Source organism: Serratia sp. BNK-12 (assembly GCF_047456085.1).
GTDB lineage: Bacteria > Pseudomonadota > Gammaproteobacteria > Enterobacterales > Enterobacteriaceae > Serratia > Serratia liquefaciens.
In genome coordinates this window covers 4,182,020-4,239,690 of sequence record NZ_CP179896.1, presented here as the reverse complement: position 1 = coordinate 4,239,690, position 57,671 = coordinate 4,182,020, and the positions used below count along the sequence as shown (strand labels likewise).

At 55.4% G+C, this 57,671-nt stretch carries 51 protein-coding genes and 1 pseudogene (2 of these 52 running past the window's edge); 33 read left to right on the top strand and 19 right to left on the bottom strand.

Going from position 1 to position 57,671, the window contains the following annotated elements; translation table 11 throughout:
* Positions 1 to 149, bottom strand: the 5' end (the start) of a protein-coding gene (gene dpaA, locus ACMGG1_RS19790) for a peptidoglycan meso-diaminopimelic acid protein amidase (protein WP_020825365.1). Its footprint begins 622 nt before the window's first position; 149 of the gene's 771 nt are visible here — the first part of the coding sequence; its start codon is at positions 147 to 149; its stop codon lies beyond the left edge, outside the window.
* A 255-nt stretch (positions 150 to 404) separates the two neighbouring features.
* On the opposite strand from dpaA, the gene ACMGG1_RS19785 reads away from it, so the two are divergent.
* The 9 genes from ACMGG1_RS19785 to nqrM are packed head-to-tail and all read left to right on the top strand — an operon-like array spanning position 405 to position 7,836.
* On the top strand, positions 405 to 692 hold the full coding sequence (locus ACMGG1_RS19785) for a hypothetical protein (protein WP_128864373.1): 288 nt from the start codon (positions 405 to 407) through the stop codon (positions 690 to 692).
* 34 nt (positions 693 to 726) lie between these two features.
* Complete coding sequence (locus ACMGG1_RS19780) at positions 727 to 2,076, top strand: Na(+)-translocating NADH-quinone reductase subunit A (RefSeq protein ID WP_128864374.1); 1,350 nt, start codon at positions 727 to 729, stop codon at positions 2,074 to 2,076.
* 3 nt (positions 2,077 to 2,079) lie between these two features.
* Positions 2,080 to 3,321 (top strand): NADH:ubiquinone reductase (Na(+)-transporting) subunit B, encoded by a 1,242-nt coding sequence (locus ACMGG1_RS19775; RefSeq protein WP_020825367.1) that lies wholly within the window; start codon positions 2,080 to 2,082, stop codon positions 3,319 to 3,321.
* Positions 3,311 to 4,105, top strand: a complete 795-nt coding sequence (locus ACMGG1_RS19770) for a Na(+)-translocating NADH-quinone reductase subunit C (protein WP_020825368.1) — start codon at positions 3,311 to 3,313, stop codon at positions 4,103 to 4,105. Before ACMGG1_RS19775 ends, ACMGG1_RS19770 begins: the two co-directional genes overlap by 11 nt.
* On the top strand, positions 4,098 to 4,727 hold the full coding sequence (locus ACMGG1_RS19765; protein WP_020825369.1) for an NADH:ubiquinone reductase (Na(+)-transporting) subunit D: 630 nt from the start codon (positions 4,098 to 4,100) through the stop codon (positions 4,725 to 4,727). Before ACMGG1_RS19770 ends, ACMGG1_RS19765 begins: the two co-directional genes overlap by 8 nt.
* A 6-nt stretch (positions 4,728 to 4,733) precedes the next feature.
* Positions 4,734 to 5,330, top strand: coding sequence for an NADH:ubiquinone reductase (Na(+)-transporting) subunit E (gene nqrE, locus ACMGG1_RS19760; protein ID WP_012005400.1), 597 nt, complete (start codon positions 4,734 to 4,736; stop codon positions 5,328 to 5,330).
* A gap of 15 nt (positions 5,331 to 5,345) precedes the next feature.
* A complete protein-coding gene (gene nqrF / locus ACMGG1_RS19755; protein ID WP_044548498.1) occupies positions 5,346 to 6,569 on the top strand; it encodes an NADH:ubiquinone reductase (Na(+)-transporting) subunit F in 1,224 nt (407 codons plus the stop codon).
* A complete protein-coding gene (locus ACMGG1_RS19750; protein WP_414160961.1) occupies positions 6,570 to 7,601 on the top strand; it encodes an FAD:protein FMN transferase in 1,032 nt (343 codons plus the stop codon). It begins immediately after the preceding gene.
* A gap of 7 nt (positions 7,602 to 7,608) precedes the next feature.
* Positions 7,609 to 7,836, top strand: a complete 228-nt coding sequence (gene nqrM, locus ACMGG1_RS19745; RefSeq protein ID WP_020825372.1) for a (Na+)-NQR maturation NqrM — start codon at positions 7,609 to 7,611, stop codon at positions 7,834 to 7,836.
* Positions 7,837 to 7,909: 73 nt separating this feature from the next.
* Here the strand turns inward: nqrM and ACMGG1_RS19740 are convergent, their stop codons facing one another.
* On the bottom strand, positions 7,910 to 9,037 hold the full coding sequence (locus tag ACMGG1_RS19740; RefSeq protein ID WP_414160879.1) for an integrase core domain-containing protein: 1,128 nt from the start codon (positions 9,035 to 9,037) through the stop codon (positions 7,910 to 7,912).
* A 130-nt stretch (positions 9,038 to 9,167) separates the two neighbouring features.
* Positions 9,168 to 10,052 carry a glycerophosphodiester phosphodiesterase family protein gene (locus ACMGG1_RS19735; protein ID WP_414160960.1) on the bottom strand — a complete coding sequence of 295 codons (885 nt, stop codon included), beginning with the start codon at positions 10,050 to 10,052 and terminating at the stop codon, positions 9,168 to 9,170.
* A gap of 205 nt (positions 10,053 to 10,257) precedes the next feature.
* Between ACMGG1_RS19735 and dinB the strand changes: the two genes are divergently transcribed.
* Positions 10,258 to 11,319, top strand: a complete 1,062-nt coding sequence (gene dinB / locus ACMGG1_RS19730) for a DNA polymerase IV (RefSeq protein ID WP_414160959.1) — start codon at positions 10,258 to 10,260, stop codon at positions 11,317 to 11,319.
* Between the two features lie 78 nt (positions 11,320 to 11,397).
* Here dinB and pepD read toward each other — a convergent pair whose 3' ends face one another.
* Complete coding sequence (gene pepD, locus ACMGG1_RS19725; protein WP_414160958.1) at positions 11,398 to 12,858, bottom strand: beta-Ala-His dipeptidase; 1,461 nt, start codon at positions 12,856 to 12,858, stop codon at positions 11,398 to 11,400.
* Between the two features lie 324 nt (positions 12,859 to 13,182).
* On the opposite strand from pepD, the gene gpt reads away from it, so the two are divergent.
* The 5 genes from gpt (at position 13,183) to proA (ending at position 17,977) form a co-directional block, all read left to right on the top strand.
* Complete coding sequence (gpt, locus tag ACMGG1_RS19720; RefSeq protein ID WP_044548512.1) at positions 13,183 to 13,641, top strand: xanthine phosphoribosyltransferase; 459 nt, start codon at positions 13,183 to 13,185, stop codon at positions 13,639 to 13,641.
* A gap of 144 nt (positions 13,642 to 13,785) precedes the next feature.
* Positions 13,786 to 15,033, top strand: coding sequence for an esterase FrsA (frsA, locus tag ACMGG1_RS19715; RefSeq protein WP_044548514.1), 1,248 nt, complete (start codon positions 13,786 to 13,788; stop codon positions 15,031 to 15,033).
* 60 nt (positions 15,034 to 15,093) lie between these two features.
* Positions 15,094 to 15,495 (top strand): sigma factor-binding protein Crl, encoded by a 402-nt coding sequence (gene crl, locus ACMGG1_RS19710; RefSeq protein WP_041414255.1) that lies wholly within the window; start codon positions 15,094 to 15,096, stop codon positions 15,493 to 15,495.
* A 115-nt stretch (positions 15,496 to 15,610) separates the two neighbouring features.
* Positions 15,611 to 16,714 (top strand): glutamate 5-kinase, encoded by a 1,104-nt coding sequence (proB, locus tag ACMGG1_RS19705; RefSeq protein ID WP_020825379.1) that lies wholly within the window; start codon positions 15,611 to 15,613, stop codon positions 16,712 to 16,714.
* 9 nt (positions 16,715 to 16,723) lie between these two features.
* The gene (proA, locus tag ACMGG1_RS19700) at positions 16,724 to 17,977 is read left to right on the top strand and encodes a glutamate-5-semialdehyde dehydrogenase (protein WP_165366307.1); all 1,254 of its coding nucleotides are present in this window, start codon (positions 16,724 to 16,726) and stop codon (positions 17,975 to 17,977) included.
* Between the two features lie 185 nt (positions 17,978 to 18,162).
* Here the strand turns inward: proA and ACMGG1_RS19695 are convergent, their stop codons facing one another.
* Positions 18,163 to 19,008, bottom strand: a complete 846-nt coding sequence (locus ACMGG1_RS19695) for an MBL fold metallo-hydrolase (protein WP_414160957.1) — start codon at positions 19,006 to 19,008, stop codon at positions 18,163 to 18,165.
* A 343-nt stretch (positions 19,009 to 19,351) separates the two neighbouring features.
* Positions 19,352 to 19,897 (bottom strand): sugar ABC transporter, encoded by a 546-nt coding sequence (locus tag ACMGG1_RS19690; protein WP_128864380.1) that lies wholly within the window; start codon positions 19,895 to 19,897, stop codon positions 19,352 to 19,354.
* A 165-nt stretch (positions 19,898 to 20,062) separates the two neighbouring features.
* On the opposite strand from ACMGG1_RS19690, the gene ACMGG1_RS19685 reads away from it, so the two are divergent.
* Positions 20,063 to 20,965 carry a LysR substrate-binding domain-containing protein gene (locus ACMGG1_RS19685; RefSeq protein WP_414160956.1) on the top strand — a complete coding sequence of 301 codons (903 nt, stop codon included), beginning with the start codon at positions 20,063 to 20,065 and terminating at the stop codon, positions 20,963 to 20,965.
* 482 nt (positions 20,966 to 21,447) lie between these two features.
* Here the strand turns inward: ACMGG1_RS19685 and ACMGG1_RS19680 are convergent, their stop codons facing one another.
* Positions 21,448 to 21,693, bottom strand: a complete 246-nt coding sequence (locus ACMGG1_RS19680; RefSeq protein ID WP_142815827.1) for a helix-turn-helix domain-containing protein — start codon at positions 21,691 to 21,693, stop codon at positions 21,448 to 21,450.
* Between the two features lie 105 nt (positions 21,694 to 21,798).
* On the opposite strand from ACMGG1_RS19680, the gene ACMGG1_RS19675 reads away from it, so the two are divergent.
* Positions 21,799 to 22,023, top strand: coding sequence for a helix-turn-helix domain-containing protein (locus ACMGG1_RS19675; RefSeq protein ID WP_261279338.1), 225 nt, complete (start codon positions 21,799 to 21,801; stop codon positions 22,021 to 22,023).
* Positions 22,024 to 22,149: 126 nt separating this feature from the next.
* Here the strand turns inward: ACMGG1_RS19675 and ACMGG1_RS19670 are convergent, their stop codons facing one another.
* The 3 genes and pseudogenes from ACMGG1_RS19670 to ACMGG1_RS19660 form a co-directional block, all read right to left on the bottom strand.
* Entirely contained in the window at positions 22,150 to 22,689 is a 540-nt protein-coding gene (locus ACMGG1_RS19670) for a hypothetical protein (protein ID WP_115059946.1), read from the bottom strand.
* A 383-nt stretch (positions 22,690 to 23,072) separates the two neighbouring features.
* Positions 23,073 to 23,596: pseudogene (cybB, locus tag ACMGG1_RS19665) on the bottom strand (cytochrome b561).
* 147 nt (positions 23,597 to 23,743) lie between these two features.
* Positions 23,744 to 25,342, bottom strand: coding sequence for an ABC transporter substrate-binding protein (locus ACMGG1_RS19660; RefSeq protein WP_414160955.1), 1,599 nt, complete (start codon positions 25,340 to 25,342; stop codon positions 23,744 to 23,746).
* Between the two features lie 303 nt (positions 25,343 to 25,645).
* Between ACMGG1_RS19660 and bhsA the strand changes: the two genes are divergently transcribed.
* Positions 25,646 to 25,900 (top strand): multiple stress resistance protein BhsA, encoded by a 255-nt coding sequence (gene bhsA, locus ACMGG1_RS19655; RefSeq protein WP_020825385.1) that lies wholly within the window; start codon positions 25,646 to 25,648, stop codon positions 25,898 to 25,900.
* Positions 25,901 to 26,359: 459 nt separating this feature from the next.
* A complete protein-coding gene (locus ACMGG1_RS19650; protein ID WP_020825386.1) occupies positions 26,360 to 27,706 on the top strand; it encodes a condensation domain-containing protein in 1,347 nt (448 codons plus the stop codon).
* Between the two features lie 101 nt (positions 27,707 to 27,807).
* Here ACMGG1_RS19650 and ACMGG1_RS19645 read toward each other — a convergent pair whose 3' ends face one another.
* Both ACMGG1_RS19645 and ACMGG1_RS19640 read right to left on the bottom strand, forming a co-directional pair.
* Positions 27,808 to 30,903, bottom strand: a complete 3,096-nt coding sequence (locus ACMGG1_RS19645; protein WP_414160954.1) for an amino acid adenylation domain-containing protein — start codon at positions 30,901 to 30,903, stop codon at positions 27,808 to 27,810.
* Positions 30,904 to 30,978: 75 nt separating this feature from the next.
* Positions 30,979 to 32,580, bottom strand: coding sequence for a condensation domain-containing protein (locus ACMGG1_RS19640; RefSeq protein WP_414160953.1), 1,602 nt, complete (start codon positions 32,578 to 32,580; stop codon positions 30,979 to 30,981).
* Positions 32,581 to 33,086: 506 nt separating this feature from the next.
* On the opposite strand from ACMGG1_RS19640, the gene ACMGG1_RS19635 reads away from it, so the two are divergent.
* The 5 genes from ACMGG1_RS19635 (at position 33,087) to feaR (ending at position 41,643) form a co-directional block, all read left to right on the top strand.
* The gene (locus ACMGG1_RS19635) at positions 33,087 to 35,210 is read left to right on the top strand and encodes a TonB-dependent receptor (RefSeq protein ID WP_020825388.1); all 2,124 of its coding nucleotides are present in this window, start codon (positions 33,087 to 33,089) and stop codon (positions 35,208 to 35,210) included.
* A gap of 154 nt (positions 35,211 to 35,364) precedes the next feature.
* Positions 35,365 to 38,301: a condensation domain-containing protein gene (locus ACMGG1_RS19630; protein ID WP_414160952.1), complete on the top strand. Its 2,937-nt coding sequence runs from the start codon at positions 35,365 to 35,367 to the stop codon at positions 38,299 to 38,301.
* A 46-nt stretch (positions 38,302 to 38,347) separates the two neighbouring features.
* On the top strand, positions 38,348 to 39,580 hold the full coding sequence (locus tag ACMGG1_RS19625) for a YncE family protein (protein WP_046374410.1): 1,233 nt from the start codon (positions 38,348 to 38,350) through the stop codon (positions 39,578 to 39,580).
* Positions 39,581 to 39,886: 306 nt separating this feature from the next.
* The gene (locus tag ACMGG1_RS19620; protein ID WP_046374409.1) at positions 39,887 to 40,528 is read left to right on the top strand and encodes a DsbA family protein; all 642 of its coding nucleotides are present in this window, start codon (positions 39,887 to 39,889) and stop codon (positions 40,526 to 40,528) included.
* A 200-nt stretch (positions 40,529 to 40,728) separates the two neighbouring features.
* Entirely contained in the window at positions 40,729 to 41,643 is a 915-nt protein-coding gene (feaR, locus tag ACMGG1_RS19615) for a transcriptional regulator FeaR (RefSeq protein ID WP_020825392.1), read from the top strand.
* Between the two features lie 200 nt (positions 41,644 to 41,843).
* On the opposite strand, the gene ACMGG1_RS19610 is transcribed toward feaR, so the two are convergent.
* From ACMGG1_RS19610 to tehB, 3 genes are all read right to left on the bottom strand, one after another.
* On the bottom strand, positions 41,844 to 43,343 hold the full coding sequence (locus ACMGG1_RS19610) for an aldehyde dehydrogenase family protein (protein WP_201895696.1): 1,500 nt from the start codon (positions 43,341 to 43,343) through the stop codon (positions 41,844 to 41,846).
* A gap of 153 nt (positions 43,344 to 43,496) precedes the next feature.
* Positions 43,497 to 44,135, bottom strand: a complete 639-nt coding sequence (gene leuE, locus ACMGG1_RS19605; protein WP_142815820.1) for a leucine efflux protein LeuE — start codon at positions 44,133 to 44,135, stop codon at positions 43,497 to 43,499.
* A gap of 178 nt (positions 44,136 to 44,313) precedes the next feature.
* Complete coding sequence (tehB, locus tag ACMGG1_RS19600; protein ID WP_176983605.1) at positions 44,314 to 45,174, bottom strand: SAM-dependent methyltransferase TehB; 861 nt, start codon at positions 45,172 to 45,174, stop codon at positions 44,314 to 44,316.
* A 283-nt stretch (positions 45,175 to 45,457) separates the two neighbouring features.
* Here tehB and ACMGG1_RS19595 point away from each other — a divergent pair, with 283 nt between their 5' ends.
* Positions 45,458 to 46,576: a DUF1615 domain-containing protein gene (locus ACMGG1_RS19595; RefSeq protein ID WP_142815818.1), complete on the top strand. Its 1,119-nt coding sequence runs from the start codon at positions 45,458 to 45,460 to the stop codon at positions 46,574 to 46,576.
* Between the two features lie 99 nt (positions 46,577 to 46,675).
* Here ACMGG1_RS19595 and ACMGG1_RS19590 read toward each other — a convergent pair whose 3' ends face one another.
* On the bottom strand, positions 46,676 to 48,352 hold the full coding sequence (locus ACMGG1_RS19590) for an alpha-keto acid decarboxylase family protein (protein WP_414160951.1): 1,677 nt from the start codon (positions 48,350 to 48,352) through the stop codon (positions 46,676 to 46,678).
* An 812-nt stretch (positions 48,353 to 49,164) separates the two neighbouring features.
* Between ACMGG1_RS19590 and pagP the strand changes: the two genes are divergently transcribed.
* From pagP to ACMGG1_RS19575, 3 genes are all read left to right on the top strand, one after another.
* A complete protein-coding gene (gene pagP, locus ACMGG1_RS19585) occupies positions 49,165 to 49,758 on the top strand; it encodes a lipid IV(A) palmitoyltransferase PagP (RefSeq protein WP_170868519.1) in 594 nt (197 codons plus the stop codon).
* 248 nt (positions 49,759 to 50,006) lie between these two features.
* Positions 50,007 to 50,492 (top strand): DUF2501 domain-containing protein, encoded by a 486-nt coding sequence (locus tag ACMGG1_RS19580; RefSeq protein WP_020825399.1) that lies wholly within the window; start codon positions 50,007 to 50,009, stop codon positions 50,490 to 50,492.
* A gap of 112 nt (positions 50,493 to 50,604) precedes the next feature.
* Entirely contained in the window at positions 50,605 to 50,868 is a 264-nt protein-coding gene (locus ACMGG1_RS19575; protein ID WP_020825400.1) for a DUF333 domain-containing protein, read from the top strand.
* A gap of 9 nt (positions 50,869 to 50,877) precedes the next feature.
* Here the strand turns inward: ACMGG1_RS19575 and ACMGG1_RS19570 are convergent, their stop codons facing one another.
* Positions 50,878 to 51,495, bottom strand: coding sequence for a hypothetical protein (locus ACMGG1_RS19570; RefSeq protein WP_020825401.1), 618 nt, complete (start codon positions 51,493 to 51,495; stop codon positions 50,878 to 50,880).
* Between the two features lie 106 nt (positions 51,496 to 51,601).
* Complete coding sequence (locus ACMGG1_RS19565) at positions 51,602 to 52,291, bottom strand: ZIP family metal transporter (RefSeq protein ID WP_020825402.1); 690 nt, start codon at positions 52,289 to 52,291, stop codon at positions 51,602 to 51,604.
* A gap of 133 nt (positions 52,292 to 52,424) precedes the next feature.
* Between ACMGG1_RS19565 and ACMGG1_RS19560 the strand changes: the two genes are divergently transcribed.
* Both ACMGG1_RS19560 and ACMGG1_RS19555 read left to right on the top strand, forming a co-directional pair.
* Positions 52,425 to 53,207, top strand: coding sequence for a DeoR/GlpR family DNA-binding transcription regulator (locus ACMGG1_RS19560; protein WP_122077432.1), 783 nt, complete (start codon positions 52,425 to 52,427; stop codon positions 53,205 to 53,207).
* A 1-nt stretch (position 53,208) separates the two neighbouring features.
* A complete protein-coding gene (locus tag ACMGG1_RS19555; protein WP_414160950.1) occupies positions 53,209 to 53,592 on the top strand; it encodes a VOC family protein in 384 nt (127 codons plus the stop codon).
* Here the strand turns inward: ACMGG1_RS19555 and ACMGG1_RS19550 are convergent, their stop codons facing one another.
* Positions 53,593 to 54,501, bottom strand: coding sequence for a LysR family transcriptional regulator (locus tag ACMGG1_RS19550; RefSeq protein ID WP_142815815.1), 909 nt, complete (start codon positions 54,499 to 54,501; stop codon positions 53,593 to 53,595).
* A gap of 129 nt (positions 54,502 to 54,630) precedes the next feature.
* Between ACMGG1_RS19550 and ACMGG1_RS19545 the strand changes: the two genes are divergently transcribed.
* The 3 genes from ACMGG1_RS19545 to ACMGG1_RS19535 form a co-directional block, all read left to right on the top strand.
* A complete protein-coding gene (locus ACMGG1_RS19545; protein ID WP_046374398.1) occupies positions 54,631 to 55,512 on the top strand; it encodes a pirin family protein in 882 nt (293 codons plus the stop codon).
* Between the two features lie 137 nt (positions 55,513 to 55,649).
* The gene (gene ycaC, locus ACMGG1_RS19540) at positions 55,650 to 56,276 is read left to right on the top strand and encodes an isochorismate family cysteine hydrolase YcaC (RefSeq protein WP_115059919.1); all 627 of its coding nucleotides are present in this window, start codon (positions 55,650 to 55,652) and stop codon (positions 56,274 to 56,276) included.
* A 432-nt stretch (positions 56,277 to 56,708) separates the two neighbouring features.
* Positions 56,709 to 57,671: the 5' portion of a type I restriction endonuclease gene (locus tag ACMGG1_RS19535; protein ID WP_174573798.1), read on the top strand. Its footprint extends 207 nt past the window's final position; 963 of the gene's 1,170 nt are visible here — the first part of the coding sequence; the start codon lies at positions 56,709 to 56,711; its stop codon lies beyond the right edge, outside the window.

Below are 57,671 nucleotides of genomic sequence, written 5' to 3'. Positions count from 1 at the left end.
CGTTCTTCTTTGAATATCTGAATATAAACCGGTGAACCCACTAATTGCTGCTTAACCACCGGCGCCTCGGGAACCTGCTCGCTGGCGCTGCAGGCCGTGATCATCGGCATAGAAAAAAGCATCGCAAACAACAACGCGATTTTGCTCATTATTATTCCTGCTTATATTTATCTGCTGGCTCAATGTAGACATGGCCAACATGCCACTGATTATTGTTTTACGGTCTTAAAACACCGTCAGATTACCAGCGTGTTCTTTTTTAGCAATATGCGATGTGTATAAAAAAACTACAAACTTCGATAAAAGTGAATCGACAGGCAGATTTTAACGATTGGTGGAGTAAAACAGCGGAAATTTAATTGCGTTTGCTTGACTCAGGTCACTGCCCAGCGCAGAAAAATGTTGTGAAAAATGTTAATATCCCGGCTCGAATTAATCTGCTGTTACGTCCGCAGAATGAGGTGTTGAGCTTACTTCTCGGGGGGATTGAATCACCCCTGCGGCAACAAAGTATTAACAGCGTTTTTAGCGCGCAAAAATGGATCCAGGAGTTATCAACGGAATGTTCGCGACCCCATTTTGTCAGTGCGAAAGATTTCATGTTGAGCGTGATGCCGTTGCGCTTAACCCAGAGGCTGCTGATGCAGTCTCATCATCCAGGTATCGTCAGCACCAGCCTCTGGGGCCGGTAAGACGTGTGAAACTAACCAACATCGTATAAATCTTATGATTAAAATCAGAAAAGGGTTAGATCTGCCCATTGCCGGAACACCGGTTCAGGCAATTCATGACGGCCCAATCATTCAGCATGTCGCCCTGCTTGGGGAAGAATACGTCGGAATGCGCCCGTCCATGCTGGTGCAGGAAGGCGATAGCGTTAAGAAAGGTCAGGCGCTGTTCGAAGATAAAAAGACCCCCGGCGTATTCTTCACTGCGCCAGCCAGCGGCCGCATCGTAGCCATCAACCGTGGTGAACGGCGCGTTTTGCAGTCGGTGGTGATCGCCATCGAAAATGGCGGTGACGAACAGCTGGAGTTTGCCCATTACCCGATGGCGGAACTGGCCATGTTGCCGCGCGAGCAGGTCGAAAGCGAACTGATCGCCAGCGGCTTGTGGACGGCGTTGCGCACCCGCCCTTTCAGCAAAACCCCTGTACCGGGAACGACGCCGCGTGCCATTTTCGTTACCGCCATGGACAGCCAGCCGCTGGCTGCCGATCCGTTGGTGATCATTACCGAACAGCTGGCGGCATTTAACGCCGGGTTATCGGTATTGGCACGCTTGACCGACGGTAAAGTCCACGTCTGTCACGCATCAGGTGCGAACCTGGGCAAGCAGCCGGATGCACAGGTGACCTATAACGAGTTTGCCGGCCCGCATCCTGCCGGGTTGGTGGGTACCCATATCCACTTCCTCGAACCGGTCAGTTTGAAAAAAACCGTCTGGCATATCGGTTATCAGGACGTGATCGCTATAGGGACGCTGTTCACTACCGGCAAGCTCGATACCGATCGGGTGGTGGCGCTGGCCGGCCCGCAGGTGGAACTGCCGCAGCTGCTGCGTACCCGCCTGGGGGCCAGCCTCGATGAACTGACCGCCGGCCGTCTTAAAGCCGGTGAAAACCGGGTGATTTCAGGCTCGGTGCTGAGCGGTACCCACGTCGCTGGCCCTAACGCCTATCTTGGCCGTTTCCACTCGCAGGTTTCCGTGCTGGAAGAAGGGCGTGATAAACAGCTGTTCGGCTGGATCGCGCCGTCGCCGGATAAATTCTCTATCACCCGCACCACGCTGGGCCATTTCCTGAAAAACAAGCTGTTCGCCTTCTCGACCACCACCCACGGTGGCGAACGCGCCATGGTACCGATCGGCAACTATGAGCGGGTGATGCCGCTGGACATTCTGCCGACGCTGCTGCTGCGTGACCTGCTGGCGGGTGACAGCGACAGTGCACAGGCGCTGGGCTGTCTGGAGCTGGATGAAGAAGATCTGGCGCTTTGCACCTTCGTCTGCCCCGGCAAGTATGAATACGCTCCGGTGCTGCGCGACGTGCTGACCAAGATTGAGCAGGAAGGATAACCGATGGGCCTGAAGAACTTTTTTGACAAAATCGAGCATCACTTCACTCCGGGCGGCAAGCTGGAAAAGTGGTACCCGCTGTTTGAAGCCACGACGACGGTGTTTTACACCCCGGGTTTGGTGACACGCGGCGCTTCGCACGTGCGCGACGCCATCGATCTGAAACGCATGATGATCCTGGTATGGCTGGCCGTTTTCCCGGCGATGTTCTGGGGTATGTACAACGTTGGCCAACAGGCCATTCCGGCGCTGCATCACCTCTACAGCGGCGATCAGCTGCAACAGGTATTGGCGGGCGACTGGCACTACCGGCTGGCGCAATGGTTGGGGGCTTCTCTGGCGGCGGACGCCGGCTGGGTCAGCAAAATGGTGCTGGGTGCCTGCTACTTCCTGCCGATATACGCCGTGGTGTTTCTGGTCGGCGGATTTTGGGAAGTGCTGTTCGCTATCATTCGCAAGCACGAGATTAACGAAGGTTTCTTCGTCACCTCGATTCTGTTTGCGCTGATTGTGCCGCCCACGCTGCCGCTGTGGCAGGCCGCGCTGGGGATTACCTTCGGCGTAGTAGTGGCGAAAGAGATTTTCGGCGGCACCGGGCGCAACTTCCTTAACCCGGCATTGGCGGGGCGCGCTTTCCTGTTCTTCGCTTATCCGGCGCAGATTTCCGGTGACCTGGTGTGGACCTCCGCCGACGGTTTCTCCGGCGCAACGCCGCTGGCGCAATGGAGCGCGGGTGGGGCGCACAGTCTGAGCAACGTCGCTACCGGCCAGTCAATCAGCTGGATGGACGCGTTTCTCGGCAACATTCCCGGCTCCGTCGGCGAAGTTTCCACACTGATGATCCTGCTTGGCGGGGCGATAATCCTGTTCGGTCGTGTGGCATCCTGGCGCATCGTCGCCGGCGTGATGCTGGGCATGATGGCTACCGCCTTCCTGTTTAATTCCATCGGTTCTACTACTAACCCGCTGTTCGCCATGCCGTGGTACTGGCACCTGGTGTTAGGTGGTTTCGCCTTCGGCATGATCTTTATGGCCACCGATCCGGTTTCCGCCTCGTTCACCAATAAGGGGAAATGGTGGTACGGCATCCTGATTGGCGTGATGTGCGTGCTGATCCGGGTGGTCAATCCGGCCTATCCGGAAGGCATGATGCTGGCGATCCTGTTCGCCAACCTGTTCGCGCCGCTGTTCGATTATCTGGTGGTGCAGGCCAACATCAAGCGGAGAAAAGCCCGTGGCGAATGAATCTAAAAACGACAGCATCGGTAAAACGCTGCTGGTGGTACTGCTGTTGTGCCTGGTGTGTTCTGTGGTGGTGGCGGGTTCCGCCGTCGGTCTGAAGTCCAAACAGCAGGAACAAAAGCTGCTCGACAAGCAGCGCAATATCCTCGACGTGGCCGGCCTGCTGCAACCGAAAATGGAGGGCGAGCAGGTCAAAACGTTGTTCACCCAACGCATCGAACCCCGGTTGCTGGATTTAAACAGCGGTGAGTTTGTTACCGGCAAGGCAGCGGCGTTCGATCTGGCTGCGGCATTGCGTGATGACAGCAAAAGTGCGGCGTTGCCGGCGGCTGACGATCCGGCGGGCATCAAACGCCGCAGTAACCAGGCGGAAATCTATCTGGTGCGTGACGACAGCGGCGCGGTGAACAAAATTGTGCTGCCGGTTTACGGCACGGGCCTGTGGTCAATGATGTACGCCTTTGTTGCGCTGGATAATGACGGTAACACGGTGAAAGGCATTACTTACTACCAGCAAGGGGAAACCCCGGGTCTGGGTGGTGAGGTTGAGAATGCTAGCTGGCGCCAGCAGTGGGTCGGTAAAAAGCTGTTTGACGATAACGGGCAACCGGCGATCCGCGTAGTGAAAGGCGGGGCGCGTCAGGGAGATGAACACGGGGTGGACGGCTTGTCCGGCGCCACGCTGACCTCCAACGGCGTGCAGCATACTTTTGACTTCTGGTTGGGCGAGCACGGCTTTGGCCCGTTCCTGAAAAAAGTTCGTGAAGGAGCGCTGAAAAATGGCTGATTCCAAAGAGATTAAACGGGTCCTTTTAGGGCCTCTGTTCGACAACAACCCGATTGCCCTGCAGGTGTTGGGCGTCTGCTCCGCGCTGGCGGTGACTACCAAGCTGGAAACGGCGGTGGTGATGACCATCGCGGTAACGCTGGTTACGGCGTTTTCCAGCTTCTTTATTTCGTTGATCCGTCACCATATTCCGAACAGCGTGCGCATTATCGTGCAGATGGCGATTATCGCCTCGCTGGTGATCGTGGTCGATCAGCTGCTGCGCGCCTATGCGTTCGAGATTTCCAAACAGCTGTCGGTGTTCGTTGGCCTGATCATCACCAACTGTATCGTGATGGGGCGCGCCGAAGCCTATGCCATGAAGTCGCCGCCCATCGAGAGTTTCATGGACGGTATCGGCAATGGGCTGGGGTACGGGGTGATCCTGGTGCTGGTTGGCTTCCTGCGTGAGCTGTTCGGTTCCGGCAAGCTGTTCGGCATCCCGGTGCTGGAAACGGTACAGAACGGCGGTTGGTATCAGCCAAACGGTTTGTTCCTGTTGGCACCGAGCGCGTTCTTTATCATCGGCCTGCTGATCTGGGCGCTCCGCACCCTGAAACCAGCGCAGATCGAAAAGGAGTAATGGCCGATGGAACATTATATCAGCCTGTTTGTACGCGCAGTGTTCGTAGAGAACATGGCGTTGGCGTTCTTCCTGGGGATGTGTACCTTCCTGGCGGTATCGAAGAAGGTCTCGACCGCCTTTGGTTTGGGGATTGCGGTTACCCTGGTGCTCGGTATCTCCGTGCCGGTGAACAACCTGGTCTACAACCTGATCCTGCGTGATGGCGCGCTGGTGGAAGGCGTTGATCTGAGCTTCCTCAACTTCATCACCTTTATAGGCGTGATTGCTGCGCTGGTGCAGATTCTGGAGATGATCCTCGATCGCTTCTTCCCGTCGCTTTACAACGCACTCGGCATTTTCCTGCCGCTGATCACCGTGAACTGCGCCATCTTCGGCGGTGTGTCCTTCATGGTGCAACGTGACTACAACTTCGCCGAATCGGTGGTGTACGGCTTCGGTTCCGGCACGGGCTGGATGTTGGCGATAGTCGCGATGGCGGGGATCCGCGAAAAACTCAAGTATGCCAATGTCCCCGCAGGGTTGCGCGGCCTGGGCATTACCTTTATCACCACCGGGCTGATGGCGTTGGGCTTTATGTCCTTCTCCGGTGTTCAGTTGTAAAGGCGGGAAGAATTTATGGAAATTATTTTAGGCGTCGCGATGTTTACCGCCATCGTTATGGTGCTGGTACTGCTGATCTTGTTCGCCAAATCGAAGCTGGTGAACACCGGCGATATTGCGGTGGAAGTGAATGGCGATTTGGACAAAAGCTTTACCGCTCCGGCGGGCGACAAGCTGCTGAATATGCTCTCCAGCCAGGGGATCTTCGTTTCGTCCGCCTGTGGCGGCGGCGGTTCCTGCGGGCAATGTCGGGTGGTGATCAAAGAGGGCGGCGGCGATATCCTGCCGACTGAACTGTCGCACATCAACAAGCGTGAAGCGAAAGAGGGTTGCCGCCTGGCCTGTCAGGTGAACGTGAAGCAAAACCTGAAAATCGAGCTGCCGGAAGAAATCTTTGGCGTGAAGAAGTGGGAGTGCGAAGTTATCTCCAACGATAACAAAGCCACCTTTATCAAAGAGCTGAAGCTGAAAATTCCTGACGGTGAAGACGTGCCGTTCCGTGCCGGTGGTTTTATTCAGATCGAGGCGCCGGCGCACGACATCAGCTATGCCGATTTCGATGTGCCGGAGGAGTACCGCGGCGACTGGGACAAATTCAACCTGTTCCGCTATCGCTCAGTGGTGAATGACACCACGGTGCGCGCTTATTCCATGGCGAACTATCCGGATGAAAAGGGCATTATCATGCTCAACGTGCGTATCGCTACGCCACCGCCGCGCGATCCTGACGTGCCACCGGGCATTATGTCTTCCTATATCTGGTCGCTGAAGGCCGGTGACAAGGTGACCATCTCCGGGCCATTCGGCGAGTTCTTTGCCAAGGATACCGACGCCGAAATGATCTTTATCGGCGGTGGTGCCGGCATGGCACCGATGCGTTCACACATCTTTGACCAGCTCAATCGCCTGAAGTCCAAGCGCAAAATCACCTTCTGGTACGGCGCGCGTTCGCTGCGTGAGATGTTCTACGAGGACGATTTCAATCGGTTGCAGGAAGAGAATGAAAACTTTACCTGGCACGTGGCGCTTTCCGATCCGCAGCCAGAGGATAACTGGACGGGTTACACCGGCTTTATCCATAATGTTCTGTTGGAAAACTATCTGCGCAACCACCCGGCGCCGGAAGACTGCGAATTCTACATGTGCGGTCCGCCAATGATGAACGCGGCGGTGATCAAGATGCTGAAAGATCTGGGCGTCGAAGACGAAAATATCATGCTGGATGACTTTGGTGGCTAAATGCGCGTAGGGGCAATGAAGAGCTGGATGACGACGGTGGTGCTGAGCGCCACCCTGTTATTGACCGGTTGCGGGCCGGAGCAGGTGAATCTCGAGGGTAAAACCATGGGGACCTCCTATTCGATCCGCTACGTCACCGGCGACGACACGCCGTCCGCCGCCAAGATACAGGCGGAGATCGACAAACGGTTGGAGTTGGTGAACGACCAAATGTCCACCTATCGTCCTGGCTCGGAACTGAGCCGCTTCAACGCCAGTCGCGCAGTGGATAAACCCTTCCCGGTGTCGGCCGCGACGGCAGAAGTGGTGCTGGAGGCGCTGCGTATCAACCGCGTTACCGACGGCGCGCTGGACGTGACCGTCGGGCCGTTGGTTAACCTGTGGGGCTTCGGGCCGGAAGGGCGGCCGGACAAGGTGCCGAGCGCCGCCGCACTGGAGCAGCGCCGCGCCTGGACTGGCATCGACAAGCTGTCGGTACAGGGTAACGCGTTGGTCAAACGCATTCCGGAGCTGTATGTCGATCTTTCCTCGATCGCCAAGGGCTACGGGGTGGATGTGATTGCCCAGTACCTGCAGTCGCAGCAGGTGAAAAATTACATGGTCGATATTGGCGGTGAGGTGCGCACTCGCGGCCACAACGGTGAGAATAAACCGTGGCGTATCGCCATTGAGCGGCCGACCGCCGGCATGGAGCAGAAAGCGCAATTGGTGATCCAACCCGGTGAGATGTCGATAGCCACCTCGGGGGATTACCGTAACTATTTCGAACAGGATGGCGTGCGGTATTCGCATACTATAGATCCGATCACCGGCCGGCCGATCCATCACCACCTGGTGTCGGTCACGGTGTTGAGCCCAACCTGCATGGCGGCAGACGGTTTGTCGACCGGATTAAACGTACTGGGGCCGGAACGCGGCATGGCATTGGCGAACCTGATGGGGATCCCGGTGTTCATGATTGTGAAAACTGCCACCGGTTTTGAAGAGCGCTACTCTGAGGCGTTTAAACCCTATTTGAACAAGCACTCGTGAGGTCGCTATGTTGACGGTATTTGTCGCCACCTTCGTGTTGTTTCTGCTGATTGTCGGCGGTATGTCCCTGGGCTACGTGTTTAAACGTAAAAGCCTGCAGGGCAGCTGCGGCGGCATTACGGCGCTGGGGATGGATAAGGTTTGCGACTGTCCGGAACCTTGCGATGCGCGTAAAAAACGCCTGGAGAAAGAGGCGTTGCGCCAGCAGCAGCTGGAAAAGCATCGGATTATCTGACTACAAGGGGCGCATGCGGTACAACCGCCACATGGGTTACAGATCTGACCGGCCACATAGGTAACACTTTCGTCTAATCGATACGGATAATACTGTGCTTAGCTCTGTCGTAATAAGCCGGTATCATCCGGTCGAACAACACGACATCCAACCCTTCACCCACTTCTTTAAGCATCACATATTCTCCCCGTAACGCCTCGCTGACAAACAGTCTTTTACCGAGCCGTATATCTCCTTTTTCAGCCACCTTGTACAACCGGGCTCCTTCCGGATAATTGACCTCCGGTATCCGTCCGTCCCACTGCCGGGGTGAAGGTGTCCACACCGAAGAAGGCGTTGCTCCTCCCAGTGCCGCATGCGGCCTTTCATGATTAAATTCATAACGATAATCACTGAACCATGCCTGTTGTTCTTCCATCGTTTGCCGGATGTTGTTATGGCTTAGGCCAGCCTTTAACGAACGGTGCATCCGTTCATGACGGCCATTTTGTTCCGGGTGGCCTTTCTTTATACGCTCCGGGTAAATACCTAACTTTATCATCCATACACTGAGACTACTCAGCCCGGCTATACCCGTTCCGGCAAAGGGCGCCCCATTATCAGTTCGCACAACCTCTGGCAGACCATACTCATGGAAGGCTCTCTCAAAACAGGCTCGAGTGAACAGCAGGTTTTCTGACGCGCTAGCCTCACATGCCAGAAGATAACGGCTATGGTTATCGGTCAGTGTAAAAGGGCGACAGTACTCCTGACTGAGTAGCCTAAATTTACCTTTAAAGTCAGCACTCCAGACCTGATTGACGGCCTGAATATCAGTGAGCGCATGCGTATTTTCGGGAGTTTTTCTGCGTTTTATCCTGTCTGGGACAAGGCCTTCGCGTTTGAGAATATCGCCAATCGTACTGCCTGCGGGAACGTCAAAAGGGATTTCATGGTTGAGAAGCCACTGACGAATTTTATTTGGGCCCCAGTCAGGATGAGCACGACGAAGGCTAATGAGGCAGTTAATGACGTCGGATGAATGTTGCCGTGAATGAGTCAGAGGTGCACGGGAATGGTCCTCAAGAGAGGAGACGTCATCGGGCTGAAAACGCTTAAGCCACTTGTAACCCGTTTTACGGCTGATACAAAAATGCCTGCAGACAGCGGAAAAAGAATCCCCGCTGGTCTGACAGGCATGAATAAATTCAAGGCGTTTCATGGTAACGGTCTCGGTCCAGGGCATAGTGAATTACCTCCGCTATGCCAGTCTATAACTGTTACCCATGTGACCGGTTAAAAGTGTTACCTATGTGACCGGTTTGTACCTGCAGCGCCCCTTTTTCTATCGGTTATTTGGCCTTGCGAAAGTTTTTCGCATCGGCCGGTGAGTTGACCATCACCCCGTCTACCCCAAGCGCCAGCGCCTGCTGGTAGTCTGCCGGGGTGTTGATACCAAACAGAATGATGTGCGCTGGGCCTTGCGAACGGAAGCAGTCGATCGATTCTTTATCCCAGGTCAGAAACGCCTTGGAGCGCCCCTCGCCCAGGGTAAATTTCTCCACCACTTCCACTTCCCGTTTCAGTTCCAACCCGTACCAGCGTGGCTTCTGGTTATCCGGCTTCAGTTCGCACAGGTGCGACAGGCTGATATTCGCCAGCAGGTCGCGGGTTTCATCGCGGGTTTCGAAACGCTTGATCGCCGGCGGTAGCGCCTGCAAATATTTGGCATCGGTGGAGTAAACGCGGGTGCGGTTCAGGCTGTCGGTTTTTTCCAGGGTTGCCAGCAAGGTTTTACCGAACTGGGCCGGATTGGCATCCGGTGACTTGATGTCCAGATAGAAATTGACCTTGGGGAAGTCGTTGAGTATTTCATCCAGCCGAGGAATGCCAATGCCTTTCCCCCGGAACGGGTGCGTTTCCCCTTTGGCGAATGACCAGCCGGCGTCAACTTTCGCCAGTTGTTCGGCGGTGTAAGCGGAGACCAGGCCCTGTTGGTTGGTCAGCGCTTTCAGGTCTGAGGGACGGTATAGCACGATAACGCCGTCTTTGGATTCCTGCAGCGTGATCCAAATGGCGTCCGCGCCGTTTTTCAGTGCGGTTTCAATTGCGACGCGAGTGTTTTCAGGTGCGTCGGCAGTGCCACCGCGGTGCGCAATAATGGCAGGGGCTGCGCTCGCGGCAAGGGATATCAGGGATAATGCTGAAGCGAATAAATAGACCGATAATGCTTTCATGTAGGGCACCTTCCTGTGCAAGGTTTATTGTTATCAATAACTGAGGCAATTAATTTGCCACAGCGTACTATTCAAAAATTACGCTTTTTTAACAAGTCGAAGATAATTGGGTGAAACCCTGTTTTATCCGAGCTGATCCGAGTTTTGCCGAGGCTTGAGCTTTCCATTATTGGCTGTATACTTATACAGTATTATTGGAGGGGCGATGCGTAAAATCATTCATGTCGATATGGACTGCTTCTTCGCGGCGGTAGAAATGCGCGACGATCCCAGCCTGCGCGATATTCCGTTGGCGATTGGCGGCAGCGCCGACCGGCGTGGGGTGATCAGCACCGCCAACTATCCTGCACGTCGCTATGGCGTACACAGTGCCATGTCGACGGCGATGGCGCTCAAGCTTTGCCCGCACCTTAAGCTGCTGCCCGGCCGCATGGCGGCGTACAAGGAAGCCTCGCTGCATATCCGTGAAATTTTTGCCCGCTACACCCCGTTGATCGAACCGCTGTCTCTGGATGAAGCCTATCTGGACGTCACTGACTGCAGCCAGTGCAACGGCTCGGCGACGCTGATCGCCGAACAAATCCGCCAGGCGATAGCCGATGAACTGAACCTCACCGCGTCTGCCGGTGTCGCGCCCATCAAATTCCTCGCCAAAATCGCCTCGGAGCTGAATAAGCCGAACGGCCAATACGTTATTACTCCGGCGCAGGTACCCGCATTTTTACAGCAACTGCCGCTGAGTAAAATCCCGGGCGTGGGAAAAGTGACCGCCAAACGGTTGGAAGAAGTGGGGTTGATCACCTGCGCCGACGTGCAGCAGTACGATCTGGCGGCGTTGTTAAAGCGCTTTGGCAAATTTGGCCGCGTACTTTGGGAACGCTGTCAGGGCATCGATCTGCGTGAGGTTTCGCCTGAGCGGCTGCGCAAGTCGGTGGGGGTAGAACGCACGCTGGCGGAGGACATTTATGCCTGGGAAGAGTGCGAAGCGCTGATCGTCGACAAACTGTATCCGGAACTGGAAATGCGCTTGCGCAAGGTAAAACCGGATCTGCATATCGCCCGCCAAGGCGTAAAGCTGAAGTTTCAGGATTTCCAGCAAACAACGCAGGAACACGTTTGGCCAGTATTGAATAAAGACGATTTGATCAATGTAGCGCGTCAGGCATGGAGCGAAAGACGTGAAGGGCGTGGGGTGCGGCTGGTAGGCTTGCACGTGACGTTGCTGGATCCGCAGCTAGAGCGCCAGCTGTTGCTGCCGTGGGAATAACAAGGGCGCAATGCAATATTGCACCCTTGCTTGCACAGCACGGTATTTTTTAGGGTTCAGTACACCGAACCCGGCAAATTACGCGCGCTCTGGGATACCCTTCAGCAGTGCCGTCAGCAGTTTCCAGTACAGGCCCACGCTTTCGATATGCACCTGCTCATCCGGTGAGTGTGGCCCGGTGATGGTCGGCCCAATCGACACCATATCCATATTCGGGTACGGCTTTTTAAACAGGCCGCATTCCAGCCCCGCGTGGATCACCATGATGTTTGGCGTCTTGTTGAACAGATCCTGATAGATCTCGCGTACCAAATGCATGACCGGTGAGTCAGCGTCCGGTTGCCAGCCAGGGTAGCCGCCTTTCGGGGCCACTTTGGCGTTGGCCAACTGGCCCAGCGCGGTCAGCATGCCGACCACGTAATCTTTACCGCTGTCGATCAACGAACGGATCAGGCAGATGATTTCTGCTTCGCTGTCGCTGGTGGTCACTACGCCCACGTTCAGTGAGGTTTCCACCACGCCTTTCACCGCGTCGCTCATGCGGATCACACCGTTTGGCGTGCCGTTGAGCAGTGCCAGGAAACGCTGTTGGCTGTCTGCGGTCATGGCCTGAGACGTGCTGGTGGTTGGCTCCAGCAGAACGGTGATGTTCTTCTCTTTAGCGGACAGCTCATTTTGCAGGGTGGCCAGGAACGCCTGGCTCAGTGCTTTGAGCTCATCGGCCTTAGCTGCCGGTACGGCAACCACGGCAGAAGCTTCACGCGGGATGGCGTTGCGCAGGGTGCCGCCGTTCAGGTCCAGTACGCGCAGATTCAACGCCGCGGCATTATCGAACAGGAAGCGCGCCAGCAGTTTGTTGGCGTTGCCCAGACCGACGTGAATATCCGCGCCGGAGTGGCCGCCTTTCAGGCCTTTGATCGTCAGCTTCAGGGTCTGGTAACCGGCCGGTACGGCTTCACGCTGCAGCGGCAGGGTGGTGATGAAATCAATACCGCCGGCGCAACCCATGTAGATCTCGCCTTCTTCTTCGGAATCGGTGTTGATCAGGATATCGGCCTGCAGCCAGTTAGCCTGCAGCCCGAATGCACCGTCCATGCCGGCTTCTTCGGTCATGGTCAGCAGCACTTCCAGCGGACCGTGCTCGACGCTGTCGTCTGCCAGCACAGCCAGCGCGGAGGCCATGCCGATGCCGTTGTCGGCGCCCAGCGTGGTGCCGCGCGCTTTGATCCACTCACCGTCGATATACGGCTGAATCGGATCCTTGGTGAAGTCGTGCACGGTGTCGTTATTCTTCTGCGGCACCATGTCCAGGTGCGCCTGCAGGGCAACCGGCTTGCGGTTTTCCATGCCTTTGGTGGCTGGCTTGCGCAGCAGGATATTGCCTACCTGGTCACGCTCGGCGTGCAGGTTTTTCTCTTTGGCCCATTCGAGGATGTGCTGCGCCAGCGCTTCTTCATGATAAGAAGGGTGTGGAATAGAGCAGATTTTGGCAAAAATATCCCACAGCGGCTGTGGCGAAAGTTGAGACAATTCAGACACAATAAGTCTCCTGTAACGGCATTCACGGCATAGCGGGAATACCGCTCGGTTAGGGTTAGGGGCATCTGTGCTGTTTTGGCACGATCTCCAGAGAATATCACTTTCTACCGGGCGGTGCCCGTCCCGAATTGTGCTGTTTAAGCGCTTGATCACACTAGTTTGCTGCGCTGCAGTTCATTTTTTCAGCATCAATCACCAGAGGAAATACTTATGATTTCCACGGTACAACTGGTATTCGGCGCGTCCAGTCTCTATAATCTCGCGCAACCTTTTTTCCCCTGATTACTGAATAAGCCACACCCTGGCTGGCTGGGACACCATTCTATGAGCGAAAAATACGTTGTTACCTGGGACATGCTGCAAATGCAAGCGCGCAAACTGGCTCACCGCCTGCTGCCCGTAGACCAATGGACAGGCATTATTGCCGTAAGCCGCGGCGGCCTGGTGCCGGCAGCCTTACTGGCGCGTGAACTGGGTATTCGCCATGTGGATACCGTATGCATTTCCAGCTATGACCATGACAACCAACGCGAAATGAAAGTGCTCAAGCGCGCTGAAGGCGACGGTGAAGGCTTTATCGTCATCGACGATCTGGTGGATACCGGTGGTACTGCAAAAGCCATCCGCGAGATGTACCCGAAAGCGCATTTCGTCACCATCTTTGCCAAGCCGGCAGGCCGCCCGCTGGTTGACGATTATGTGGTTGATATCCCACAGGATACCTGGATCGAACAGCCATGGGACATGGCGGTGACCTTCGTACCACCGATCGGCGGTCGTTAAGTTCGACAGGCTGTTCCATTAAAACGCCCGGTTTCGCCGGGCGTTTTCGTTATTTTGGTTTATCGCCCCAGAGTTAGGTACACTACCTCCAGTTGATTAGGCTGTTTGCGGCCTATAGCCAGATTTACGGAGGCTGTTGTTACCATGGCACAAGCCAACCTTTCTGAAATTCTGTTCAAACCCTCATTTAAACATCCTGAGACCTCGACGCTGGTGATGCGCGCGCGCAACAAAGTCAGCGCCGATCTGCATTCCACGCTGGAAGGCAACACCGTCAGCAACTGGTATCGCATGCTTAACCCGCTGTTGTGGGCCTGGCGCGGCGTTGATCCGATCGAAATCAACGAAGTGCTGGCGCGCATCGCAGTCGCCGATGTGGAGCACACCAACGACAAATGGCTGGATACCGTGGTCGGTTACCGTAACGGCAACTGGATTTACGAATGGGTTCACCAGGGCATGCGCTGGCAACAGAGCGCGTTGGAACAGCAGGATCCTTTGATCGGCGGTCAGCACTGGCTCAACGCCGCCAATTTTTACAGCATCGCCGGCTACCCGCACCTGAAAGGGGACGAACTGGCCGAGCAGGCCGAAGCGCTCTCCTGCCGGGCTTACGAAGAAGCCGCGCTGTTGCTGCCTTATCAGTTGAAAGAGCTGGAGTTCCGCATTGAGGGCGGCAGCAGCATCAATGGTTTCCTGCACCTGCCGGAAAAGGGTGAGGCCCCGTTCCCGACGGTGTTGATGTGCGGCAGCCTGGACACGCTGCAAACTGACTACCACCGCCTGTTCCGCGATTATCTGGCACCGCACGGCATCGCCATGCTGACCATCGATATGCCTTCCATCGGCTCCTCATACAAGTGGAAGCTGACGCAAGATTCCAGCTTCCTGCATCAGCAGGTGCTGATCCAACTGGCCTCGGTGCCGTGGGTCGATCATCAGCGCGTCACCGCGTTTGGCTTCCGTTTTGGTGCCAACGTGGCGGTACGTCTGGCCTATCTGGAGCCACAGCGGCTGCGGGGCGTGGCTTGTCTGGGGCCGGTGGTGCATCGCCTGCTGTGCGACAGCAAAACGCAACAGCATGTGCCGGACATGTACATGGATGTGCTGGCCAGCCGGATGGGGATGGCCAACGCGTCGGATAACGTGCTGAAGGTGGAGCTGAACAGTTATTCGCTGAAAACCCAAGGGCTGTTGGGCCGCCGTTGCCCGACGCCAATGCTGGCCGGTTACTGGGATCAGGATCCGCTCAGCCCGAAAGAAGAAGCGCAGCTGATCGCATCATCCTCGCTGGACGGCAAACTGATCGCCATACCGCGCGCCCCTGTCTACAGCAGTTTCCACAAGGCGTTGCTGCAAATGACCCACTGGATGAAAGATAAAATGCGTTAATTAGTTGCTAAATTTTAACAGTTTGTTAAAAAGAGTGGTCTACATTGAGGAGGTTAAAGAATGACGTTACCGAGTGGTCACCCTAAAAGCCGACTAATGAAACGTTTCGCCAGCTTGGGGCCGTACCTGCGTGAAGGGCAGTGTGAGAACGACCGTTTTTTCTTTGATTGTTTAGCCGTGTGCGTCAATGTTAAGCCCGCTCCAGAGAAGCGCGAGTTCTGGGGTTGGTGGATCGAACTGCATGCCGAAGATACGCGTTTCACCTACGCCTATCAGTTTGGCCTGTTTGATAAAGATGGGCACTGGACGCCGGAAAAGATTAAAGATGCTGAAGTGAAAACCAAGTTGGAAACCACCCTGCGTGATTTCCACCGTCGTCTGGGCGAGCTGCTGACCACCATGGAACTGACGCTTGAACCGGCCGAGAATTTCAAAGAGAAACTGATTAAACTTTCCGCCTGACCCCGTTAGACCACAAGTATTCTGCTGATTTCGCGTTGTGCCTGTTGGCATAACGCGTCTCTCCTGCTACAAAGTCCTTTGCACTCTTATTCTCATCATACACGGCAGAAATACTATGAACGGCAGCCAGACACTGGTTGTGAAATTGGGCACCAGCGTGTTGACCGGCGGATCGCTGCGTCTTAACCGTGCTCACATTGTCGAACTGGTACGCCAGTGCGCACAACAGCATGCAGCGGGTCACCGCATCGTTATCGTCACCTCCGGCGCGATTGCCGCCGGGCGCGAACATTTGGGTTACCCCGAACTCCCCGCCACCATCGCCTCCAAGCAGCTGCTGGCGGCGGTCGGGCAGAGCCGGCTGATCCAACTGTGGGAGCAACTGTTTTCCATTTACGGCATCCACGTCGGGCAGATGTTGCTGACGCGCGCCGATCTGGAAGACCGTGAACGCTTCCTCAACGCGCGTGACACCATGACCGCGCTGCTGGACAACCGTATCGTGCCGGTAATCAATGAGAACGACGCGGTAGCGACCGCAGAAATCAAGGTGGGCGACAACGACAACCTGTCGGCGCTGGCGGCGATCCTGGCCGGGGCCGACAAATTGCTGTTGCTGACCGATCAGCAAGGCTTGTACACCGCCGATCCACGTAATAACCCGCAGGCGGAACTGATCCGTGAAGTGCACGGCATCGACGATGCGCTGCGTGCCATCGCTGGCGACAGCGTTTCCGGCCTGGGCACCGGCGGCATGGGCACCAAGTTGCAAGCTGCCGACGTGGCTTGTCGCGCCGGCATCGACGTGATCATTGCCGCTGGCAGCAAGCCGGGCGTGGTGGCGGACGTTATTGAAGGTAAACCGGTGGGCACGCGTTTCCACGCGCTGGAAACCCCGTTGGAAAACCGCAAACGCTGGATCTTTGGCGCACCGCCGGCCGGTGAGATCACCGTCGACGACGGCGCGGTCGATGCGATTATGGCGCGCGGCAGTTCGCTGCTGCCGAAGGGCATTCGCGAAGTGAAAGGCGATTTCTCCCGCGGTGAAGTGATCCGCATCCGCAATCTGGCGGGGCGTGATTTGGCCCACGGCGTCAGCCGCTATAACAGCGACGCGATGCGCATGATTGCCGGTCATCACTCGCAGGAAATCAGCGAAATTCTCGGTTATGAATACGGCCCGGTGGCAGTGCACCGTGACGATATGATAGTCAGTTAAGGAGTGAGCATGCTAGAGCAAATGGGGAAAGCCGCCAAACAGGCTTCCTGGCAACTGGCGGTGCTGAGCACGGCGAAGAAAAATCAGGTGTTGTCGGTCATCGCCGACCGGCTGGAAGCCGAAAGCGAAGTGATTTTGCAGGCTAACGAGCAGGATATGACGCAGGCACGCGCCAGCGGGATGAGCGAAGCGCTGCTCGATCGCCTGCTACTGACCCCGGCGCGACTGGCGGCGATCGCCAACGATGTGCGCCAGGTGTGTCGTTTAAACGACCCGGTCGGCCACGTGTTGGACGGTAGCCTGCTGGACAGCGGGCTGAAACTGGAACGCCGTCGCGTGCCGTTGGGCGTGATTGGCGTGATTTATGAAGCACGGCCAAACGTCACCATCGACGTTGCCAGCCTGTGCCTGAAAACCGGCAACGCGGTGATCCTGCGTGGCGGTAAAGAAACCCACCATACCAATCAGGCGACGGTGAAAGTGATCCAGCAGGCGCTGGAACAGTGCGGCCTACCGGCGGCTGCGGTACAGGCTATCGACAGCCCGGATCGCGCGTTGGTGAATGAACTGCTGCGCCTGGATCGCTACGTCGATATGCTGATCCCACGCGGTGGCGCGGGGCTGCACAAGCTGTGTCGTGAACAGTCGACCATCCCGGTGATCACTGGCGGTATCGGCGTTTGCCACACCTACGTTGATGACAGCGTTGATTTCGACAAGGCGCTGACGGTGATAGAGAACGCCAAAATTCAGCGCCCAAGCGCCTGTAACTCGCTGGAAACGCTGCTGGTGAACCGCAGCATCGCCGCAGAGTTCCTGCCGGCGCTGAGTGCCAGAATGGCGGCGGTGGGGGTTACCCTGCACGCGGCGGAGAATGCCATGCCGCTGCTGCAAGACGGCCCGGCAACGGTGGTGGCGGTGGCGGCAGAAGATTATGACGACGAATGGCTGTCGTTGGATCTGAACGTGGCGCTGGTGGACGATATCGATCAGGCCATCGACCATATCCGTACCCACGGCACCAGCCACTCCGACGCGATCCTCACCCGTTCACTGAGCAGCGCCGAGCACTTTGTGCGTGCGGTGGACTCCAGTGCGGTATATGTGAATGCCAGCACCCGCTTCACCGACGGCGGCCAGTTCGGTCTGGGTGCAGAAGTGGCGGTCAGCACGCAGAAACTGCATGCCCGCGGTCCAATGGGCCTGGACGCTCTGACCACCTACAAGTGGATCGGCTACGGCGACGATTTGGTTCGCAGTTAACGTTTAGTATGGCGTTGAGATTTCATGTAGGGGCGCAGCATGCTGCGCCCTTTTTGTATGCTGGGTCATACCAGAACTGGCATTGTTGCAGGCCCAAAGAAACTATTCTGAAAGTCGGCTCTGTGCCAGGAGTGGACGTTGCTGACTTCAGTTTGTACTAATTTAAGAAGCCTATTCAGGCATATTCATTCATTTTCAGCGTAGGAAATACTATATCTATCGCCAGTACTTAGAACGTTAGCAAACGCATCACGACTCAGATGCATACCTGCAACGAGTAGTTTTTCACTGACGGCTTGCTCAAGAACTTTTTTTCGTGTTTCTTCGGCCTGAGCGGGATCGAAGTCAAACACAACGGAAACGTTCGGTTGCATTGACTGAATATGGGGATAATGAACAATATCTCCCCATATTAATAAGCATTTATTACCAGAATCAATGCGGAACCCTGTATGTCCAGGTGTGTGGCCCGGTAACCATACCGGAAGAATATTCCCTGCTATTTTGCTTTCGTTAAAAAATCGTACGCTCTGCGCATAAGCATTTAATGTCTTGCGGACTAGCCTAAAATTACTTTTCCCGCGTGCATTTGCTGTTTTTAATTTTTTATCATCCCACCAGTGTTCCGCTTCGAGAGGATGCAGAATAACTTCAGCATTTTTATAGACGGTTTTTTCTTCAGCATCAAGTAGACCCCCAATATGGTCAGGATGGCAGTGGGTCAATAAGACAGTATCCACGTCGTCTGTGCTAACGCCTGTTGCCTCAAGGTTTGCTTTGAGCTGTCCTCCTGTGCTGCTCAACGATCCTGTGCCCGTATCAACCAGAATAGTCCTTCCCCTCCCACGGATAAGATAGCAGTTAATATGGATATCACCGGGCTCAGAGATTCCGGCATTGTACTGGATGACCCGGGCATCGACGTTTTCAATGCCTGACAACAAATCCAGACTAGCTGAAATAATGCCATCACTCAAAGCTGTTACCTGAAAATCACCGATCTGTCGAAAAGGGAAAACTGGATGGTTCATAAATACCTCAGGGTTAGTTTTGGGGGAATGTTTTCGGTGCAAGCGTTCCAAAATAGCGAAAGCGCGCTATCAGTCCCGAAATTTGTTGAATGATAAAATCCAGGTGGTGCATAAAATTCTCCATCACTTCTTGCGTACGAAATTTTGCTAGGCGATAAAAAATTTCGGCATATACCGATTACTCACCCCGTCTTTACGTTGATAAAGACGGTATGAACATTCTTTTAATTCTGAGCCGAGAATCTCACAGTAGAGAGCGCTGCAGTTATAGATAAAATCGTAAAGGTCATTAAATCAGTCAGACTGATTTTCAGAAATATAAAAAGTCAGATTAGGCATGATGTTATGGTTTAATTTTTTTGCGAATCTTAACTGAGTTTTGCAACTGCGATGTAATAGGCCGGTAGAGATACACTCCATGAGCATCTGTGAATAGCGAGGCAGTTTCACGAGGTAAAATATATGCAAAACGGCGTTTGGGGGATTTATCCAGCCCTACCGCCTGCATTTCCAATGCTCGGCTTCCGAGTTCTGATTCTAAATAGCTTATTGGCCGGGAGCTAAATAGCAGGATTTCCTCTGTGGAAATGGCCGGAGCCGGGTCTTCACATGTATAGAGGTTACGGTGCCAGTCAGTTATGCAGGCCTGCCACCGGGAGAAATTGCCACCCCCTTTCAAACGGTAATCTTCACTGCAGAGAACATTCGCATTTTTAATGGTATGAATAGCGAGATAAGCAGGGCATCCGGGGTTCAAAGCACGGAAACGTTGAGAAGTCGAGAATCCGTTAACAGAGATCAACGCGGGCAGTTTTTTCCGACTGTAAAACGCATTCCATTCAGCCTCGCTTTGAGGATCGTTGTACGAGCATTCCACGATATAGAACATCAACTTATCTCCACATGAATAATCGCAGGGAACAAATAAACCTGCTTAATGACTATTTATCATGCTACGTGCTGATTTTACGATTTTAAATCGATAATATGTCATTGGTTAGTGACATTAACTCAATTAATGTACGTTTTGTGTACTAAGTAAGGAGCGCTAACTATGCGCAAAAAAATCCCCAGCAGCACTTCTTTGCAGGCGTTTGATGCTGCCGCAAGACACGGTAATTTTGCCAGGGCCGCAGAGGAACTGTCTCTGACGGAAGGAGCCATTAGCCGTCAGATTGCGCGTCTTGAATCTTTGCTGAACTGTCGATTGTTTGACCGTATGGGAAGTCGCGTGAAGATTAATCCTGTAGGTGCACGCTATGCACATCACATCCGTGAAACGCTTGAACGACTTGAAAGAGATACTCAATACATAATGGGAATGCCTGAGGGAGGCAAGAACCTGGATATTGCCGTACTGCCGACCTTTTCCAGTCGATGGTTTATCCCTCGTTTAAGTGGATTTAAAGCCTTATACCCAAACATAACATTAAATATTGCGATCAGAACCAATCCTTTCATCTTATCTGAGAGTGGCTTTGACGCCGTAGTTCACTTTGAACACCCAGCATGGGCAGGCATGCGCTTGCAATTTCTGTTTCAGGAAAAACTGGTACCCGTATGTCATTCGGCACTTTTAACAAATCAGGATATAAATGAGCAGTTAAATAAACTTCCGCGAATTCACCGCCGACAGAATCCGGATGCATGGCACCAGTATGCCCGGGAAAGCGGTTTAATCCTTGATAACCCGGCCCAGGGAGATCGGTATGACCTTCACGAAATGGCAATAGCAGCTGTCATGGCAGGGCAAGGAGTAGCACTGATACCGCGTATGTATGTCGAAAATGAATTGAAAAGTGGAGTGCTTGTTTCGCCCTGGCCTGCATCAGACAATCTGAGCAAAAACTTCTGTTTAGTAAAGCCGATAGAAACCGGAATAAATGCAGCGGCATTAGAGAATTTTGAGCATTGGCTACTTGCTGAGACAAATGCTTTTGCGAGAACCTTCATTTGAACACGTTAACTCAAGAAGATGATATTACGGAATTACGTCTGTTCCTCGTTCATAGCGGCCCAATATTAAAGGTTTTCCATATAATAGAACGCTTTCATCAGTTCTTCTTCGGTTTGTGGTGATACCAAACTTGCCCCAGAATCTTCCTCAACTTTTATCAAAAGCTCACTGCGGGTAATTCCTAACCTGTTTGCCACATGGTTAGCACAACTTCGTGCGTGAGAAGCTCTGTGTGCCAAGGGCCTTGCCGTATCCAAAACTCTTGTCCTCGATGATGAATGAGACATTAGTTCCTCCTTAAACAGATACACTTGGATAACTCGTTCTTCGCTGCCAAAGCTTTCTGGGTGGGCGTTCAACTATAAGGCAGGGAATGCACCGGACCGGTGACACTCTTCAATAGCTATGGAGTGCCTAATTTGCTCATCGCGCCCGGATATGTACTGATAAGCGCATTCGTAATGCGAAGGTCGTAGGTTCGATCACAAAGAATGAAATCGCCTGCCAATCCGCTCAATAACCGCTCCAGCATCCACCCCAAGCAGCCGGGCAATAACAGCAAACTCCACCACATCCAGCTTGCGCTCGCCGTTTTCAACCTTGGCGATAAACGACTGCGGGCGTCCCAGCGCTTCGGCCAGTTTGGCCTGAGTGATGCCTTTTTCTATACGAGAATCCCGAAGTGTTTTTATAACTAATTGATATTCTGTTGAATAAACTGAAGTCATAGCGTTTTCCGCGAGTGATATCCCAAAATCGAATATCTGCCATTGCTGTGATTATCCCAAAGTAGGATAACTTAAGGCATCAGATAACCCGGAGAATTAAGCATGATGGATAAAGATGATTGGCACCCGGCGGACGTGATCGCCGCTTTAAAGAAGAGGGGCACCACGTTAGCGGCGGTATCCAGAGAGGCAGGGCTAGCATCCTCGACGCTGGGCAATGCGCTGGCACGCCACTGGCCGAAAGGAGAGCGGTTAATTGGTGAGGCTTTGAATCTGCCCCCGGCAGTGATATGGCCTTCAAGATACTCTGAGGCTGTACATAAGGATTGAGTAGAGCGGCCAGTCTCTATCAGAACTCGGCGTTATTATTAATGAGAATGAAAACAGCAGATAAAAATGGGGGTAGGGTAGTAAACGTTATCCACAACCCCCACTATTTTCTAATAAATATAAAAATTATTTTTTAACCATAAGATGACTGCGCTCTTCTTTACTCATCGCCTTGTTTGAGCTGGAAATAACGCAGTTATATTCTTTACCTTCATTAATAATCATAAAGGTGCTGACGGGGTTTTTAAAATCTTTGCCGATGGTGAAATAAACATAATCCTTAGGCAACACATTGGGTTTGAAGGCACCAAATGCATAAACCCCTTCTATGCCGAGTGCTGATAAATCAACCGTAAGCTCCAGCGGCTGCGTGGCCATCGGCGATGGCAGCATGGATTTAGCCGACATCATCATCGAACTGGTATTGACGGTGTATTCGCTGGTGACTTTCATCCCGACATACTTGGAGGTTGGCATGGAAAGTTCTTTCATACAGGCGGCATCGTGCTGCGGGGCGGGGCTGCCGTTTTGTTGCACGGCGTGTACGTGTTCCAATGTCACCTGCACTTTGCCAGTCACCGGTTGTTTAGTGTCTGCCGCGTGAGCCATGCCGACCATCGTGATGGCAGCAATCGTAGGTAAAATAACGCCAGTCATTATTTTCATTACTCTTCTCCTGACTTTTAAGTTTGGAAAAGTTGGATTAACTTTTCCGTGTGTGTAGCCGATAGAATTGAATTAATGAAATCATGGGTAGCACTATGTGGCCCTGTGCCGTCATTGGGCATGGCATAGCAGACTTTAAAAACAACTGGCGTTTTTTAAGATAAATGCAATGAGTGGATAAAAATTTTTTCTTACGGAACTCTGTCAGCCCATGGGCTTATATTTTGTATGAATAACCTTAGTCAAGATCCGGGATAGATACAACTCGGCGTATATAAATTTTTCTAACCGTTTGGCGCCTGGAAATTAATAAGCCAATGGACTATTTCCAATGGCTTATATTTATATGCTTATTATTGCAATGTTGGGGTTGTCATTTCGGGCTAACGCCGATTCAACCAAGGCAGCATACGCACCAGCGCATTGTCCTTAACGATATAGTGATGGAACAGCGCTGCGGCGGCATGCAGCCCGATCAGCCAATAGCCGAAAGCCGCCAGCGTCTTATGCCAGCCGATAATCGTCCGCGCCTGCGGCCGGTCGGCAATCTCGGCGAAGGGCATCGGCAAGCCGAATAAAAACCACTCTTTCCCCCCAAATAGCGGGAATAGACGCCCAGAATCGGCAACGTCAGCAGCAGCAGGTAAATCAGGCTGTGTACCAGATGGGCTACGCCAGTTTGCCATTTTGCCGGTTTCGGCTCGATAGCGGGGCTGGTGTGGCGCCAGCGCAGAAACAAGCGGGCGATCATCAGAACAAATACCGTCACTCCGCAACTGAAATGGGTCACCACCAGCACGTACCACACCGGGGTGCCCGGTACGGCAAGCCCTCTCAGCTCAATCGTCGTGCAGGTCACGACCAGCAGGATCGCCACCAGCCAGTGCAGACGGATCTGCATCGGCATATAAGAGTTCTGCACCGGGTTACCTTTTGATGTTAAATCACAGTGTTGATGAGAGTAACCAAATGTTACAGGAGAGGAAAGCGCCGGATGAGAATTTCATCCGGCGGATTGCCGGTGTGGCACCCAACGCGGGTGCCACACTTTCACTCAGTTGATCTTGGCCTTGGCAAAGTCGCTGCCGTTAACGTCAACCACATAGCCGCTGACGTTGCTGCGGGTGGCGTAGAACACCTTGCCGTTAGCCAGCGGCAGCAGCGGAGCCTGCTGGGCAAAAATCACCTGTGCCTGCTGATAAAGCTTGGCACGTTCGGCCGGGACGCTAACCTTAATCGCCTGCTGGATCAGCTTGTCGTAGCTGCTGTCGCACCAGCGTGCCGCGTTGGCACCGGTTTGCACGCCGGCGCAGTTGAGCAGGGTAGCGAAGTTGTCCGGGTCGCCGTTATCCGACATCCAGCCATACAGCGCGCTCTGCTGTTCCCCTTTGCGCAACCCGGCCAGATACTGGCCCCATTCCCAGGTGACGATTTTGGCTTTTACGCCCACTTTCGCCCAGTCGTTTTGGATCATCTGAGCGATGCGGCGTGAATTCGGGTTGTAAGGGCGGGCTACCGGCATCGACCAGATATCGGTCTCAAACCCTTTCTCCAGCCCGGCCTGCTTGAGCAGTTCACGCGCTTTTTCCGGGTTGTAAGCGTATTCGGGCAGTTTGTCGTTATAGCCCAGCATGCCCGGCGGCAGTATCGAATAGGCCGGCGTGCCGCTGTCTTTGAATACCGCCGCAACGATGGCCTTTTTGTCCACCGCATAGCTCAGAGCCTGGCGTACCAACACGTTGTCGAACGGCTTCTTCTGGGTGTTGAACGCCAGATAGCCGACGTTCAGGCCGTCGATGTTGTGCAGCTGCAGGTTTTTGTCGCTCTTGATGGCGTCAAACTGCTCCGCCAGCGGGGCAGGGATAATCTGACACTCGTTGGTTTTCAGCTTGGCCAGCCGGGTTTCCGGGTTTGGCGTAATGGAGAAAATCAGGTGTTTGCTGGCCACTTCGCCCTGCCAGTAATGCGGGTTGGCGATGTAGCGGATCAGCGAGTCCTGTTTGTACTGCTGCAGCGCAAACGGACCGGTGCCGATCGGCCAGTTATCGACATATTCCGGGGTGCCTTTTTTCAGCATGGCATCGGCATATTCGGCGGAAAGGATCGAGGCGAAGTCCATCGTCCAGTCGGCGAGGAACGCGGCGTTAGGCTGGCTCAGCGTAAAGCGCACGTGGTCGTTATCCACCGCCTCCACTTTGGTGATCAGCTTGTCCAGCCCGGTGTCGGTGAAGTACTCGTAGTTGCCGCCGGACACCTTGTGATACGGATGATTGGGGTCCTTTTGACGCATCACGGTGAACACCACGTCCTCGGCGTTGAAGTCGCGCGTCGGGGTGAAGTATTTGTTGTTGTTGAACTTCACGCCCTTGCGCAGCGTAAAGGTGTAGGTTTTGCCATCCGGGCTGATGGTCCACTCGGTCGCCAGTGAGGGCGCCGGGGTTTTATCGCTTTCACGCAGCGTCAGCAGGCGGTTGTACAGCACCTGCGAGGTGGCGATAAAGGTGGTGCCGGAGCTGGAAAGCTGCGGGTTGAACGATTCGGGCGAGGCTACGGTGCAGTAGACCAGGGTATCCGTGGCGGCCAGTGCGCTGCCCGTGGTCAACAGGCCGGTTCCTGCCAACAACAGACCCGCAGTGCTTTGTTTTAAACGCATAAAATGGATGGCTCCCTCAGGTTGATTGAGGACACTGCCGCCGCGGTGGCATTCAGGCAGCCCTCAATTTAAATATAAGTGATTGATCGCGAATATGGGAACTGAGGAATGACGATTGTTCGACGGTCGCAGACGGGCCGGGCGTCAAGATAGCCGATGAAATTGTATGCTTAGGTAAATAACCCCGGTTTTTCGGTTGTCTGACAAAAATGTTATCGACGAGTCACTTTGGGGTCAGCAACCCCCACTTAGAATCACCTCACCAGGCAGAACCTGGTCTGGTCAATCTAATGAGGTGGTTATATGAAAGCGATTAAATATGTCATGGCGGCGTTTATCCTGGCGGTGGTGTCCACCAGCAGCTTTGCGGCCAACAGCGTCAGTTCCGAGCAGGGGCTGACTAAACTCGGCGTGGTCTCCGCCAGCGGAGCACTGACGCTCTCAGGTCTGGAAAAGCAATTGGCGAAGAAAGCCGATCAGGCCGGGGCCAGTTCATACCGCATTATTTCCGCCAGCGGAGGCAATAAACTGCACGGCGTAGCGGTAATTTACCAATAATGGCAGGTGCATGCCGTTAGACCGGGGCGGTACTTGTTTTTACCGCCCCAGAAGGTTCCTGTTTTGTTGGTTTGTAGCCCTCATCCTCCGCCACTTAACCCTCGGTCACTCCTCAGGCGCACTCTCCCCGTCAATTAAGTTTGCAGCATGAACAGGTTGTTCTATATTCATGAAAATGATAATAAGTGTTATTATCATTTTCATTTGTAACCAAACCGAAACATCTTCAGTGCGTTGCCCTGGCCTTGGAAAAGGTGGCTGCGCCGTCTCGCTTTACGTGCGCCAGGGAGGTCAAGCACGCCAACCACAACACAATAATAAGGATCACGCCGGGCAGCCCTTGGGCTGGTCATCCAACCGTGTCCGCCATTTACCTCGCTTTTGGCCGTTATCGGCGGCAGCGGGGTTTTCGCTTCCGTTGTTTCAACATTTGTTTATGGCTTATCAAAGGTAGGTAACATGTCGGAAACTGTTTTGGCTACTGAATGGCTGCCGCTGACACCGGCGCAGTTAGACTTCTGGGACGAATTTACCTTGCATCCCGGACAGCCTTTTTCCACCGTCGCTCACGTCACCGAACTACGCGGCGCGGTAGATGAAGAGGCGCTGTGTCGGGCTATCACTCAGACGATGGCGGAAACGCAGGCGTTTGCATTGCGTTTTCGCGGCGGCACTGGCGAGAGTTTGCCGCAGCAGCGTTACGATCCCCAGGCAATACCGCAACTTAATCGCCTAGATCTTCAGGCACAGCCCGATCCCTACCAGACCGCGATGCGGCTGATGCAGGCGGATGTCGATCAACCACTGGATCTATGCAGCCAGCCGGTGGCCGCGGTGTGGTTGATCAGGCTGGGGCCTTCGCGTTTTATTTGGTACATGCGCGCCCATCATATTGTGATTGATGGCTTTGGCATGGCGTTGGTTGAACATCGTTGTGCCGCGCTGTATGCGCATTTCCTCGACGACAGCGCGGCAGGGCACGCATTGGGCGAGATTCGTGCTTTTCAGCACCATGAACTGGCCTATGCGGCTTCTGAACGCTGCGCTAAAGACCGGTATTTTTGGCAGCGGTATTTGCCACCGTCGCAGACCTTGCCAACGGTGCGCAAAGGCGGCAGGGAATATGGCGTGAAATCCCTGAGTACCAGCACGCCGTTGCCGGAGGAGATCCCGCAGCGGTTGCGTTGGCTGTCGGAACGTAGTGGTATCGGTTGGCCCGATCTGTTGCTTTCCCTGTCCGCCGCCTGGCTGTTCTTTACCTTGCCGCCGTTGCCGCATGACAAGGGCGATTCGCGCACCATGTGGATGCCGGTGATGAACCGCCGCAGCAGCCAGGCCACCAATACGCCGGCGCTGGCGGTCAATACGCTGCCGCTTTTGGTATCGCTGCGTGCGGAAGAGACTTTGGGCCATTTTCTGTCGGGCATGGCGAAGATGCTGCGTGAGCTGCGCAGCCACGCAGGCTACCGTCTGCGGCACATTGCCGCAGATCGCGGTGTGACGCCGGCCTCTCGTTTGTTTATCTCGCCGTTTATCAACGTCCAGCCGTTTGATCCCGCCGGTTTCAGCGGCTGCACCTGTACGCGACGGGTACTGGCAGGAGGATCTGGCGACGGCGCTAACCTGACCTTCCGCGGGCGCACCGATGCTGGCGATCTGCACCTGGATATCGATGTTTACGTGCAGCAGTTTGCCTGCGATGGGATCGAAGACTATGGGCGTGACCTGCAGGCGTTTTTACTGCGTGCGTTGCGGGAAGAAGCGCTGGAGACGGCGCTCGGCGAACTGGTGGCGGTGCCCGCCTGATGGCCGAAAGGTCAGCGTAATGGTTGGGGCCATGCTCGACCCGATATAAGTTTGAATGAGGTGATAGGGGGCTGCATGCAGCCCCTTTTAGTTTGAACCGTTTAACGTGCCAACAACGCCGCCACTTCCCGCGCATTTTTGCAGGGGATTAACAGCGTTGGCGGTAGTTGGGTGCCAAAGGCCTGGTTAAGCTGCGCCGCCACCTGGCGAATGTGCGGCAGCTTCAACCCCATGCTGATAAAGGCCGTTTCTTCTCCCCATTCCGGGCGCGGCGTTGCGCCGATAGCCTGCAAATAGATCGACAGGATCTTGCCGCTGTGCGCCGGTGGCGCGCTCGGCAGCGGTACCGCACAGGCATTCAGGCCCGGAGTGGCACGATCGGCGCTGAAGGCTGCGCGGATGCGGTGACGGTCGGTCTTGCCGTTACCCGACAGCGGCAGCAACTCGGTATGAATAAAGCGTGTCGGGATATGGGTACAAGGAAGGTAGCCGGTCGAAAAAGCGCGGATCGCCGCCAGCGACAGCGGTTTACCGTCGTGGGTGAGGTACATCGCCCCGAGCGTCGCTTCGCCATTGTCACCGCCAGGGTAATCCACTACCACGATATCGATAATAGCCTCGTGTCCGCGCAACACATCTTCAATTTCCGGCAGCGAAACGCGCACGCCACGGATTTTCACGTAGCCGTTCACCCGGCTGGCGAACAGGATATTGCCGTCCGGACGATAGTACCCTTGATCGCCGGTACGGAAGGCCCGCAGCGGTTGCCCGTCGGGCCCCTCCAGCGTAACGAAATCATGTTGTTTTAAATCACCGTCCTCCAGATACCCCAGCGCCAGATTCACCCCGGAGGTGTGGATGCGGCCGACCACGCCGGTCGGGCAGTGGGTACCGTCGTCATGGCAGATAAAGTATTGGTTAGCCGGCAGCGGCTGACCATAAGGCACGGTGCCGGTGTCCTGCGGCGCTATCGGGTGCCAGATACTCCAGATGGTGGTTTCGGTCGGGCCACCGAGCGAGAACAGGCTGATGTCCGGACGCAGACCGCGCAATTGCTGTACCGTCGCCGGTTTGATGTAATCGCCCCCCTGAGCCACCAGTCGCAGCGAACGCAGGCTGTCGTCGGTTTTACAGGTAAGCAGCATTTCCAGAATGGCGGGGACCGAACACCACAGGCTGACGCCATGGCGCTCAACCAACTGGTTCCAACTGATGGCGTCCTTTTCCTGATGTGGTGCCGGTAACACCAGCGTGGCACCGGCGCTGAGCGAGCCGAACAGATCAAACATCGACATATCGTGGTGTGGCGGCGTGACCGAAATCATCACGTCGTCGGCGGTGACCGCCCAGCGCTGCAGGGTTTGGCCGATAACGTTGGCGGTGGCGCGGTTATTGAGCACCACGCATTTCGGTTTGCCGGTGGTACCGGAGGTATACAGATAATAACTGGCTTCGGTGCTGACGCTGCGCTCGGTCAGCGTCTGGCTGTCCGGCCGCTTGGCGGCGCCCGCCGTCGGGTCAAGCAGTTCCTCTGGCGTAACCCCGAACGAGGTGTCCAGCTCACCCTTGTGTACCACCAGATCCGGCCGGCAGTTGGTCAGCAGATAGGCGGTACGTTCCGGCGGTGAGTTGATGTCGATCGGCACCCAGATAATGCCCAACAGCGCACAGGCGAGTGAAATGGTTACATGCTCCGGGCTGCGCGCCAGATACAAGGCCAGCACGCTGCCTGGCTTCAGGCCACGCTGTTGCAGATTTGCCATCACTGCGCTAACCCGTTGGCCCAATTCCGGGTACGTCAGGCTTAGTTGGTCGCAGATCAACGCGGGGCGCGGCTGCGGATCGTTAAACAATCTGTCGGCCAACTGCGCAAGGTAAGGGTAAGCGCTGAATGACGTCTCGCTGTGGTTATGGCGGTAATGTTGGTAATCGATAAATTGCGCGGGGGGAATTTCCACATCGCCGTCCCGGCACATCAACATTACCCGACGTTGCAATGCGTCCAGCATGGCCTGCACTTGCTCGCCATCCAACGCTTGCTCGGCGTAGTCGACGCACAGCAGCAGGTTCTTGTCGGCGTCCTGCATCAGGCGGATATCGATCGCCACCTGCGGCGTCTGGGTCACGCCGTCATGGTAGCGAACCGGCGCGTTGCCAGGCAGCGTCTCCCACCCCAGGCAGTTGGTGAGGATCACCGGCAGCGCCGGGGAGCCCTGGCTGAGGTTTAGCAACTGCCGCGCCAGGTCAACGCCGGAAAATGCCAGATGGTCGAGCGCCCCCAGCACGTCGTCCTGCAAGGCCTGGGCGCGGCTGATAAAGGTGCCCCCCAGGCGGGAATAGCGTACCGCCACAAAGGTAGAGGCGTTGCTGAGCGCACCATTTGCCGCAGGAAACGCCACCGGCACGCCGACGCAGAGTTCGCCATCGGTGGTCCACTGCGCCAGCGTATCGAGGATCAGAGCCGAAAGGCTGCTGTTGCGCAGCAGGGCATGGGAGGATCCCAGGCGCGAGAACTGTTTTAGAACCTCGCGCGGCAAAGTCAGGTTGGCGCGGCGATAGCGAGAGGATTTGATATTGGCCAGCGGGGTGCGCCACGGCAACGCCGACGGCGTGGTGACGTCCTGTAGCTTGGCTTGCCAGTAGGCGGCATCAATCTGACGCTGTTCCGCCGTGGCTGCAGCCGGCGGGCTTGGCGGCACGACAGGCGGCAGCGGGGCGTCGTCGAACAGCCGGGCAATGACGGTGGAGATACCCTGGCCGTCAAGGATCAGCGCGTCGAAGCTGGTGAAAATCACGGTGTCGTAGGGGGTGCCGGTGGCGTCCTGCGTCTCCGAGAGCTGAATGGCGGCAATACGCCACAACGGCTGCGCGGGATCGTGGCGCTGATGCGAATATTGCTCGCGCAAGTCAGCCAATTGGCGTTGCGCTGCCTGATGGTCGAGCGCACGCAGATCGTGCCGATCCAGATTCAGCGTGGCCTCTGCCCGCACGTGTTGGGTGAAACGCTGGGTATCGATGCAGGTGCGCAGCGCCGCGTAGTGCTGCACCAGTTCGCTCAATCGGCTTTCCAGGCGGGCCAAATCCAGTCCCAGACCGCGATATTCGCGAAAGTCGTGCATCGCTACGCCGCCGAGCGGCCATTGTTCGCTGCGCCCGAGCAGGTAAGCCTGCTGCAGTGCGCTTAGTGGTGTCTCCATGGTATTTCCCTATTGATTGTCACTAACCCACGAAATAGAAAGCAGGGCGCATGAGACCACGCGCCCGGATCGGTATCAGGCTTTGGGTGCCAGCACCTGCAATAACAGTTGAGCGCCCTCGGCGGCATTGGGGGCTCGCTCGCAGATCACTGCGGCAAGAGCGGCCGGAGTCGGGTTCGCCTCTATATCCTTCGGCGCCAGCGCCACCGGCAGGTATTTGTTAAGTACCGCCAATAGGGCCATCAGAGCGTCCTGCGGCAGTTGCAGGGTACGGATATCGTCATCGTCACCCAGCCTGGCGTCCGGCGCGACCCGCGCCAGCAGCCGGTGCAGCAGTTGGCGAACCGGCATCTGACGTGCCTGGCCCGCTGAGGAGCATTGCGCCAACCACTGCGAAAGTGGCTGATTAAAGCTGTCCGGCCGGTTGGCGGCCCGTTTCAGCAAGGCGCCGTAAGTGGCGAACAGCTGCGGCAACAGCCGATCAGGGAAGGCGTCCAGGCGGACGTCCCAGTTGATCAGAATGCCGCCGTTGGCGTGTGCCACCTGAGCGTCCAGCGCCACCTGCGGCCCCTGGGAAATTACCCACTCCAGCGGGCCAAAGGTACGAGTGACGTTGTCAGAAAACAACGCTTTGCCACGGATGCCAAACCCGGCGGTAAACACGACGGGTGAAGGCTGCATGCTGCCTTGCAGGCGCGACAAATCGCGCATCACGCTGACGCCGGGGTAATCGGCGTGAGCTATTAACTCCGCCAGCTGGACCATCAGGCGGCGGCTGAAAGCCGGCAAGTTTTCAGCCGGGTTCAGCTCCACGCCCAGCAGCACCAGGTTAGAGAAGTCGCCAATGATCGTGGCGAGGTTGGCTTCATCCCGGTGGAACAGCGGCACGTTGAGCCTGAAGCGCGACATGTTCCAGCCATGGCCGACGGTAACGGCAAACAGCGCCAGAAACAGGGATGACAGCGTGATGCCGTGCGCTCTGGCGGCATCTTCCAGCGCTTTGGTTTCGCTCGCGCTCAGTTGCAGCGCCAGCCGATCGCTGCGGCAAATATCCGGCGTGCGCAACAGGTGTGGTGCCGGCGGCAGCTGAGGCAGGCGTTCACGCCACCAGGCCTGAGCGCGAGTGCGACGTGACTGCTGCGCGGTATCGGCATAGTGACGATCCAGATAGTCAAAGTAGGGTACGCCATTGTCGGCGGGGGATGCCGGACATTGGTGATAAAACCGCGCCAAATCCTCCATCAACACGCGGAAACCCATGGCATCGCCGGCGATCATATCCAGATCAACATGCAGCCTGCTGTGGCCGCCCGGCAGCAGGCTGAGGCTGATATCGCAGGGGATACCTTGTTCCAGCGGCAGTTTTTGGCTGCTTTTTTGCTGCCGTTTGGCTGTGAGCCGGTGGCTCGCTTCGTGGGTATCGAACTGGCTGAAATCGTCCAGATGCAGGCCATGCTCAGGGCCGCAGGGGCTGATGGTCTGCTGGCCATCGGCCGTGATGCACAGGCGCAACATAGGGTGATGCAGGTAAAGGGCGGCAACGGCCTGTCTCAGTCGTTCGACGTCCAGGTCGCAGCAGTTAAATTCCGCATACAGGTGGGCGGATACGCCCCCCAGCGGCGCTTCGGATTGCCGACCTACCCAGTAGGCGGCCTGCATCGTGGTCAACGCTTTCATCGGGTTTCCATCAGTATTGAGAGACTGTAAGAATATATTGCAATGTTAATGGGAATGAAAATTATTACTATTTTTATTTGTTGGTATAAAACGTAAGGGTAATGTGGAAAGGGGAGATTCTCGCTCGCTTATAGAAAATATTAATACCGATATAATTATGTTTTATATTCATTTTAATTGAAATTATTGGTTTTAAAGAACCCACAATAACTGCGTTTTATCGTTCAGCACTTTACCCGCTGTGCATCCTGTTTATTTGTTTAGTTGATAATGATTTGCATTAAAAAATGTAAAATATTATCATTATTAACATTTCTTTACGTTTCCAGACAAAAAATCTGCGTCCGCCCCCGGTTTATCTGGGGTGGGGCGGCTGTCTGCGGCAGGGATATGCAATAGCAAGGTCAGGAAGGCCGCAATGCCATTGTCAGTGTGAGAATCAGCGTCGTTACCTATGTGAAATAAAACATATTTTTGTGCATCTGGGATGAAAGGAGAATACATCTATGAGCAAGCATTCAGCGGCTCAAAGGCATAAAATCGTAGGAAACAAGGAAAAAGCAGGCTTGCAGGCCATTGGGGCATTTTCCTCACTCTTTCTGGGTCTTTGTTCTTTATCTGTGGGCAGCGTTAATGCCGCCGCAGTGGACGAAAAGGTGCAGGAAGCCGCCGACAGCAAACGTAACGATAATTGGCAGGACTCCGAAAGCCTGCTGGTGACCGGCGAAAAGATAAAGCGCAGCATTTTCGACACCGGCTCCAGCGTGCAGGTGTTCGACAGTGAGCGGATCGCCGCTATGCCCAATGCGTTGCAGATCCCCGATTTATTACGCATGACGGCCAACGTCATGGATGTCGGCATCGGTAACGATCTGCCCACCGTACGCGGTATCGACGGCTCCGGCCCGAACACCGGCGCCAACGCCTTCCTCAGCGGCACCCGTCCGCGCCTCAATTTGTCTCTGGATGGTCGCTCCCTGACCTATAACGAGCAGGCCTATGGCCCGCAGTCGCTGTGGGATCTGGATCGCGTCGAAGTGTTCCTCGGCCCGCAGAGCTATATTCAGGGGCGTAACGCCATTGCCGGTGCGATCGTGATGGCCAGTAAGGATCCCACTTTCGATTGGGAGAGTGCCTTCAAGGGCGGTGCGGGCAACCAGCACTCTTCGCAATTGTCCGCTATGGTTTCAGGCCCGCTGGTGGAAGATCAACTGGCGTTCCGCGTCAGCGTCGATCGCCAGCGTCGCCGCAGCGATGTCGATCTTCCTGCTTATGAGCCGGTGGGCGATCCGCGTGAGGTTGAAGCCACTACCGCACGTGCCAAACTGTTGTTCAATCCGGCAGGCCTGCGCGAGCTGACCACCAAGCTGACTTTTAACCACTTTGGCAGCACCTCGCCGCAAAACGAGAGCCTCAACCCGCTGGTTCACCCGACCAGCCTGCGCCACGATCCGCGCCGAGCGGTGTTTAAAAGCAACACCAACAGCGGCGTTTGGGATCTGTCCTGGGAGCAATCCGACAGCCTGACGCTGGAAAACCGCGTTATTTATACCGACTTCAATATTAACCGTCCTACGGCTTATGCCTTGCCGTACGCCGATATCGGCGGAAAAGAGGTGCACGTGGAGCCGGTGGCGCGTTTTGGTGGGCCAGACAGCCGCCTGCGCGGGCTGGCAGGGTTGCGTTATTTCCACTCCAAGCAGGATGAGTTCGTTAACATTTTCGGCGGTTCGACCTTCAAGGATAAAACCGACACCAACTCGGCCTTTGCCGAGCTGACCTACGCCATTACGCCGAAGGTGGATATCACCGCCGCCAGCCGTTTGGAACGCGAGCACCGTCAGCGTACCGGCGGCAGCAAGGCCGTGCGTATCGATTTCGATGAAACCTACGACGTATTCCTGCCGAAGCTGGATCTGGCCTGGAAACCGACGGATACCCAGACCTACGGCGCCAAGGTGGCGCGCGGCTATAACGCCGGTGGCGCAGGCATCACCATCGGCACGCCGGTAGTCAATTACACCTATGGTTCGGAATATGTCTGGAACTATGAGTTGTACACCCGTCACCACCTGAAAGATGCCAACGTCATCCTGACCAGCAACATCTTCTACAACGACTACAAGGACATGCAGCTGCCGTATTCCCTGGGGCCGAACTCCTCGGTGATCCGCAATGCCGACAAGGTAGAAACCTACGGCGCGGAAATGGGGGCGACCTGGCAGCCGCGTTGGGACTTCGAACTGTTCACGAACGTCGGTCTGCTGAAGACCAAAATCAAGAAGTTCTCGGGCAGCGGCGTAGATGGGCATGAACTGGCGCGTGCGCCGGCTTATACCGCCAACATGGGCGCCAAGTACCAGTTGATGGCCGGGTTGGAACTGAGCGGCAACGTGGCGTTCTCGGACTCCTACTACTCGCAGTACGACAACGACTCTCGCGGGCGCATCGGATCTTACTGGTCGGCGAATACTCAACTGGCGTACACCTTCGCCTATGGCCGCGCCACCCTGTATGCGCAGAACCTGTTTGACTCGGAACGTCGCGTGATGGTCAGCGGCAACGACGTCTACACCGCGACTCAGCAGCGTCCACGCATGATCGGTGCGGCGCTGGAACTGACATTCTGATGCGATAGCAATCGGTCTGCAGCAGGGGCGTATTCACGCCTTGGATTGTTGGCGCTTGCGCGAGTTTGTCAGCGATCTGTGGTGGATACGCCCCTGTTTATGACCCGCGTTCCCCCCGAGGTTCCGGTATGGCCGGGCACAAGGAGATAGAGCAGTGAGCGGTTATTTTGACAATATTCTCAGCGATGACGAGGCCCAGCGTCTGGACCTGGCGTTTCAGACGCTGGGCGAGCGGGCGGCGGATGCCTCACAGCCATTGAGCGAAGCAGAAGAACAGGCGTGGTTCATGCACCAGCAGCGCGGCGACGGCGGTTGCCAGCAGGCGATGGCCTGGCGGCTGGGCGGCGAGCCGGATATCGGCAGACTGGCCAGCGCGCTGGAAGCCCTGACCCGGCTGATGCCGGAACTGGACGTTCGTTACGATTTCGACGATGAGCAAGGCTTACGCAAACTGCGCGGCAACGCAACGCTGAACCCGGTGAGCATTCAGCCTGTCGCGGACGAACAGCAGGCGGTAAGCCGTCTGTTGCAGGCGCAGGCGACGCCTCTTGAGTTGGCAAGCGAAGCGCCGCTTCGTTTTCTGCTGTTTACCGGTGCCGGTTCGGTGCTGGGCGTCGTTGCCCACGACATTTTGGCTGAAAGGCTGTCGTGTCGACAATTATTGACGATGCTGTCGGCGCTGTATAATCGCCATGATCCCCTGCCAGTCCCGGACACTTTGCCGTCGGTTGCACTGAATACGCCATTGCCGGAAGCGACGGAGCTGGTTCTGCCGTGGCCACGCCATGCGACAGCGCTGCGGGACTACCGACAATTGGCAGCACAGGACGAGCGTCTGGCGCAGGCCGGGGTACGTATAGCGACCCGCGTGGCACGCAAGATTTTGCCCGTAACCGATAACCCAACCACCTTACTGGCGGCGATCGCCGTTCGCTTTGGCCGTTTTATCGCCGCTCAGTCCGGCGGGCAACCGGTGCAGTTGTGCGTGCCGCTCGACGACGCACAACAGGCAAACGGCATGGACGGCTGGCAGGGCGCTAGCCGATTGAAACGCCTGACCTTGCAGCCTGCGGATCCGGAGGCGGAAAGCCGATTGCTGGCGCAGCAAACGGCGGAAGCGCCCAACCCAGAATTGGCTCAGCTTCTGGTGAGCTGGCTGGCGGATCCTTCGGTGGCGCTGCAGTTGGATGGGGTTAACGCTGAACGCCTGCTGTTACCGCCGCTGCATACGCCTTTTGAACTGATGCTGGCTTTGAGCCTGCCCGAGCCGGACTCGATGGTGTTGGAGTTAGTGGCGGATCCGCGCCTGACCCCGCATGTCGCGCCGTTCCTGCTGGAGCAGTTCGTCGCTTATCTCGCCGGACGGACGATTACGACAGCCCTGCTGCCTGCCACTGAGCAACCGTTGGCCCAGCCCGAAGCTGTCCTGGCGGGAGAGGATGCACAACAACAAGAAAATGATGAAATCGCCCAATTGATCCTGGCGGAATTCCGCGATGCCCTGGTGGCGCCGGACATGACTGTCGATGAAGATTTCTTCGATCGCGGCGGGCATTCGCTGGTCGCGACCCGCGTCAACGGTCGCTTGTTAAGCCTGCACCGTATCGAACTCAACATTAACGACTTGTTCAGTCATGCCACGGCCCGTGGCCTGTCGGCCTACGCCAAACGTCAGGCGGTTACGGCACCGGCGGTACAAGCGCCCAGTACGCAGCATCGCGATGAGGTCGTCCAGGCACCGCTGTCGCTGGCCCAGCACTCCCTGTGGAAAGTGTACGAGGCCTTCGGTCACGACGAGATTTTCAATCTGCCTTTCGCCATCAATTTCCTCGATCCGGTGGATGAAATGGCCCTGCGTCAGGCGTTTATCGACGTCATGACGCGCCACAGCGTATTGCGTTCACTGTTTATCGAACATCAGGGGGAGGTTTGCCAACAGGTCGTGCCTGCGGCTGAACTGCTCGATTACGAGTGGTTCCACTTCTCTTATGAAACACCGGCCGGTAACGCCAGCGAACTGTTGGCCAAGGCCGGCGACCACCGCTTTGATCTGACCCGCGAGCTGCCGCTGCGCGCTACCTTCCTGCGTGACGCGGCAACCGGCCGGCAACTGCTTTCGCTGCTGTTCCACCATGTGGTGCTGGATGAATGGTCGCTGAACCTGATGATGGACGAGCTGGGCATCGCCTACAGCCACCGTGTGGCAGGGCAGAAGCCGCAGTGGAAAGGTGAAGTGCCGCAGTTTTATGCCTTTGCCCGGCAGCAGCAGGCCGGCGGCGTCGCACAGCAACACCTTGACTATTGGCTCGATAACCTGCGCGATGCGCCGGTCGGTCAGCCGCTGTTCCAGCAGGAACCTTCGCACCATCCTGCAGTCCCGGCCGATGCAGACGTCAACGGCGGATGGCTGGAATTTGACGTCGCACCAACGGTGGCTGAGGGGTTGTACGCGCAGGCCAGGAAGAACAACGCCTCACTGTTCAACGTGGTCTACGCCGGTATCACTACGGCGCTGCGCCTGTTGGGCGGTCCGACGGATCTGCTGGTGGGGACTTCCACCTCCGGCCGTAACGACGCCGAGTTCTTTGACACCATCGGCTACTTCACCACGGTGGTGGTGCACCGGGTGCGCTTCGCCGACCAGTTGACGGTCGCTGGGCTGATTGACCAGGTGAAAAACACCATCAACGGTTCTATGCCTTACACCGATATTCCTATCGATCTGGTGGAAGAAGGGCTGTTTGGCGCTCATGCCGACCGCAAGAACCACATGTTCGAAGTGTTCATTCAGATCCACAGCCGTATCAAGCTGAACGGGGCATTTACCCTGCAGGACGGCAGCACGGTGGCCTATCGTCAGGTGGAGCCGGAGAAAACCGAATCGCTGCTCGGTTTGCAGTTTGAAGTGATGGAAGAAAACCTCGACGGCGTGAAATCCCTGCGCGTGATGATGACCTACCGTACCGATCATTACACCGCGCAACAGGCGGGGTTGATCGCTGCAACTATTCAGCACGTGTTCTCTCACTTTGCCCAACAGGCCGGTGGGGACATGCCACTGTCGGCCTTGCCGCCGGCGCCACAGCAATAACGTTGTTCACCCTAACTGACTTTATTACTTTCATGGAGATAAACGGATGTCTGGAACAATAGGAACACCTCGCGCTTTACTGTCGCTGTTGATTGCAACGTCGTTGGTGGTGGCCGGTGCGGCGCAGGCCCGTGACGCAGGGATCACTCAGCAGGATATCAAGCGTCAGCCGTTGTCGTCGGCGTTGGTGGAAATGGCCTACAGCCCAAGCCAGAAGTCGCTGTTCGTCAGCGCACCGGACTGGAAGGAAGAGGCGAAATCCCGCGTGTTGCGTCTGGATCCGACCACGTTGGCGGTGCAGGCGGAGATCCCTCTGCAGGTGAAGGGGTTTGGCGTAGCCCTGGATGATGCCGGCCACCGGCTGTATCTGACTCAAGGGTTCAATGGCTCGGTCGGCGTGGTGGATACCACCACCAACCGTGCGCTGGACAGCATTCCAGTGACCGAAAAAACGATGCTGGAGCAGACCTACAAGGAGGCCGGTATCAGCGGCAAGCGCCTGGAGTTCCTGCTCAAGGAGCTTAAGCGCTTCAAGATCACCGAAGACTACCAGTACCGCATCCGCGAAATGAAGTATGACGCGCAGAGCGGCCGCCTGTTCTTGCCGGGGTTGGGTTTTGGGGTAGACAGCGTGCTGTTTGTGGTCAACACCCGGACTCAAAAGCTGGAGAAAATGATCCCCGGTTTCGGCTACAACGCGGTGGGCATCACTCTGGATGAGAAAGGACGGCGCGTATTTGTCTCTAACATGCAGGGGCAACTGATTACCCTGAATGCCGATACCCTGGCGATCACCTCCACCAAAGAGATTCAAGCGGATCAGCTGCTGAACCTGGTGTACGACGGGAAGAATAACCGTCTGTTAGGGGTGGATCAGGGGATCGACCGCGACAACTACCGCAATACCCACCTTGAGCGTGACTACGTGAAGCGCAGCAGCGGTCACCGGGTGTTTGCGCTGGATGCGGACAGCGGCAAAGTGTTGGCCAGCGAACTGACCGATGAAGTGCCAATTGGCCTGCTGTTGGACGATCGCAACCAGCGTGTGTACGTCGCCAACCGCAAAGGGATCCGCGTCGATCATGGCGCAGGTACGTTGACGGTGTTTGATTCAAACAGCCTCAAGCGCCTGCAAACCGTAGAACTGCCGCCGCACCCTAACAGCCTGGCGCTGGACACCAGCAACAACGTGCTGTTCGTGACGGTGAAGAATGACGGAGCCAGCACCAAAGCCGGCAAACCGGAAAGCGTAGTCCGTATTCAACTGCCAAAAAACTGAGTGTGATCCCGCTGCGTCAGTGAAGGCTGACGCAGCGTATTCTTGGCATAAGTCTTCTTGTCCGCAGTGAATCCATACTCACCAATGTTGTTATTAATTAACGGCATACTCATTTCGCTGCCGCCTCTTCTGAGGCGGTTGTGTATCATGACGTCTGAGGCGCAGAACGCCACTGACGGCCCGCATGGCCCCTTGATGTGAGCCAATCCCACATAAACACAAGGTAATAAAAACTGGTCTTGTTCCGATAATTTGATTATAAACACCGCCGTTAGGGACAATGTTCTCATCTGAATTGGAGTAGTTATGTTGGCTAAAGTTAATCGGCTGTTCGCCGGTGCGCTCCTGGCGCTATTGCTTCCTGCTGTCGCCGTGGCGGCGGATTACCGTGCTGGCGAGCAATATTCTCGCCTGGATAAACCGGTGGCGTCAGCCCCTGCGGTGGTGGAGTTTTTCTCTTTTTATTGCGGCCCTTGTTATCAGTTTGCCGAAACCTACCATGTGGGCAGCACCGTCAGCCAGGCGCTGCCTGAGGGCACCAAGCTGACCAAATATCATGTCGGCCTGATGGGCAAATTGGGCAATGAGCTGACTGAAGCCTGGTCGATCGCGATGGTGATGGGCATCGAGGATAAAATCGAAGGCCTGCTGTTCGACGAGCTGCAAAAAAAGCGCGCCATCAACAGTGAAGAGGATATTCAGCGGGTGTTTGCCGCCGCCGGCGTAGATGCCGCGGCCTATGAAAATGCGCGCCACAGCCTGTTGGTGAAGGGCTTGATTGCCAAGCAGAATGAAGCGGTGAAAGCGCTGGACGTACGGGCAACCCCATCGTTTTATGTCTCCGGCAAGTACAAAATCGATAATGCCGGAATGGCGAGCCAAAGCGTTGACGGCTATGCAAAAGAATACGCGGCCGTGGTGCGTTATCTGCTGGATAGCCAGCCTTAATCCTCCCGATTCTCCCGTTTTTATCAACCCGGCTACGGCCGGGTTTTTCATGTCTGGAGCCATAAGGCGCAATTTGTGATCCCAGTGCCAGATCCCACTGTCGGCATTGCTTGTATGTTACTGGATTGTTATGTTGATTTTCTGTTCATTGCCGCTTGCGGTTCGAACGCGTCCATCGCTGATGTGTGAAGGGGGGATCCATGGCAATTTCCGTACCGGTCAGGGAGGTTGGCTTCGAAGAGTGGTTGGCGAAAATCAACTCCGCCTGCGGCCGGTTCTGCGCCCGAACTCTGGGGCCGGGATTTAGCGGCGCGATGCAGGAGTTTCGTGCCCACGCGTTACGTATGAGCGTGGTGGATGCGACGCAAACCCGCCTGTATCGAACCCAAAAAGAAATTAACCGCAGCGACGGCTCGCATTTTTTCACGGTCTTTCAACTGCGCGGCAGTTCATTGATGGAGCAGGGTGACCGACAGGCAGTCTTGTCCGCTGGTGACGTCACGCTGATCGATGCTTCACGTACCAGCAGTTTTACCTTTCAACAGGACTCCCGCCAAATCTCATTACTGATGCCGCGCAGCTATTTTGAACGGTCGGCACGTTTTAGCGATCTGCAATTCGCACGACGGCTGGATGGGCAAAGCAGCATGGCGCGCCTCAGTCGGCAACTGGTCTTGGGCTGCATGCAGGACGCGCAGATGAGCGCACCGGAGAGCGAGGCGATACTCAGTGCCGTGGCAACTCTGTTGCGCCCGGCGCTGGTGGAACCTGAAGTGGGAGCGGAGGTTTTCCCGCAGGCTTTCACCCGAACGCTGGCGTTTATCGATACGCATATCCAGTCGCCGCAGTTGCGGCCTGAGTGGATCGCCGCTGAACTGGGCGTTTCGGTACGCAGCCTGTACCGGATGTTTGCCCGTCAGGGACTGGTGGTGGCGCAATATATCAAGCACCGCCGTCTTGATTTGTGCGCTCAGGCGCTACGCACGGCGCCTGAGCGGCAAAAGTTGGTCACTATCGGCCATGACTGGGGTTTTGCCGATCACAGCCATTTCTCCACCGCCTTCAAAAGCCGTTTTGGCGTTTCGCCCAGCGAATACCGCAAGCAGTATCAGTAGCGCCCTTAAGGCGCTACTCAGATTATTGACAAAGGGGGATAAAAGCGTGGTTTTTCCCCCTTTGAGTTATCAGCCGAAAATCAATAATTTGATTTTCCTGATCTATTTTCAAAACCTTTAGCGCCTGCTGACAAACATTTTATGTTTATCAGCAGTATCAGTAGCGCTCTGAAGGGCGCTACTGGCGATTAAGGCGCTGTTCAGTAACGAATGCACACCGATTTGGATTCGGTATAAGCATCCAGCCAGTCCGGGCCGAAATCACGGCCGCTACCCGATTGTTTGAAGCCGCCGAAAGGCATGTTGGCGTCGATCAGCGTATGGGTGTTGACCCACACCGTGCCGGCCTGAATTCGTGGCGTGAAGGCCATCGCCGCTTGCAGGCTGGTGGTCCACAGGCTGGCGGTCAGGCCGTAATCGGTATCGTTGGCTTTGCGCAACGCTTCTTCAGCATCCGCGATGCGGATCAGATTGACCACCGGGCCAAACACTTCTTCGCGCGTCAGGTTCAGCTTGTCGTCAGGGTTAATTACCAGCGTCGGCGGAATATAGAACCCTTGCGAGTCCGGCCCGGTCGCGCCGCTGATCAACTCAGCGTGCTTGGATCTGGCATCGTCCAGATAGGCCGCCACTTTATTGCGGTGGTCGCTGGAGACCAGTGGGTTGATCTGCGCACTGGCATCCATGCCCGGTCCGACGGACAGGGATTTCACCGCCTGCTCGAACCCGGCCACCAAAGTGTCGTAGATTGGCGCTTCAATATAAATCCGCGAGCTGGCGGCGCACACCTGCCCCTGGTTCAGGAAACTGCCCGCCATCAGGCCTTCGATAACCTGCTGCGGGTCGGCATCTTTCAGCACGATGGCCGGGTTTTTACCGCCCAGCTCCAGCGTCACGCGTGTCAGCCGGTCCGCCGCTGCGCGGGCGATGCCTTTGCCGACCGGCGTGGAGCCGGTGAAGCTCACTTTGGCGATCAGCGGGTGTTCGGTCAGCGCTTTGCCGCAGCCGGTACCTTTACCCGTCACCACGTTGAATACCCCCGGTGGAATGCCGGCTTCGGTCGCCAGTTCAGCCATGCGCAGCAGGGTGAGCGGTGTGGTCTCCGAGGGTTTGATCACGATGGAACAACCTGCGGCCAGCGCCGGCATCACTTTCCACATACCGATCATCAGCGGGAAGTTCCACGGCACAATGCCTGCCACCACGCCAATCGGCTCTTTACGGGTATACACCTGATATTTGGCCCCCGGCGGCATGGGGATCGACACGTCCAGGGTTTGGCCGGTGATCTTGGTAGTCAGCCCGGCGGTGTAGCGCATCCAGTTCAGCGTGCAGCCTACCTCGAACATGCGGGCAATATTGATCGACTTGCCCTGTTCCAGCGTTTCCAACTGGGCCAGTTCTTCGGTGTGCTGTTCAACCAAATCGGCATAGCGCAATAAAATACGCTCGCGCTCGGCAGGTAAACGTTGCGCCCAGACCCCAGAGGTAAAAGCCTGATGGGCTGATTGTACGGCGCGTGCGACGTCTTGCGCGTTGGCGTCGGCGGTGGAAGAGATTTGTTGTCCATTGGCGGGGTTATACACCGCCAGCCGGCCTTCGGCGGTGGAACCACACCATTGGCCGTCGATATACAGCCCATGATGACGATCGAGAAAACGCGAAACGCTGTCCATCACTGCTACGTTATTGTCAGGCATACGCCCTCCTGTCAGACAAAAAAGGTCGCTATCGTTAACCTTAAAAGTCTATAGCAGGCAGAGAAGGAGGGCTTTTGTCTGTCTGACATTCGGTTTGTCGTGCGTGACAGAGTAGAGAAAACGGCTGAGGGGATCAGCCGTTAATGCGGCGAACTAGGAGCTGAGGGTAGCCAAACGAGTGGCGAAGCCGAGGAACAGCAGGCCAATCAGGCCATTACCCAGTTTTGCCAGGCCTTTCTTATGGTTAAAGAAGTGCGCCAGCATCGCGCCGGAGAAGATCAGCGTGGTCATGTAGATAAAACTGACCGATTCGAGGATCAGCGCCAGAATGGTGAACGACAGGCCGGTGTGCGCATAGTTGAAGTCGATAAACTGCACGAAGAACGACACGTAGAACAGGATCGCTTTCGGGTTGGTCAGGCTGAGCGTCAGCGATTTGCGCAGGATGCTGTGGCCGCCTTCAATCTGTTGTTGCTGCGCCGTATTTTTCTGGATAAAGGTGGCGTAGAGAATTTTCGCACCGAGGAACAGCAGGTAAATTGCGCCGAGAAAACGCACCAGGGTAAACAGGAACGGCGTGGTACGGATCAGCGAAGCCACGCCAATATAGGCGCAGAAAATCAGGATCGCATCGCCGATAAACACGCCCAGCGCGGCGGTATAACCGGCACGTACGCCACGTGTCACACCGGTCTTCAATACGTACAGCGTATTCGGGCCTGGCAGAATGATGATAAATACCACCCCTGCCAGATAGGTCCAAAGATTCAGGACGCCAAAACTCTCTAACACAATAACCTCTCCATGCGCGGAACTGACAGCCAATAACACTGGCTACACCCGTAGCCGGGCGCGATCCTAACGCCGCAGCGGCGGGTTGGCAACGTATTAAACTTCATGTTGTTTGCCGTATTTTGCTACAGGTCGGCGCCAGTCAATACTGCATCGAGCGGCGCCAATTGAAGGGATTTTAGGGTTTACGCGCCAGCAGCGTGGCAAAGCGCAGCGAAATGCGGTTACCGGCGGCGTCGGTTTTGTGCAGTTGGCCGACATCCTCGTTGTACTTCAGGATTTCCCAGTCGGCGTAATACTCCTTCAGCTCGCCCGGTTTAAAGGTGAAGGGGAAGGGCAGACTGCAAGGGTAATCCGGAGTATCCATCGCGGCGACAATCAGGTTGTAACCGCCGTTCAGGGTACTGTCCTGCATGTTTTTCACCAGCCCTGGAATTCGCTCGCGGCTGAGGAACATAAACACCACGGTGGAAAGAATAAAGTCGTAATCGCCGCTGAAGGTGTGAGCATTGAGGTCTTGCACGCTGGCGCGAATGTGCGTCAGTCCTTCGCTATCAATGATGCTATTGAGGTTGTCGATCGACGGGCCATGTTTGTCCCAGGCGGTGACGTCAAAGCCTTTCAGATTGAGATAGAGCGAGTTGCGCCCGCCGCCGCAGCCCAGATCCAGCGCTTTGCCGGGTTTTATGCGCTGCACGGCTTCGATCACCTCGGAATGGGTGCGCGTCAGTTGGTGCTTTTTGTGGTAGTAATCCTCCGGTGAACAGTAGAAAGCCAGTTGGCAGGTCATATCATCGGAAAATGAAACGATGCGGTGCCATTGCTGTGGTTCGATAAACGGCGGCTGGCTCTCAGGGCTGAACTGCCAGGTTTCGGTAGTTTCGCCCTCTTCGGTCATCAATGCAAAGGTCAGGGTGCCGCTCAGCAGCGTGAGTTTGGCCCAGGTGCCGCTTTGGGTGTTGTGCTTTTGCTGGAAACTCTCCGGCAGCGTCACGCTGTTCCATACCGGCAGGGTTTTATAACAAAGCAGCTCATTCATGCGTCTCTCCTTAAATTTTGCGTTGCCCCGGTGTGGGCGAATAAAATGATTTTATATATTGCATATAAAATACATCTTTATCGGCTCGTTGAAAATGCCCGCGATCATGAAAGGTGTGATTAGAAGTGTGCAAGGCAAGATGCTTAACCCCACGGTCATTCCTTTAAGGTATATTTCCTGGCAGACGCCTGCTCCCAGCTTCGAATCAACACATTTAGACTGGATCGGGGTCCGCTGCTGGGCTAACGTCACTGCAGTGTATGTCAAAACGATCAGGGAAAAGATGCCAATTCGCCGTTTTATCAACCCGATGACCTTGCGTCCGTTGAGCCTGGCCGCGCTGCTGGTGCTGGCCGGTTGTACCACGAAAACCACCACGACTTCACCGGTGCAGCGCCCGGCTGACGTCAAAGCTCAACTGGTGCGCTTGATGCCGGCTAACACCGCCGATCGCCAGGGCTGGGCCACCGATATCACCGCCGCTTTTGCCGCACAGGGTATCGAGCCCAGCGACCAAAACCTGTGTTCAGTGCTGGCGGTAACCGAGCAGGAGTCGACCTTCCAGGCCAATCCGCCGGTGCCAGGGCTGCCCAAAATCGCCTGGAAAGAGATCGACCGCCGCGCTGATCAGTTGCATATTCCCAACTTTTTGGTGCATACCGCTTTGCTGATCAAGTCATCGAACGGCAAGAGCTACAGCGAGCGTTTGGATAAGGTTCGCACCGAAAAAGACCTGAGCGATATCTTTGACGATATGATTGATTCGGTGCCGATGGGGCAAAAGCTGTTTGGCAGCCTGAACCCGGTGCATACCGCCGGGCCGATGCAGGTCAGCATCGCCTTTGCCGAAGCGCATGCCAAAGGTTATCCGTATCCGATCGACGGCTCGATCCGCCGTGAAGTGTTCACCCGCCGCGGCGGCATGTATTTCGGCATTGCCCACCTGTTGGGTTACCCGGCTGACTACAGCCAGCCGATCTACCGCTTCGCCGACTTCAATGCCGGTTGGTACGCCAGCCGCAACGCCGCTTTCCAAAGTGCGGTCAGCCGCACGACGGGCATTCCGTTGGCACTGGATGGCGACTTGATTAACTACGGCACCGACAAACCCGGCACCACCGAGCTGGCGGTGCGTACCCTTGGCAAGCGGCTCAATATGAGCGACTCGGCAATTCGCCGGGCGCTGGAGAAGGGGGACCTGCCCGAATTTGCCGATACCGACCTGTATGAGCGAGTGTATGCGCTGGCAGAGAAAACCACCGGCAAGAAACTGCCGCGGGAAATGCTGCCAGGCATTCAGTTGGAAAGCCCGAAAATCACCCGTAAGCTGACCACCGCCTGGTTTGCCAAACGGGTGGATGAGCGGCGCCAACGCTGCATGACGCGCGCTTCGGCAGGTTAAACCTGCGGCAACACACGCTTCTGCAAAGTTTACAGCGGCAGGTGGTGCAAGGTCTGGAGGGATCCGCCGCGCATTGAGCTACGGCGGATGTTGACGCGGTTAAGCGCGACGCGGGTTGGTCAAGCCGAAGTTAAAGTTATTGCAGCGGTTGCAGAATTCCTTCATCACCGGCGGGGTGTCCATCATCGGCACCTTAACTTCGATAAAGGCCAGCCGATCCTGACGCGAGGCGTGTTCCAGCGCCAATTCCAACTGGTGGGTAGTTTCTACCGCCACGCTGAACGGCTTCGCCTGGGTATTGAACACCGCCGGCAGTTTGGCGTAGTCCCAGGGGCCGATATCGTTGTACGACGAGTTCTCGCCAAGAATATAACGTTCGATGGCGTAACCATCATTGTTAATCAAGAAGATAATCGGCTTCTGGTCGTAGCGCAGCAGGGTGGAAACTTCCTGAGCGGTCAGTTGGAAAGAACCGTCGCCAATGAACAGCAGATGCCGGCGGTCTTGTGCGGCCATCATGGTCCCCAGCAGCGCCGGCAGGGTATAGCCAATCGAGCCCCAGATCGGTTGATTGACCACCTGAACACCGTCCGGCATACGCATGCCGCCAATCGCCGCGCCCGAGGTGCCATTCTCCACCACAATTACGTCATCGGCGCGAATAAAGCGTTGTATGCGTTGCCATAAATAAGCCTGATCGATAGGGGCATCGCTGGGCGTTGCCAACCGATGCCGCGCTTCAGGCAGGGGCGTCGGCGGGTGGCCTGTTACCTCTTCACCCAGTGCCAGCAGCGCCTGCAACAGGTCGGCGGTCGCCACTGCCGGGTAAGAGGTGGTGCCCAGCTTCACGGAGAACGGCTGAATATCAATTTGCGCGTCAGCCGGGATCTGGTGCGAAAAATACCCGGTTGTCGAGTCCACCAGGCGAACGCCAAAGCTCAGCACGCAGTCGGCGTGCGCCATATGTTCATAGAGTTCGGGGCGCGAAAGGTTGCCGCTGTAACCGCCCATCCAACCCGGCGTGGTTTCCGGAATGATGCATTTGGCCGTCGGCATATTGGTGAGGGGAATGGCAAATTTATGTGCGACCTCGATCACTAATTGCTGCAGTTGAAAGCGATCCACCATTTGGTCGACCAGAATAATCGATTTCTTTGCCTGTTTTATTCGCGCCAGCAATGCCATGGCCGCCAACTGAACATTATATTGGTCGCTGGCTGGCAATTGCGGCGCGACCATTGCCTGAGTGATTTCAATTTCCACATCACAAATATCAGAAGGTAACTGTAAATAAACCGGTTTCTTTTCCGTCCAGGCACGGGAAATAACGCGAGGGATCTCCATCGCCGCATTTTCTGGCGTGATCAACGCTTGGGCGACGGTGAATTGTTTAAAACAGTTCATGACGTTATCAAAATTGCCGTCCGCCAGCGTGTGGTGCAGCAGCTCATGATTTTTCATTGCGTGCAGCGGCGGGGTACCGGCCAGGCAGACAACCGGTGCGGACTCGGCGTAAGCCCCGGCAATGCCGGACAGCGCGGCCAGATCGCCGACGCCGTAGGTGGTGATCAGTGCCCCAGCCCCTTTTAACCGTGCATAACCGTCGGCCGCGTAGGACGCATTCAGCTCATTGCAGTTGCCAATAAATTCAATATTGCTGTCGTGCTCGATCAATTCCAGCAGCGCCAGATTATAGTCGCCGGGTACGCCATAAATACGATCGATGTTCAGGGTGCGGAGCTGTTGCAGGATGAATGCCCCGATAGTGATTTTCATGTGTTTCTCCGGATTTTTTATCTTTCTTTTATCAGGCAGAGAGCAGCAAATAACTTGCTGGCGATGTTGTGTTATGAGCAATTCAATAAACGTTCAGCCCTTGCAGACCGGGTCATGCTCGTTAGCTTTAACAATTATTTAAACTATCGGCTTGTTCAAGTTGAGCGGGGCGCATGAGAGGGTAGTTTGTTGTATTTGCGGGTTTACGTTGGGGGTGAGGGGGATTAACCGCAGCGATGTTGTGGGTGGTATTTTTCACCAAATGTAATGGATATGTGAAATATGGCGGCTGTGGCCGGAACATGGCGCGCGGGATGATCATCGGTACTTTTGCCTGCCGCTAAAAATGACGGTGGAAAGTCATCCGTTTTTGCCGTTGCAGGCCTCTAAAACAGCGTTGTAACTGCAAATTTACAGTCGTGTCGCCTGACAGGGCCTTGAGCTTATTGAGATTGCCGCAAAATGGGGGAGAGAACCCACGAAAAGCGTGACGGCCATTACAGTTGCTCTTTGGGCGGCAGTAAAGATTTCGCTACGTTCAGAGCAGGAAAGAAGTTCGCTAGCAGGCTGGTGAGCCACCGGGTTTTACTTCGGCAGCGGCATTATTGCGGAGTATTCCGACAGACGGTGCATAGGGAGCGCAGTAGCCTGAGCGCCCGGAGTCGACCCGCCGGGCGCGTTTCCCTTTATCTGCGGCTAAACTTAACCAAGTGACAACGAGGTAGGAGAAAGCAGTTGGATAAATAAGATACAGCTTGATCTTGATGGGTCGATCGGTAAGAATCGCCGGCCTTATTTTTTACAGGAGTTTGATGATGTTTTTTAAACGGACAATTTTGGCTTGCTCAGTGGCGCTGCTATTTCCTGCACTACCTTCTTACGCTGAGGTTGGTGCAGAAAATGGCAGCGCGGCGCAGGCTGAAAAACCGGGGTTGTGGCAGCGTTTCACCGATAACGTGGCGGAAACCTGGAACAACTCGCCGAATAAAGACATTTATCTGCCGGCCATCACCTGGCATAACCGCTGGACTTACGACGACGAACATATCGATAAGTACAACGAGCGCCCCTGGGGCGCCGGCTATGGTATTTCGCGTTACGACAGCGACGGTGACTGGCACGGTATCTATCTGATGGCATTCAAAGATTCATTCAATAAGTGGGAGCCGATCGGCGGTTACGCTTATGAGAAGATCTGGCGTCCTTTGGACGACAAGGACTTCCGACTGGGTCTGGGCTTCACCGCCAGTGTTACTGCGCGAGATAACTGGAATTACATTCCTATCCCGGCCCCGCTGCCTTTGGCTTCTATCGGTTATAAGCGCCTGACCTTCCAGGCCACTTATATTCCTGGCACCTATAATAACGGCAACGTGTTCTTCGCCTGGCTGCGTTGGCAGTTCTGATCCCCAGCGGGTCGCCCAGTTTGGCGGCCCATAGCGCCTAGCTGTACATTCCTTGCTCAAAAAATTACCTGAATTCTGAAAAAACGCCGTATTGCCGGCTAAAAGGAACTTGTCGCCGTAGGTGACGTCCCAAGAGGTGACCCGGCGCATTGCGCTGATTGCACACGATTCGCCCATCCGCTTTCTCCTGTTGCCAATGGCAAGGGGGGATGCTGAAAGGATGGCGAGATAAACAGGAGCTTTACCCCATGAACACCAAGCATCGTTTACTGCTGGCGCTGACATTGACTTCCGCCATGACTTGCGGCGCCGCTCAGGCAGCCGGCCTGATGGACTCCCTCAGCAGCGCGGCCGGTGAACTGAGTAAATCGGGTGGCAGCACCAGTGGCACTTCACTGTCTTCCCTGACCGGTTTACTGAACGGTGGCGACAAAGCGCTGAGCTCCAGCAGCATGACCAACGCGGCCGGCATCTTGCAGTACTGCGTGAAAAATAACGTCCTGTCGGCCAACGGCACCGAAGCGGTGAAAGACCAACTGCTGAGCAAATTGGGCATCACCAGCACGGAGAACGCCAAAAGCCAGGACTACCAGCAAGGGCTGGGCGGTCTGCTGAAAACCGGCGAAGGCAAGAGTCTGGATCTGAACAGCCTGGGCACTTCGCAAATCACTGAAAAAGTGAAGCAAAAAGCCTGTGATTTGGTCCTGAAACAGGGCGCGTCCTTTATTTCCTGATAGCCTGAACGGCGGTATGCTCCGGCTGCCGCCGTTTTTAACTTTCCCCGCCGTATTTCAAACGGGCCGGCTATCTGCGACGTGAAATAGACCGGGAGTGGTAAGAGAAAAAATGAAAAAAATTCTGATGGTTTCCCTGCTGGCAGGGATGGCGATATTACAGGGCTGCAGCATGAAATCTAACGATGCGCCACCGCCGCCGCAGGTAAAACCAATTGGCATGGCGAACCCGGCGGACGTGTATTGCACCAAGATCGGCGGCAAGCTGAACGCCAAGCAAAATGCTGACGGCCAGTATTCCACCTGTACCTTGCCGAACGGTCAGGAAATCGAAAGCTGGGAATTATTCCGCCGCGATCATCCGGTGAAGAAATAAGCCTCGCGATTAAAACTCGCGGTCGCTGATCGGTTGGTATTGCACACTGCCGTCCGTTTGCAGTTTCAGCGACAGCCGCCAATCCTGATGACGACTCAGGGTGAAAGGTTTGGAGCGGAAGTTACAGCCGGTTTTGATGTTTTTAATTTTCATCACGTATTCCCCGGCCGGGTTGGTTTTGATATTAAAACTGCCGGCTGCGGGAATAAAAACTTCCGCCAAACGCTGTGGCGCGCCCGGCGTCTCCAGTTTGACCAACACCGCAAAATTGTTGTTTTGATTATCCAGTGTCAGTTGTTGCAGTGGGTTGGCGGCTTTGCCTTCCGGCTGATGCAGGTAGCCGGCCGAAAGAGGCCAGGGTTGCCCGGCATTGTCATGCAGCGGGCCACCACACTGTTCGCGTGCTTCGCGCATCGGCATTTCACGCTGGATGGCCCGGTTGTAATCTGTGGTAGCCGTCGCGACAAACTCATCGTCATTTTGATCGGCTCGCAGATAGCGTTTGGCGCTGAAAACCCCAGCGGCAATCAGCATAAAGAAGATAAAAATCGTCAGGCGGCTCCTGAAAATGCCCCCAAACAGCCTGCCCGGCAATTGAAATAGCCACTTCGCAATTTTTGACAGCATCCTTTTCCCTTAGCGCCCAAGCCGTTACGTTCTGCGGTAACCTTGCTCGCCTCAGTATAGCCAAATCACTTGGGGTGAGGTAATAACCCCGTAAAATTCCTGAGTTTTAACCCATCCCTTCTTCCAGCAGCAACAGCAGTAAAAAACCGACAAAAAACATCGCGGTGGCGAGCGGGGTATCTTTACCTCCTTCATGCGCCTCAACCAGCAACTCCTCCGTGACCAGATAGAGCAAGGCAATCAGGCCGAAGGCCAGAAACGCGGTTAGCCAGAATGCCCCCAGCATGGCAATCGGCGCACCCAACATACCGCCTAGTGGCAACAGCAGAGCCAGGCCGCCAATCGCCAGCATGGCTTTTATCCGTCGGCCGAAAAAATCACGTAAATCGCCCACGATCGACAGCCCCAGAAACAGCACTTCCAACGTTAGCGCGAGCGTCAATAACAGGCCCGCTTTTGCACCGGCAGCGAAGGCGATGCCCAGCACCAGGCCATCGATAAAAATATCCACGCCGACGGTTGCTACAAAGCCCACCGGCCCCTGAGCCCGTTCGCCCAAACGCCTGACCAGCAGCATCATCAGTACACCTGCGGCACCACCGAGCAGCACTGCCCAGGGCGATTGTTGCTTGAGGTCGGGCAGAATTTCGGTCGCGGCCGCGGCAAAGACGATACCAGCGGTAAAGTGATGAATGATGCGCATGGCGGCATCGCCAGGGCGGCGGTACAGCGCGATGGCGGCGCCAATGACGGTCGCTGCGGCGGGGAATAAGGTATAAAGCACGGCTGAGGTCATCAATAGTCCTTTATTTGAGACGTAAAGTTTCAGTCTAGCCCAGCGCTGCCCTTTCGTAGCGTTGCATAAAAATTTGTACGTTTATGCACGTTTGTGTACATTCGTGATCACTTGTTCGCCATCGAGAAGCCGAATGTCCAAAATGTTGCCCAATCAGCGCCACGACGCGATCCTCGCTACCTTGCAGCAGCAGGGGCGAGTGCTGGCGGTTGAAATGGCGGAACGCCTGAAAACCACCGAAGCCACCATTCGGCGCGATCTGCGCCAGTTGGCGGCACAAAACCTGTGTAAACGCATTTATGGCGGTGCGCTGGCACCCACGCCGGCAACCGGCCCTATCAGCGCAAGGCTGCAATTGAGCGGTGACGAGAAGCAGGCACTGGCGCTGGCTGCGCTGGCATTGGTCAAGGAAGGGCAGGTTATTTTCCTCGATGCCGGCAGTACCCACCTTTATTTGGCCGAGCTGTTGCCGCGCGATTTGCGGCTGACGGTGGTGACTAACGCATTGACTATTGCCGGCAAAATGCTGGAACAGCCGGGGATCCGCACGATTTTAATCGGCGGCGAGCTGGATGCCGACATTGGTGGCTGTGTGGACGCCAAGGCGGTACAGGAAATCGACGATTTTTACTTCGACCTCGCTTTCGTCGGCATTTGTGCTTATGACCCGGGCTGCGGTTTCTCGGCGCTGAATTATCAGGATGCCCAGTTCAAGAAGCGTCTGCTGGCGCGGTCAGGCAACTTGGCGGTGCTATGCACCGGCGACAAACTCAACACCTATGCCCCCTACAGCTTTTTGCCCGCCCATCGGGTCGATTATTTAGTCACGCCGCCTGGCCGTCATCCGCAGCTCGAACAGCAGATCACGCACAGTGGCGGCAAAGTGTTGTACAGCGATTCACCCATTGGAGACTGAGATGAAAATAGCCCATGTTGCACTCTGGACCCGCGATATTGATGCCCAGGTGACGTTCTGGCAGCGGTATTTTGACGGCGTTACCGGGGAACAATACGTTAGCCGGAACCGTCCGGGGTTTGTTTCCCGCTTTGTCAGCCTTGCGGCGGGGCCAACGCTGGAGATCATGAGTTTGCCGGATCTGCTGTCAGCGGAGCAGGCCAGTGAACGTGTGGGTTGGGCGCATATTGCTTTGTCGGTGGGAGAGGAAAGCCGTGTCGATCAGTTGGCGCAGCGCGCGCAGCAGGAGGGGATCCTGCGGGCGGCGCCACGCTGGACAGGGGACGGTTTTTATGAGGCGATCATCCGTGATCCGGACGGTAACGCCATCGAAATCACCGCCTGATCACTCCTCTTCGATGCTGGCGAACTGCTGCCCCAAATAGTCGAGCAGCAGCCGCACCGCCGGCAGTAGGCCGCGGCGTGACGGGTAAACCGCATGCACCACGCCGCCCTGCGGTTGCCAACCCGGCAGCAACTGCACCAACTCACCGCGCAGCATATCGTCACGCATCATCATTGACGGCAATTGCACGATGCCTGCACCGGCAATCGCCGCAGTTCGCAGCATCAGCATATCGTCCGTCACCAGCCGTGGCCTGTGTTCCCACTCCATTTTTTCTCCCTGCGGCCCGGTCAACTGCCACAGGTGCTGTGCGCGTGCCGGACCGAGATCCAGGGTGGGGTATTTATGCAGCTCTTCCGGTTTTTCCACTGGACCCAGGGTTCGAACCAGCGCCGGGCTGGCGGCAACGCACCAGGTGCGCTGCGCCAAAATTTTCAGCACCAGATCGCTGTCTTCCAGCGGCGGTGGCCGCACGCGGATGGCCAGATCCAGGCCTTCACCCACCACATCTACCCGGCGATTAGTCGCTTCCAGATGCACCGTGACCTTCGGGTAATCGGCCATAAAGGCCGCCACCATGCTGCCGACCCGAGTGTGCAGAATGGCCACCGGGCAAGTCATGCGCACCGTGCCACAGGGTTCGGCGCGGGTTTGTTCGATGGCTTGCTGTGCGGCATCGGCTTCTACCAGCATGGCCTTGCAGTGCGCATAGTAATTCAGACCGACGTCGGTGACGGAAAACCGTCGCGTCGAGCGTTGGATCAGGCGTACGCCCAGGCGTTCTTCCAGTAGCGCTATGCGTCGACTCAGTTTGGACTTGGGGATACCCAACGCCCGGCCGGCGGGGGCGAAGCCCTGATGGTCGACTACGCTGGCGAAATAAAAAAGATCGTTCAAATCGGTGAACATCGCCCGTCCTTGTCATCGTTCTATATCTAGAACACTGAGTGTACATCTTGCCTACTACTGCGGCAAACGCCGCAGGATTAAACTTCTGACATCAACTTAAGGTCGTGAGACCTGAAACAGGAGTTCAAGATGAAAAAGATCCTCGGTATTTACAACAGCCCTGAAGCCCACTGGGTCGGCAACGGTTTCCTGGTGAATTCGCTGTTCTCCTACAACGATTTGGGGGCGGAAATGAGCCCGTTCCTGCTGTTGGATCACGCTGCGCCAACCAAGTTCCGCTCTGCCTCCGGCACCCGCGGCGTGGGTCAGCATCCGCATCGCGGGTTTGAAACGGTCACCATCGTCTACCAAGGCGAAGTGGAGCACCGTGATTCCACCGGCAGCGGCGGGGTGATTGGTCCCGGTGACGTACAGTGGATGACCGCCGCCTCGGGTATTTTGCACGAAGAGTTCCATTCACGGGATTTCTCGCGCAACGGCGGCACCATGGAAATGGTTCAGCTGTGGGTGAACCTGCCGGCCAAGGACAAAATGGCTGAGCCGGGTTATCAGACGCTGCTGAATGCGGATATCCCGGTGGTTCCACTGGCGGACGGCGCAGGCCAGGTGCGGGTGATTGCCGGTAACTTCGGCGGCCACGCCGGTCCGGCACGTACTTTTAGCCCGCTTAATGTCTGGGACATGAAGCTGAATGCCGGTCATACCACCACGTTGACGGTGGAGGAAGGGCATACGCTGGCGCTGGTGATACTGCATGGCGCTATTCATGTTAACGGTGAGGAAGTGGTGCGCGAAACCCAAATGGTCAGGTTTGACCGTGCAGGGGATTCAATCACCCTCGAAGCCAACAATGATGTCAGCTTGCTGGTACTGAGCGGCGAGCCGATCGATGAGCCTATCGTCGGTTATGGCCCGTTCGTGATGAACAGCGACGCGGAAATCCAGCAGGCTTTCCGTGACTTCAACGGCGGCAAGTTCGGCAGCATGACGGCAGAGAAGCACGCCGGCTAAGCCCTCACCGCACACCTTAGAGCCGATCCGGAAAAACACCTCCGGATCCGGTTCTACACTTAGGTTACCTCTGCACTTTGGCCTCTTGGCCAAGGCAACCTTTAACCGCAATAATCAACACCCCACAGGAGTAAACCATGACTGCAAATTACAAACGCCTCGATAAGGATCAGGCTGCCGTTTTGCTGGTGGATCATCAGGCAGGGCTGCTTTCACTGGTACGCGATATCGATCCCGATCGTTTTAAAAACAACGTACTGGCACTGGGTGATTTAGCGAAGTATTTTAACCTGCCGACTATTTTGACCACCAGCTTCGAAGACGGCCCCAACGGCCCGCTGGTCCCTGAACTCAAAGCTCAATTCCCCGATGCACCCTTTATTCCACGCCCTGGGCAGATAAATGCCTGGGATAACGACGACTTCGTCAAGGCAGTGAAAGCCACCGGTCGCAAACAGTTGATTATCGCCGGTGTCGTCACCGAAGTGTGCGTGGCCTTCCCGGCGTTGTCTGCCCTGAACGAAGGTTTCGAAGTGTTCGTAGTCACCGATGCTTCCGGCACCTTCAACGAGCTGACGCGTCAATCGGCCTGGAGCCGTATGGAAGCCGAAGGCGCGCAACTGATGACCTGGTTTGGCGTCGCTTGTGAGCTGCACCGTGACTGGCGCAACGATGTCGAAGGGCTGGGGGCCTTGTTCTCCAACCACATTCCCGATTACCGCAACCTGATGACCAGCTACAGCACGCTGACCAAAGGCAAGTAACTCCCCCGGAGCGCAGCCCACAGCTGCGCCCCGTTTGAGCCAGATTACGTGAGAATGCATATCTGAAGTCTTTTAGTAGATAAACCCATTCATTCGCCTTCCGTCCTGTAATTATCCTGCCCTGCAGCCCATCATTTTGAAAAAATATCGTGTAAATAATGAAATTTAATTGTGTTTGAAATTATTTAATTTCTATAAATACTTTTGGTTTAAAAATACCTGACCGATTATTTTGAACTCGGTATTAATATTGATTTAATGCCTTTGATTAAAGCAGTAGTGTTCTGCTATATATTTAATGTTTAAAATTATTTAATTCAATAAATAAAACAGCCAGCGGTCTATAAGGTCGTGCTGTGGGAAAGAACAAAACTTTCTGTAGGCCTGATTTTAAGAGATGAAGAATGTCTAACACAGCAAGAGGGATGGTTGATGAATGCATTCAGAGATAAGCTTAAAGCGCATGTGCATCATGTGTCCGCGGTCGGTCAGCATTGCAATACAGAAGAAACGACAAAGCAGGCTTTAATTTTACCCTTATTGGAGATCCTAGGTTTCCATCCTTATGATCCCACGAAAGTAAAAGCAGAATATGGTGCTGATTTTCCAGGAGTTAAGGTCGGTGAACGGGTCGATTATTCTCTTTTTTGCCATGCCGTACCGGTCATGTTTATTGAGGCAAAGTCCTTCAATCAAAACTTAACAAATCACAGCCCGCAGCTATCACGTTACTTTAATGCCACACCTGAAGTCACGGTTTCTGCGATCACCAACGGTAAAGAATGGCGTTTCTTTACCGACCTGAAAGATAAAAATATTATGGATGATACGCCCTTCCTAAAAATAGATTTTAATGATTTAAACGACTCTGATATTGAACAGCTTTATAGATTTAGACATGATCAATTTCAGCCGGAAGCCCTGAGGACGCTGGCTGAGGAGAGCATTTATCTGACATCATTCACTAAAACAATCAGTGCTAGCCTGAGAGACGTAGACTTGGACTTTGTCAGGTATGTGGCGAACAGATCCAATGTTCAACGCCAACTTAACCAGCGTTTTCTAGAGACTATCACTCCTTTGGTCCGTCTGGCCGTTGAGAAAGCGGTGAGTGCTATGGTGGTATCTGGACTGTCTGTGACGTCTGAAAATAAAGCGCTATCCGAAGAGAGCGGCGAAGGTGAGCAAAACAATAACGCAGACCCGTTAGCGCCGATCATTGATCCAGAAAACAGCAAGATAGTTACTACTTATGCTGAAAGAGCTTTATTCGATAATGTGGCGATGATTCTGGGTGAGAGTGCAGATTTAACAGCAAAAGATACGGAAAGTTATTACAGCATTCTGGTACAGGGCAAAACCACTCGCTGGATCCTTCGTTATTTTGATAATAAA

Bases quoted from the DNA above. Each gene is read 5' to 3' on its own strand.
- ACMGG1_RS19780 (WP_128864374.1), top strand. From the start codon at position 727: ATGATTAAAATCAGAAAAGGGTTAGATCTGCCCATTGCCGGAACACCG.
- ACMGG1_RS19775 (WP_020825367.1), top strand. From the start codon at position 2,080: ATGGGCCTGAAGAACTTTTTTGACAAAATCGAGCATCACTTCACTCCG.
- ACMGG1_RS19765 (WP_020825369.1), top strand. From the start codon at position 4,098: ATGGCTGATTCCAAAGAGATTAAACGGGTCCTTTTAGGGCCTCTGTTC.
- nqrE (WP_012005400.1), top strand. From the start codon at position 4,734: ATGGAACATTATATCAGCCTGTTTGTACGCGCAGTGTTCGTAGAGAAC.
- nqrF (WP_044548498.1), top strand. From the start codon at position 5,346: ATGGAAATTATTTTAGGCGTCGCGATGTTTACCGCCATCGTTATGGTG.
- ACMGG1_RS19750 (WP_414160961.1), top strand. From the start codon at position 6,570: ATGCGCGTAGGGGCAATGAAGAGCTGGATGACGACGGTGGTGCTGAGC.
- nqrM (WP_020825372.1), top strand. From the start codon at position 7,609: ATGTTGACGGTATTTGTCGCCACCTTCGTGTTGTTTCTGCTGATTGTC.
- ACMGG1_RS19740 (WP_414160879.1), bottom strand. From the start codon at position 9,037: ATGAAACGCCTTGAATTTATTCATGCCTGTCAGACCAGCGGGGATTCT.
- ACMGG1_RS19735 (WP_414160960.1), bottom strand. From the start codon at position 10,052: ATGAAAGCATTATCGGTCTATTTATTCGCTTCAGCATTATCCCTGATA.
- dinB (WP_414160959.1), top strand. From the start codon at position 10,258: ATGCGTAAAATCATTCATGTCGATATGGACTGCTTCTTCGCGGCGGTA.
- gpt (WP_044548512.1), top strand. From the start codon at position 13,183: ATGAGCGAAAAATACGTTGTTACCTGGGACATGCTGCAAATGCAAGCG.
- frsA (WP_044548514.1), top strand. From the start codon at position 13,786: ATGGCACAAGCCAACCTTTCTGAAATTCTGTTCAAACCCTCATTTAAA.
- crl (WP_041414255.1), top strand. From the start codon at position 15,094: ATGACGTTACCGAGTGGTCACCCTAAAAGCCGACTAATGAAACGTTTC.
- proB (WP_020825379.1), top strand. From the start codon at position 15,611: ATGAACGGCAGCCAGACACTGGTTGTGAAATTGGGCACCAGCGTGTTG.
- proA (WP_165366307.1), top strand. From the start codon at position 16,724: ATGCTAGAGCAAATGGGGAAAGCCGCCAAACAGGCTTCCTGGCAACTG.
- ACMGG1_RS19695 (WP_414160957.1), bottom strand. From the start codon at position 19,008: ATGAACCATCCAGTTTTCCCTTTTCGACAGATCGGTGATTTTCAGGTA.
- ACMGG1_RS19690 (WP_128864380.1), bottom strand. From the start codon at position 19,897: ATGTTCTATATCGTGGAATGCTCGTACAACGATCCTCAAAGCGAGGCT.
- ACMGG1_RS19685 (WP_414160956.1), top strand. From the start codon at position 20,063: ATGCGCAAAAAAATCCCCAGCAGCACTTCTTTGCAGGCGTTTGATGCT.
- ACMGG1_RS19680 (WP_142815827.1), bottom strand. From the start codon at position 21,693: ATGACTTCAGTTTATTCAACAGAATATCAATTAGTTATAAAAACACTT.
- ACMGG1_RS19675 (WP_261279338.1), top strand. From the start codon at position 21,799: ATGGATAAAGATGATTGGCACCCGGCGGACGTGATCGCCGCTTTAAAG.
- ACMGG1_RS19670 (WP_115059946.1), bottom strand. From the start codon at position 22,689: ATGAAAATAATGACTGGCGTTATTTTACCTACGATTGCTGCCATCACG.
- ACMGG1_RS19660 (WP_414160955.1), bottom strand. From the start codon at position 25,342: ATGCGTTTAAAACAAAGCACTGCGGGTCTGTTGTTGGCAGGAACCGGC.
- bhsA (WP_020825385.1), top strand. From the start codon at position 25,646: ATGAAAGCGATTAAATATGTCATGGCGGCGTTTATCCTGGCGGTGGTG.
- ACMGG1_RS19650 (WP_020825386.1), top strand. From the start codon at position 26,360: ATGTCGGAAACTGTTTTGGCTACTGAATGGCTGCCGCTGACACCGGCG.
- ACMGG1_RS19645 (WP_414160954.1), bottom strand. From the start codon at position 30,903: ATGGAGACACCACTAAGCGCACTGCAGCAGGCTTACCTGCTCGGGCGC.
- ACMGG1_RS19640 (WP_414160953.1), bottom strand. From the start codon at position 32,580: ATGAAAGCGTTGACCACGATGCAGGCCGCCTACTGGGTAGGTCGGCAA.
- ACMGG1_RS19635 (WP_020825388.1), top strand. From the start codon at position 33,087: ATGAGCAAGCATTCAGCGGCTCAAAGGCATAAAATCGTAGGAAACAAG.
- ACMGG1_RS19625 (WP_046374410.1), top strand. From the start codon at position 38,348: ATGTCTGGAACAATAGGAACACCTCGCGCTTTACTGTCGCTGTTGATT.
- ACMGG1_RS19620 (WP_046374409.1), top strand. From the start codon at position 39,887: ATGTTGGCTAAAGTTAATCGGCTGTTCGCCGGTGCGCTCCTGGCGCTA.
- feaR (WP_020825392.1), top strand. From the start codon at position 40,729: ATGGCAATTTCCGTACCGGTCAGGGAGGTTGGCTTCGAAGAGTGGTTG.
- ACMGG1_RS19610 (WP_201895696.1), bottom strand. From the start codon at position 43,343: ATGCCTGACAATAACGTAGCAGTGATGGACAGCGTTTCGCGTTTTCTC.
- tehB (WP_176983605.1), bottom strand. From the start codon at position 45,174: ATGAATGAGCTGCTTTGTTATAAAACCCTGCCGGTATGGAACAGCGTG.
- ACMGG1_RS19595 (WP_142815818.1), top strand. From the start codon at position 45,458: ATGCCAATTCGCCGTTTTATCAACCCGATGACCTTGCGTCCGTTGAGC.
- ACMGG1_RS19590 (WP_414160951.1), bottom strand. From the start codon at position 48,352: ATGAAAATCACTATCGGGGCATTCATCCTGCAACAGCTCCGCACCCTG.
- pagP (WP_170868519.1), top strand. From the start codon at position 49,165: ATGATGTTTTTTAAACGGACAATTTTGGCTTGCTCAGTGGCGCTGCTA.
- ACMGG1_RS19580 (WP_020825399.1), top strand. From the start codon at position 50,007: ATGAACACCAAGCATCGTTTACTGCTGGCGCTGACATTGACTTCCGCC.
- ACMGG1_RS19575 (WP_020825400.1), top strand. From the start codon at position 50,605: ATGAAAAAAATTCTGATGGTTTCCCTGCTGGCAGGGATGGCGATATTA.
- ACMGG1_RS19570 (WP_020825401.1), bottom strand. From the start codon at position 51,495: ATGCTGTCAAAAATTGCGAAGTGGCTATTTCAATTGCCGGGCAGGCTG.
- ACMGG1_RS19565 (WP_020825402.1), bottom strand. From the start codon at position 52,291: ATGACCTCAGCCGTGCTTTATACCTTATTCCCCGCCGCAGCGACCGTC.
- ACMGG1_RS19560 (WP_122077432.1), top strand. From the start codon at position 52,425: ATGTCCAAAATGTTGCCCAATCAGCGCCACGACGCGATCCTCGCTACC.
- ACMGG1_RS19555 (WP_414160950.1), top strand. From the start codon at position 53,209: ATGAAAATAGCCCATGTTGCACTCTGGACCCGCGATATTGATGCCCAG.
- ACMGG1_RS19550 (WP_142815815.1), bottom strand. From the start codon at position 54,501: ATGTTCACCGATTTGAACGATCTTTTTTATTTCGCCAGCGTAGTCGAC.
- ACMGG1_RS19545 (WP_046374398.1), top strand. From the start codon at position 54,631: ATGAAAAAGATCCTCGGTATTTACAACAGCCCTGAAGCCCACTGGGTC.
- ycaC (WP_115059919.1), top strand. From the start codon at position 55,650: ATGACTGCAAATTACAAACGCCTCGATAAGGATCAGGCTGCCGTTTTG.